Raw genomic sequence first — 55,991 nt, 5'->3', positions numbered from 1 at the left:
ACCTTCTCCTCCTTGAAGATCGTGCCCCCGCCGACCGGGATGTCGGAGATCTCGGTGAGCTCCTCCCCGGCGGCCTCCGAGGTCGGCTCGGTCGTGGGCGACGATGTCGCGGGCTCCGACGTCGTGGGTGCCGTGGTGTCCGGGGGCGTCGGCGAGGCGGTCGCGTCGCCGTCTCCGTCGGAGCCGCAGCCGGTGGCCAGGGCTGCGGCGGAACCCGCACCGGCCAGCAGCACGGTACGGCGGGGCGTGGCTTGTGGATTCATGGCGTACAGCTTGGTGGCGCATCCCTCCGGTGGCTCGCAAACACGCCTAGACCCAGGGCGTCAGCTCCCTCGCGCGGCCGTCCGTGTCCCGGCGCACCTCCAGGACGGCTGTGACGGCCGCCCGCTCGATGGGCCCGTACACATGCGGGAACAGCACGTCCTCCGACCCCTCCCAGCGGATCTCCGCGCTCAGCCGGGACTCGTCCAGGACGAGGACGAGCAGCGGGCCTTGCACACCCCGGTAGTGCGCGTCGGCGACGGTCAGCGCGGCCGTCTCGTCCGGCGAGCAGTGGACGAACCCTTCCGAGGCCAGCGACGGCGGCGCGTAGGGGAGTTCGGGATCGGCGGACCATTCGTCCAGCGGTACGACGTGCAGCAGCATGCCGACAGTTGTATCGCGGCCGTCGCGCACCCCGAATACCCCGAGTGGCGGCCCTGTCTGGTTTGCATGACATTGGCCGTGTTCCGTACCGGACGAAAGGCAGAGCGATGGCAGGTAACGATCTCGGCAGTCTCCTCGGCGGCCTCCTCGGAGGAAGCGGCACCGGGCAGAGCACCGGCGGCGGCAACATCCTCGGCTCCCTGCTCGGCGCCCTGATGGCCGGCAAGGGCGGCACCGACGGCGGCAACCCGCTCGGCGGCCTGATGGACATGCTGACCAGGTCGGGCCTCGTCGACCAGGCCCAGTCCTGGGTCGGCACCGGCCAGAACCAGCCGGTCAGCGGTCCGGAGATCGCCCAGGCCCTGCCGGACGAAACCCTGCAGAAGGTCGCGCAGGACGCCGGTGTCAGCCCCCAGGAGGCCGCCGACGAGATCGCCAGGTCGCTGCCGCAGGTCGTGGACAAGCTGACTCCGAGCGGTTCGCTGCCGCAGGGCGGTGAGTCGCTGGAGGACCTCATCCGCCAACAGAACATCTGACACCGGCCCGGCGTACCGGCGACCCCCGCGTCTCGGAGGGCGGTCGCCGGTGACGGTGTGTCCGCCCGGCTGACTAGGCTGATCGGAACACTCTCGCAAGGTTTCCCAGGTCGGGTAAGGAGCATCAGGTGGCGGTACGAGCGGTCCGGGGCGGCGGCCTGCCGGCAGGGGACGAGGCCGGACACACGTACGGGCAGGTCGAGAGGCCGGCGTACGCGGAGTCCCTCGTGGCCGCGGCCGCCTCGAGCGAGGACGTCGCCCGGTGAGAACCGCACTCGTCATCGGAACCGGCCTGATCGGCACCTCGGCGGCGCTCGCCCTCGCGGGGCGGGGCATCGCCGTCCACCTCCGCGACCACGACCCGGCCCGCGCCCGTACGGCCGCGGCGCTCGGCGCCGGCACGGACGACGCGCCCGAGGGCCCCGTCGACCTCGCGATCATCGCCGTACCCCCGGCCCATGTGGCGACCACGTTGGCCGAGGCGATCCGGGGCGGTCTCGCGCGCGGCTATCTGGACGTGGCGAGCGTCAAGGGCGGCCCGAAGCGCGAGCTGGAGGAGCTGGGCCTCGACCTCACCGCGTACATCGGGACGCACCCGATGTCCGGGAAGGAGCGCTCGGGCCCGCTGGCGGCGACGGCGGACCTCTTCGAGGGGCGCCCGTGGGTCCTCACGCCCGGCCGTGACACCGACACCGAGGTCCTCAACCTGGCCCTGGAACTGGTCGCGCTCTGCCGCGCCGTCCCGGTCGTCATGGACGCGGACGCCCACGACCGCGCGGTCGCGCTCGTCTCCCACACCCCACAGCTCGTGTCGTCGATGGTCGCGGCGCGCCTCGAGGAGGCGGACGAGACGGCGGTACGGCTGTGTGGGCAGGGCATCCGTGACGTCACCCGGATCGCGGCCTCGGACCCGCGCATGTGGGTCGAGATCCTGTCGGCGAACCCCGGGCCGGTCGCGGACGTCCTCGCGGGCGTCGCCGCCGACCTGGACGAGACGGTCCGGGCGCTCCGCTCCCTCGAGTCCTCGGACGAGGAGAAGCGCCGGGAGGGCACGAGCGGCGTCGAGGACGTCCTGCGCCGTGGCAACGCGGGGCGCGCCCGGGTCCCGGGCAAACACGGCGCGGCGCCGGCGCAGTACGAGACCGTCGCCGTCCTCATCAGCGACCAGCCCGGCGAGCTCGCCCGCATCTTCGCGGACGCGGGCCGGGCGGGCGTCAACGTCGAGGACGTCCGCATCGAGCACGCGACCGGCCAGCAGGCGGGTCTGGTCCAGCTGATGGTGACCCCCTCGGCGGCGCCGGTCCTCGGCGAGGCGCTGAAGGAACGGGGCTGGGCGCTCAGGACGAGCTAGCGGCGCAGGGGCCCGGTGGCTCGGGCCGGGTGCTGGGGCTGGGCGGTCGGGCTGGCGCTCGGGTCGGGTGCTGGGGCTGGGCGCTCGGGCCGGGTGTTCGGGTCGGGCGCTGGGTCCGGGCGCTCGGTCCGGCCGGCCGAGGGCCCCGGACTCCGTCCCGGAGGGGGCTCCGGCCCGCGGAAACGCCTGCCCGCGACGGTGGGGGCCGAACGGGTGGTCGCCAGTCGGTAACCTTGTGGTGGCCCCCCGCATCCCGCGAGGCCTGCACCGCTCACCCCAGGAAGGTGTTCCCCACCGTGGAATCCGTGATCGTCGCCATCGACGGGCCCTCCGGCACGGGCAAGTCGAGCACCTCGAAGGCGGTTGCCGCCAAGCTGGGGCTGAGCTACCTGGACACCGGCGCGCAGTACCGGGCGATCACCTGGTGGATGATCAGCAACGGCGTCGACGTGAACGACGCCGATGCCGTCGCCAACGCCTCGGCCAAGCCGGTCATCGTCTCCGGCACCGACCCGGCCCGCCCGACGATCACCGTCGACGGGGCCGACGCCGCCGGGCCCATCCGTACCGAAGAGGTCACCTCCAAGGTCAGCGCCGTCAGCGCCGTCCCCGAGGTGCGGGCCCTGATCACCGAGCTCCAGCGGACCATCGCCAGGAACGCCGAGGGCGGCATCGTGGTCGAAGGCCGTGACATCGGTACCACGGTCCTGCCGGACGCCGACCTCAAGATCTTCCTCACCGCGTCCCCCGAGGCCCGTGCGGCCCGCCGCTCCGGCGAGCTCAAGGGCGTCGACGTGGCCGCCACCCAGCAGGCCCTGATCAAGCGGGACGCGGCGGACTCCAGCCGGAAGACCTCCCCGCTCGCCAAGGCCGACGACGCCGTCGAGGTCGACACCACGGACCTCACCCTGGACCAGGTCATCGAGTGCGTCGTGACCCTGGTGGAGGAGAAGAGGACGGCCGCGAAGTGACCCAGCCCTCCGAGCGGGGTGCCGCCGTCGGGCGCGGCATCGGCATCGGGCTGATGTACGGCCTGTGGAAGCCGCGCGTCCTCGGCGCGTGGCGGGTGCCGGCCTCCGGCCCCGTAATCCTCGCCGTCAACCACGCGCACAACATCGACGGCCCCATGCTCATGGGCACCGCCCCCCGTCCCGTGCACTTCCTGATCAAGAAGGAAGCGTTCGTGGGGCCCCTCGGGACCTTCCTGGAGGGCATCGGGCAGCTCAAGGTGGACCGCGACAGCACGGACCGGAACGCCATAGGCAACGCCCTGGCCGTCCTGGAGCACGGCGGCGTCCTCGGGATCTTCCCCGAGGGCACCCGTGGCGAGGGCGACTTCGCCTCCCTGCGCGCCGGCCTCGCCTACTTCGCCGTCCGCAGCGGCGCGCCGATCGTCCCGGTCGCCGTGCTGGGAAGCTCCGACCGCCCCGGACGGTTGGTCAAGGCACTGCCTCCGCTGCGCGCCCGTGTCGACGTCGTCTTCGGTGACGCCTTCGCGGCCGGTGACGGCAGCGGCAGGCGCACCCGCAAGGCGCTGGACGACGCCACCGTACGCATTCAGGAGCGGCTGACCGCCCACCTGAAGAACGCCAGGCGCCTCACCGGGCGCTGAGTGAGACTCTGAGTAGTGGGTTCGCACCCACCGACCACGAATGATCAAGGAACGGACTTCATGAACGACCAGCACGACCACGGGGCACTTGGCGACGCCGAGTACGCGGAGTTCATGGAGCTCGCCGCGGAAGAGGGCTTCGACATCGAGGAGGTCGAAGGCGCGATCGAGGAGGCAGGGCACGGCCCGCTCCCCGTCCTCGCCGTCGTCGGCCGCCCCAATGTCGGCAAGTCGACCCTGGTGAACCGGATCATCGGCCGCCGTGAGGCCGTCGTCGAGGACAAGCCCGGCGTCACCCGCGACCGCGTCACCTACGAGGCCGAGTGGGCCGGCCGCCGCTTCAAGGTCGTCGACACCGGCGGCTGGGAGCAGGACGTCCTCGGCATCGACGCCTCCGTCGCCGCCCAGGCCGAGTACGCCATCGAGGCGGCCGACGCCTGTGTCTTCGTCGTGGACGCCACCGTCGGCGCCACCGACACCGACGAGGCCGTCGTCAAGCTGCTGCGCCGGGCCGGCAAGCCCGTCGTGCTCTGCGCCAACAAGGTCGACGGCCCCTCCGGCGAGGCCGACGCCACCGCCCTGTGGTCGCTCGGTCTCGGCGAGCCGTACCCGGTCTCCTCGCTGCACGGCCGCGGTACGGGCGACATGCTCGACGCCGTCCTGGAGGCCCTGCCCGAGGCCCCCGCGCAGCTCTTCGGCAACGCGATCGGCGGCCCCCGCCGCATCGCCCTCATCGGCCGCCCGAACGTCGGCAAGTCCTCGCTCCTGAACAAGGTCGCCAACGAGGACCGCGTGGTCGTCAACGAGCTGGCCGGCACCACCCGCGACCCGGTCGACGAGCTGATCGAGCTCGGTGGCAAGACCTGGAAGTTCGTGGACACCGCCGGTATCCGCAAGAAGGTCCACCTCCAGGAGGGCGCGGACTACTACGCCTCCCTGCGGACCGCCGCCGCGGTCGAGAAGGCCGAGGTCGCCGTCGTCCTGATCGACACCACCGACAACATCTCGGTCCAGGACCAGCGCATCATCACCATGGCGGTCGAGTCGGGCCGCGCGCTCGTCATCGCGTACAACAAGTGGGACGAGCTCGACGAGGAGCGGCGCTACTACCTGGAGCGCGAGATCGAGACCGAGATGCAGCAGGTCGCCTGGGCGCCCCGGGTCAACGTCTCCGCCAAGACCGGCCGCCACATGGACAAGCTCGTCCCGGCCATCGAGACCGCGCTCGCCGGCTGGGAGACCCGTGTCCCCACCGGCCGGCTGAACGCCTTCCTCGGCGAGCTCGTCGCCGCCCACCCGCACCCGATCCGCGGCGGCAAGCAGCCCCGCATCCTCTTCGGTACGCAGGCGGGCACCAAGCCGCCCCGGTTCGTGCTCTTCGCCTCCGGCTTCCTCGAGGCCGGCTACCGCCGCTTCGTCGAGCGCCGGCTGCGCGAGGAGTTCGGCTTCGAGGGCACCCCGATCCACATCTCCGTCCGCGTCCGCGAGAAGCGCGGCCGCAAGAAGTAGGCGTGGCGTGAGTACGGCGGAGGGCCGGGGCGATGTGCCCCGGCCCTCCGCCGTACCGTGCTCCGTGCTACAGCCCCCTGCGGGGCCCCGGTGGCAGTGCCGCCGGGGTGTGGTGCTGGGCCGACCACGCCGACGGATACGTTCCGTACCGGCTTCCGTGCCCGGACCCGTGCCCGTGGAGCCCCGAACTCACCGGCGTGCCGAACGACCGGAAGCTCAGATCGTCCTCGCCGCTGCGATCTCCCGGGAGAGCCCGGAACGACCGCCGGTACTCCGAGTACAGGGCGTCGTAGATCGGCGTGGCCGACTGGCCCGACGTGACGTCCTGCGCCGGGCGCATGGAGGGGATCTGACTCGGAAACTGCGGGCGGAGTGGGTCGTATGTGTGCACATACGTGCCAACGACCTCGTGGTCCGTCGGATGCGGGCGGCTCTCGGAAACCGACGGCCGCCGCGGACGGGGCACGACCGGAACCCAGGGGCCGTACCCCGGTGTCCCTATGCCGGTGCGCCCGTGCTCCCTCACGTGCCGGCCAGCGGCATCGCGGCAGCCACCAGCCGGCCGTTGGCCGCCGCCTTCTCCAGGGCGTCGCGGAGCAGGTCCTCGCGCGGCTGCTGACCGATCGAGCCGACCGGGGCGGCGAACACCAGGACCGTGTGCGACTTGTTGGCCGCCGCACGCCAGCCCTCGGTGACCTGGAGCGGCTGGTGCGCCTGCCACCAGGCGGCCTGGCCGGTGCCGCCCGTGCCCGGCTGGAGCACGGAGTGCAGCTGGCCCATGGCGACGAGCACGGACCAGCCGGGCAGCACGCCCGGCTTCTGGTTCACATCGGAGATCGGCATGAAGCCCTGCTCGATCAGGAGGGGCAGGAACTCGTCGCTGAGACCGTCCGAGCCCGGGCGGGCGACCGGCGCGGTCGGTTCGACGACCAGCGCCGGGTGCAGCTCGCCCTCGATCAGCACGAGACCGCTGGTGACCCCGAGGACGGCCTGCTCGGGGTGGGCAGCGCCGAGCGCGTCGGCCGCGTCCGTCGCGGCGATGGAGCGGACGGCGCCCTGGAGCTGCTCCTCGGCGACCTGGACGACCTGGGACGGAATGCAGCTGGCGTGGGCGAACGCCAGAACGGCGGTCTCCTCGCCGACGAAGAGCACCGTACTCGTGCGCTCCTGCTCGGAGTCGCCCGGCGTGCGGCAGGAGGTGCAGTCGTAGCTGCCCGGGGCGTTGTCGCCGGCGAGCAGCCGGTCCGCTTCTTCGTCGCCGATCTCGGCGCGTACGTCCTCGCTGACGTCGAGCATGCGCGGCACGGGGGGCTCCCTGGACTCGGTGCGTGCGACGCCGGGCGGTTCCCGGCTCGTCTCATGACGAGTTCAACGGGGAAGGCTCGGCCGGGGTCACGCGTACCGGTCCGGCAACTTGTGTGACTCCGACCGGGTGGGGGATGCGGGCCGCCCCGCGCGGCACGGCGTCGGCGCACGGTTGCGCTGCCTAGCCTGCCGCGATGTCGAAGATCAGATTGTGGGCAGCCGGAGCGTCCCTCGCCGCGCTGATGGCCCTCGTCCCGGCGCCGGCCCAGGCACAGGTAACGCACCTGCCCGACGCCGCCGCCCCCGCCTGCGCCGAGGACCAGTGGCCGTGGGGATGCGTCGCCGAGTGCGAGAGCAGCGGCCGGTGGAACCTCGACACCGGCAACGGCTACTACGGCGGACTCCAGTTCTCGCAGCCGACCTGGATCGAGCACGGCGGTCTGCGCTTCGCCGCGCGCGCCGACCTGGCGACCCGTCAGCAGCAGATCACCGTCGCGGAGGAGCTCCTGCGCACCCAGGGCTGGGAGGCCTGGCCGGTCTGCTCGACGCGGTATGGACTGAGCGGCCGATTCCACACGGTCCAGGCGGGCGACACGCTGAACACGATCGCCCAGCGGTTCGCGATCGCGGGCGGCTGGGAGGCGCTGTACGCGGCGAACCGGAGCCTGATCGGGCCGGACCCGAACCGGCTCGTGATCGGGACGATGCTGCGCATCGCGCCCCTCACCGTCCGGCGGTGAACTCCGCCGCCTCCCCGCTGAACGCGAGAGAACCGCGTCGCAGTTCGTGGAGCAGCGTGCCGGGCGGCAGCCCGGGCGGGGGGCGCTGCTCGGCGAGGACCACGGCGGCGCCGCCCGCCCCCGCGAGGGCGGCGAGGAGCGCGTACGTACGGGAGGAGACGGCAGGGGACATGCCGAGGGACGGCTCGTCGACCAGGACCACGCGGGCGGGGGTCAGCAGGGCCCGGGAGAGGGCGAGCATCCGGCGCTCGCCGCCGGAGAGGGTGCCGGCGCGACGGGCGAGGAGGGGGCCGAGTTCGGGGTACGCCTCCAGGGCCCGATCGGGGTCCCCGGGGGCCAGGTTCTCGGCGACGGTGAGCGTCGCGTACACCGCCCGGAGATCCGGTACGAAGCACAGGCCGTGCCGGGCTCGGTCGTGGGCGTGCAGCCGGGTCACGTCCGCGCCGCGCCACATGACCCGGCCGGAGGCCAGGGGCACGGTGCCGGCGAGCGCGCGCAGCGCGGTCGTGCGGCCGGAGCCGTTGCGGCCGACGAGGACGGTGACGGTGGCGGCGGGGGCGGGCAGGTCGAGACCGTGCAGGGCCTCCAGGGGGCCGTAGCGGACGCGGGCGGCGCGCAGGGCGATCTCGACGCTCATGACACGATCCGGCCTCCCTCCATGGTGTGCACCGTGTCGGCGATGCCGGCGACGAGGTCCGGGTCGTGCTCCACAACGAGGAGGGTGAGGCCGTCGGCGGCGAGGGCGGCGAGGACCCGGGCGAGGGCGTCGGTCTCGGCCGCGTCCAGACCGGCGGAGGGCTCGTCCAGGAGGAGGGTGTGCGGGCCGCCGGCGAGCACGCGGGCCAGCTCGACCCGGCGCAGGGTCCCGGTGGGGAGGTCGGCGGCGGGGCGGTGGCGGACGGCTCCGGCGAGGCCGAGGAGGCGGAGGGCCTGTTCGGTGGTGGCGGGGGAACGGATGTGGCCCTGCTCGGCGCCGAGGCGGACGTTCTCCTCGACGGTGAGGGAGGGGAACACGGCGAGCTGCTGGAACGAGCGGGCGACACCGAGCCGGGTGCGGGCGTGGGCGGGGCGGGCGGTGATGTCGGTGCCGTCGAGGGTGACGCGGCCGCCGGTGGGGCGCAGGGTGCCGGCGAGACAGTCGAAGAGGGTGCTCTTGCCGGCGCCGTTGGGGCCGACGAGGGCGGTGACGTGTCCGGGGGTGAGGGCGAGGGTGACGTCGGTAAGGGCGGTGAGGCCGCCGGGGTAGGTGAGGGTGAGGTGGTGGGCGGCGAGACGGGCGGGGGCCGGCGCGGGCCGGAGGGGACGGCGGGGGTGCGGCCGGGCTCCGCCCGGCTTGGGATTCCTGTCCGCACCACCCGCAGGTCCACCTGTGGGTGGCACGGCGCCGTCGCCGGCCACTGGTGCTCGCCGGGACGGGAGCCAGGACGTCAGTGGGGGTACCCGTCCCACCAGGGCCGCCAGGACCCCCACCGTGGCCGCTGCCACGCCGCCCCTCGTGCCGGCGTCCAGGGCTACCAGGAGGGCCGCCGCGGCCAGGGGGGAGAGAAGGCTGTCGGCGCCCAGGACGATGATCGCGGCGAACCAGAGCAGGCCGCGGACCGGGTCGTAGGCCTCCGGGTCGAAGGCGCGCAGGCCCATGCCCAGCAGGCCGCCGCCCAGGGCCGCCAGGGCCGCGCCCAGGACGAAGGCCAGGAGCTTGAGAAGGCCCACCCGTACCCCGGCCGCCTCCGCGCCCGGCTCGTGGTCGCGCAGCGCGGCGAGAGCGCGGCCCGTGCGGCCACGGCGCAGCGCGGCGACCAGGAGCAGACAGCCGCTCAGGACCACGAGTTCCAGGGCGTAGTAGCCGCGGTCGTCCGAGAAGCCCGCCGGGCGGCCGAGCTCCAGGCCGGCGGTCGCGTACGGCTGCGCGAAGACGAACCGGCTCACCGCCACCCCGACCGCCAGCGTCGCGAGCGCCAGGGCCAGGCCGTGCCGTCGGATCGCCGGCCACCCGGTGACCAGGCCCAGCGGTGCCACGAGCAGCACCGCCAGCCCGAGCGCCACCAGCTCCGGCAGCCCCCCGGCCGCGAGGAGCGCCGTGAACAGGGCGCCCAGACCCGCGTATGCCGCCTGCCCCAGGGCGATCTGCCCGCCCCGGCCCGTCACCACCACCAGCGACAGCAGCACGATCGCGAGCGCCGGCACCTGGACCGCGGTGTGCAGGTCCGTGCCGGCGAAGCCCAGCGGCAGCAGGAAGAGCACCGCGACCGTCAGCCACACCCCCGGCGGAGTGCGGGGCGCGACGGCCGGCGCCGGCAGCGCGTCCTGGCCCCGCCCGCCGACCCCCGGCAGGACCAGCGCGGCCACCAGCAGCGCAAGGACGAACAGGTTCGCCCCCACCGCCTGCACCAGCGGGCCCGCCCAGCCCTCCGGATGGAAGCGGGTCAGCTGCGCCTGCGCGACGCCCAGCGCGAGCGCGGTCACGATCGCGACCGGCAGGCTCCGCATCCGGGCCACCACCGCGACCGCGATCACCTCGATGACCAGGAGCGGCATCCCGTACGGGTCGAGCCGTACGTACGGGGCGAGCAGCACCCCCGTCAGCCCGGCGGTGAACGAGCCGAACGCCCAGCCCGCCGCCGACACCCGGTCCGCGTCGATCCCGCCCAGCATCGCCAGCGGCCGGTTGTCGACCACCGCCCGCAGCTCCCGCCCGAACCGGGTCCACCGCGTCACCGCCCCCACCGCCCCGGCCAGCAGGACCACCGCCGCGAGCTGGGCCCACGGATCGTCGCCCAGCAGCACCGGCGCGTCCGCGCGTGCCCCGCCGCCCCACACCAGCGCCGCCCCGCCGACCAGCAGGACGAAGACCCCGATGGAGGCCACCAGGGTCTGCGCCGGATTGGAGCCGAGAAGCGCCAGCGGCCGGAAGACGGCCCGGTCGAGGACCAGGCCGATCCCGGGAGCGACCACGAGCAGGGTCAGCAGCGCGCCGAGAGGCAGCGGCCAGCCCCACTCGACCACCAACTGCCGCAGGACGTACGCGCAGACCATGGCGATCGCGCCGTGCGCCAGATTGAGCACGCCGGTGGCGCGGTACGTGACGATCAGTCCGATGCCGGTGAGGGCCGCGGCGCTGCCGACCGCGAGTCCGGCGAGCGTGAGGTCGTACGTCAGCGAGGCCACGGCTCACACACCGGACAGGGGTCGAGCTCCGCGTCCCCCGCCGGTTCGGCGTCCTCCCTGCTCGCCACCAGCGGGCAGTCGGGGCGGTGCGCGAGCGTCCCGCCAGGCACCCGAACCGGCGGCTCCTCCGACGACGGCGACGCCGGCTCCTCAGGAGCCTCGGGAGAAGGCGCGGGCCCGCGCACCGGAATCCGGCCGGCCGCCCCGACCAGGACCGCCCCGGCCACGATCAGCGCGGCCCCCGGCACCGTGCACGAGGCGAGATAGGGCAGCTGGCGCTCGGCGAAGCGCTCGCCGGAGATCCCGTACCACCCCAGGACGCAGAGCACCGCGCCCCCGGCGACCGCCGCGAGGCCGCCCCACAGCAGTACCCGGGATGTCGGCACGGGTCCTCCCTCGCTCAGGCCCCCCGACCGCCTTGCCCCCGAATGCCCCATTCCTTTGCACTATGCCCGGAACCGGCCCACCCTGGAATCATCAGGCCGCCCGGCCTCGACGGACACCCGGTGGTGAGCCAGATGGTTCTCAGGCGACACGGTGGACCCACTCGCCCTCGCTCTCGTCTCGCGGCCCTGGCGGCCGTCTCGGTCCTGGTGCTCGGCCCGGCCCTCGTGGCCTGCGGCGGCGACGGAGGCGGTGAGTCGGACTCCCCGGAGCCCGCCGCGACCGCGCCGTCCGACCCGGCCGCGGCCAGGGCGGAGATCACCGAGAACTGGACCGCCTTCTTCGACCCGGACACCCCGGCGGCCGAGCGGGCGGAGCTGCTGGAGAACGGCGAACAGATGCGGCCCGCCCTTGAGGCGCTCCTGACCAACGACGCCGCGTCCCAAGCCACGGCGAAGGTCAAGACGATCGAGTTCACCTCGCCGAACGACGCGAACGTGACCTACGACCTGCTGGTCGCCGGATCCACGGCCGTGCCCGACGCCAAGGGCGCGTCGGTCTTCCAGGACGACACCTGGAAGGTGTCCGTGAAGACCCTCTGCGGCCTGGCGCAACTCAGCGGTGCGACCGTTCCGGGCTGCTGAGACCCCTGCGGCGCTGCTCCTCGCCGGGCTGCTCGCCCTGACCGCGGCCTGCGGCAGCCGACTCCCGGAGCGCGCGTTCGAGACGCGGCCCACCGCCACCTTCCCCTCCGGCGGTGAGCCGCTCCGCATCGGCGTCATCACCAGCGCCACCAGCCCTGTCGGCGGCGACGCCTTCACCGGCACGCGTGACGGCGCCCGTGCCTGGTTCGACGCCCTCAACGCCCGCGGAGGTCTGAACGGACGCCGCGTCGAGGTCGTCACCTGCGACGACGGCGGCAGCGGTGTCGGCAACAACGAGTGCGTGCACAAGCTGCTCGACGAGCGGAAGGTCTTCGCCCTGGTCGCCACCACCGCGCTCGACTACGCCGGAGCCCCGCTCGTCGCGAAGGCCGGCGTCCCCGACATCGGGGGCCAGCCGCTCACCCCGGCGTACGACACCTATCCGCATCTGTACGGGATCTACGGCAGCCTCGCCCCGCGCACCGGAAAGGCACCCGGCTGGGACGGGGTGCTGTACGGCGGGACCGAGGTCTACCGCTTCTTCAAGCGCGAGCACGGTGCCCGCACCGCCGCGGTCGTCGCCTACAACCAGGCCGCCTCGACGGCGTACGCCCGGCTGATCTCCGACGGCCTGCGGGCCGAGGGATACAAGGTCGTCGACGAACAGGTGGACTTCGCCCTGCCCAACTTCCGCGCCGTGGCCGCGGATCTGAAGGCGCAGGGCGCCGACCTCGTCTTCGACGCGATGGACACGCACGGCAACGCCCAGCTCTGCGAGGCGATGGAGGCGCTGGACGTCCGTGTCACCGCCAAGGTGACCAACGTGCAGAACTGGTCCTCGACCGTGCCCCGCGACTACGCCGCGTCCCCGGCCTGCCGCGAGGCGCTCTTCGTGACCGGCGCCAGCCGCAACTACGAGGACACCGGGCATCCCGCGGTACGGGAGTTCAGGGCGGCCATGGGGGACCGGCCGCTCTCCCAGTGGCAACTGGAGGGCTGGGCGGCCGCCATGTGGTTCACGGACGCGGCGCTGTCCTGCGGCGACAAGCTCGCCCGCGCCTGCGTCGAGGAGTTCGTCAATCGGCCGGAGCCGTACACCGCCCGCGGACTGCTGCTGCCGGTCCGCTTCGAGAAGCTCGCCGAGCCGCCGAAGACCCGTCACACCTGTCTGTCCGTGGCCCGTTGGCAGGACGGTCGGGGCTGGGTCAGCCAGGGAGAGATGACCACGAACTGTGCCACGGTTCCTCAGCTCGGCTACCGACCGTGAAGCGAGCGCCGGGCGGGCAGTACAGTCGCCACAGTCCGACCACTTCACCGGGGGGAACCGGAAGCCCGATGCGCATCTCCTTTCTGCTCCACAACGCCTACCACATCGGCGGAACCATCCGGACGACGTTCACCCTGGCCCAGGTTCTGGCGGAGCGTCACGAGGTGGAGATCGTGTCCGTCTTCCGGCACCGCGACGAGCCGATCCTGGGCCTGCCCGCCGGAGTGACCCTGCGTCACCTCGTGGACCTGCGGAAGGACAGCCCCGGTTACGACGGAGAGCACCCGGAATTCGCCCGGCCCGCCACGGTCTTCCCTCGCGGCGACGGCCGGTGGAAGCAGTACAGCGCGCTCACCGACGCCCGCATCGGTGAGCATCTCGCGGGCGTCGAGGCCGACGTGCTGGTCGCCACCCGCCCCGGACTCAACGTCCACCTCGCCAAGCAGGCCCGGCGCGGACCGGTCCTGGTCGGCCAGGAGCATCTGGTGCTTGCCGGGCACACCTTCCGGCTGCGCCGCGAGATCCGCCATCAGTACGCGCTCCTGGACGCCGTCACGACGGTCACCGAGGCCGACGCCCGCGCCTACCGGTCCCGGCTGAAGCTGCCGGGCGTCCGGATCGACGCGGTGCCCAACAGCGTGCCCGCGCCGAGCGTGGCGCCCGCCGACCCCGCCGCGAAGATCGTCGTCGCGGCGGGCCGGCTGACCCGGGTGAAGCGGTACGACGTGCTGATCGACGCGTTCGCCGAGGTGGCGGCTGCCCGGCCGGACTGGCAACTGCGGATCTACGGCACCGGGGACGCCGTCGACGACATGAGGGCCACGCTCGCGCGGCGCATCAAGGACCGCGGTCTCGAGGAGAACGTCTTCCTCATGGGCTGGGCCAACCCGATGGAGCAGGAGTGGGCGAAGGGCTCGATCGCCGCCGTCACCTCGCTGCGCGAGTCCTTCGGCATGACCATCGTCGAGGCGATGCGGTGCGGACTCCCGGTCGTCTCCACCGACTGCCACGGCCCCCGCGAGATCATCGAGGACGGGGTCGACGGCCGTCTGGTGCCTGTCGACGACGTGGCCGGGATCGCCCGGGCGCTGCTCGACCTCATCGAGGACGACGAACTGCGCGCCAAGACAGCGCGCGCCGCGCTGACGGCGTCCGAACGCTTCGACCCGGTGCGCATCGCCGCCCGCCACGAGGAGATCTGGTCCGAGCTCGCGGCCCGCGGCGCGAGCCGCCGCACGCACGGCGGTCTCGGCGAGGCCGTCCACCGGGCCGTCGGCGGCGCGATCGACGCCGTGTACGAGCTGAAGCGCCGGGCCGGAGTCCTGGTCCGCCGCTTCCGCTGAGCGGGCGCCGGGCGCCTCAAGGCCGGTCGGGGTCCCGTTCGGTCTGGTTGTCCGGGCGCTGTTCGGTCTGGTCCTGGGTCGGCTCGGCTGTCGGGGGCTCGGTAGATCCGGCTGTCGGGTCCCGTTCGGTCTGGTTGTCGGGGTCCCGGTAGACCCGGCTGTCGGGTCCCGTTCGGCCCGGTTGTCCGGGCGCCGTTCGGCCTGTTCGGCCTGGTTCCGGGTCGGCTCGGCGGTCGGGTCGCCGGTCGGTCCGGCCGTCCCGACGCCCCTCGGTCTCGGGTCGGCCCGCCGTCGGGCGACGTGTGTACCGGCCGTCGCGCGGGACGGGCCGGCCGGGCTTCCGAGGCCGCCCGGCCGTCGCGCCGTACGAGCGCCGGGCCTCGTGCAGTCGAGGACCGTAGCTGTCCTCGACTGCTGGCAGACTCGGGCACATGTTGGAGACCTCCGCACGACTGCTGCGTCTGCTCTCGCTGTTGCAGGCCCACCGCGAGTGGTCCGGGGCCGACCTCGCCGAGCGGCTCGGGGTCACCCCGCGGACCGTGCGACGGGACGTCGACCGGCTGCGCGAGCTCGGCTATCCGGTCAACGCCAGCCCCGGGACGGGTGGCGGCTACCAGCTCGGTGCCGGAGCCGAGCTGCCGCCGCTGCTGCTCGACGACGACGAAGCCGTCGCCGTGGCGGTCGGGCTGCGCACGGCTGCCGGCCAGGGCATCGAGGGCATCGGCGAGACCTCCGTACGCGCCCTGGCCAAACTGGAGCAGGTGCTGCCGGGCCGGCTGCGGCGCCGGGTGAGCACGCTCAACGCCTTCACGGTGCCGATGCTCCGCGCCCCGCAGGCGCAGGTCGACCCAGCCGTCCTCACCGAGCTCGCGAACGCCTGCCGGGACAGTGAGCGGCTCCGTTTCGAGTACCGCGACCACGGCGGCACGGCCACCCGCCGTACGGTCGAGCCGCACCGCCTCGTGTGCACCGAACGCCGCTGGTACCTGGTCGCCTGGGACCTCGACCGCGCCGACTGGCGTACGTTCCGGGCCGACCGGATCGAGCCGAAGCCGCCGCACGGCCCCCGCTTCCCGCCCCGTGAGCCGCCCGCCGAGGACCTGGCCGCCTATGTCTCGGAGGGCGTCTCGACGGCGGCCTACGCCGCCGGGGCAACGATCCGGCTGCATGTCCCGCTCGCCGAGGCCGTCCAGGTCGTCGGGCCCATGGACGGTGTCCTGGAGGCGGACGGGGACAGCTCCTCCCTGCTGCGCACGGGCGCGGGAAGCCTGGAGTACCTCGTGATCCACGTGATGATGCTGGGCCTCGAGTTCGAGGTCGTCGAGCCGCGCGAGCTGGACCACTGGATCCGCAGCGTCAGGGACCGGCTTTCTCGCGCCCTGGACCGCTCTGACCGCTCGGAGCACTGATCCGGGCCCGCTCCAGGGCCACGAACTCCGGGTGGTGCAGATCGAACGCCGGCGACTCGGAGCGGATCCGCGGAACGGCGTCGAAGTTGTGGCGGGGCGGCGGGCACGACGTCGCCCACTCCAGCGAGCGCCCGAACCCCCACGGGTCGTCCGCCTCGACCTTGTCCCCGTACAGGGCCGTGCGCCAGACGTTGTACAGGAACGGCAGCGTGGAGGCGCCGAGCAGGAACGCGCCGATGGAGGAGACCGTGTTCAGCGCCGTGAAGCCGTCGGCGTCCAGATAGTCGGCGTACCGCCGCGGCATGCCCTCCGCGCCGAGCCAGTGCTGCACGAGGAACGTGGTGTGGAAGCCCACGAAGAGCGTCCAGAAGTGGACCTTGCCCAGCCGTTCGTCGAGGAGCTTGCCGGTGAACTTGGGCCACCAGAAGTAGAAGCCGGCGAACATCGCGAAGACGACCGTGCCGAAGACCGTGTAATGGAAGTGGGCCACGACGAAGTACGAGTCGGTGACGGCGAAGTCCATCGGCGGCGAGGCGAGGATGACGCCGGTCAGCCCGCCGAAGAGGAACGAGACCAGGAAGCCGACCGACCACAGCATCGGGGTCTCGAAGGAGAGCGAGCCCTTGAGCATCGTGCCCGCCCAGTTGAAGAACTTCACACCGGTCGGCACGGCGATGAGGAACGACAGCAGCGAGAAGAACGGCAGCAGCACCGCACCCGTGGCGAACATGTGGTGCGCCCACACCACCACCGAGAGACCGGTGATCGCCATCGTGGCGCCGATCAGGGTGGCGTAGCCGAAGATCGGCTTGCGGGCGAAGACCGGGATGATCTCGCTGATGATGCCGAAGAACGGCAGGGCGATGATGTAGACCTCGGGGTGGCCGAAGAACCAGAAGAGGTGCTGCCACAGCAGCGCCCCGCCGTTCTCCGGCTGGAAGACCAGCGAACCGAACCGCCGGTCCGACTCCAGGACGAGCAGCGCCGCGGCGAGCACCGGGAACGCCACCAGCACCAGGATCGTGGTGAAGAGGATGTTCCAGGTGAAGATCGGCATCCGGAACATGGTCATGCCCGGCGCGCGCATGCCGACGATCGTCGCCAGGAAGTTCACCGAGGTCAGGATCGTGCCGAAGCCGGAGAGCGCGAGCCCCATGATCCACAGGTCGGGGCCGATGCCGGGGGAGCGTTCCAGGCTGTTGAGCGGGGCGTACGCGGTCCAGCCGAAGGCGGCGGGCCCGCTCGGCACGAGCAGGGAGCCGATCACCATCAGGCCGCCGAAGAGGAACAGCCAGTACGAGAACATGTTCAGCCGCGGGAAGGCGACGTCCGGGGCGCCGATCTGGAGCGGCACCAGCTCGTTGGCGAAGCCGGCGAAGGTCGGCGTCGCGAAGAGCAGCAGCATGATCGTGCCGTGCAGGGTGAACGCCTGGTTGAACTGCTGGTTGTCGATCAGCTGCTGCCCGGGACGGGCCAGCTCGGCCCGCATCAGCATCGCCATGAGCCCGGCGGCCAGGAAGAAGACGAACGAGGTCACCAGATAGAGGTGGCCGATCTTCTTGTGGTCGGTCGTGGTGAGCCAGTCGATCAGGACCCGCCCATGCCGTTCCCGAGGTGATTCGACGGCCGCGTGCGCGGTGTCGATGCCCATCGATGCCTCCGGTGCTCCGATCGTCCGGACATGATGCGCGCCGCTGGTCCAGGAGCTGGGGAGGCGGGCCGACGGCGCTGCTCCGATCGGCCGAACGTGTGCGCATCGTGCGGGGAAATCGTGAATACCGGACGGCGGTCCTCGGCCCTCCCAATTCCCCTGGGAGGCGGGTGGGAAGGAATTCCGAAGGCCTATCTGCGGCCTGCGCGAGGGGGCCTGCAATTGCCGGATATTCGGCCGGAAAGCGCCCTCTCGGGTGACGGCGCTCGTGTCAAACATATGTCGAGAAGCTGTGACACAAGCGTGACCGGTAAGGGACTAACGTGAGTTGCATGACACCGAAGCAGACCTCTCCCGTACCGCAGGACGACTATGTGGGGCTGGCCCGGGAGCGGGCCGAAGAGCTCGCCAGGGACCAGGGCTGGAGCGTGGTGCGGTCCCTGCCGCCCGGCTCGATCATCACCATGGAGTACCTGGAGGGGCGCATCAACTTCGAGGTGACGGAGGGCACCGTCACCCGCTGCTGGCTGGGGTAGGTGCCTGTACGAGGGCGATGCCGGGTCGAGGACGGCGCCCGTACGCGGAAGGGCCCCGGCCGTGAAGCCGGGGCCCTTCCGCGTGCTGTCGTGACGGGCGGTCAGCCGCCGGTGAGCGGCCGTGAGTGCGGCGGGCGGCGGCTGCCGGCCGGGGTGACCGGTGTCCGCTCGGAGCGCACGGCATGGGTGGAGTGCGTGGTGTGCGTGGAGTGCGCGCGGGGGGTGGTGAGCGGCGGAGCCAGTCGCCCCTCGCCGCGCGCGGCGGACCGCCCGCTCCTGACACCGATGATCTCCCGAACCGGCTCCTCGGTCCCCGCCGGACGCTGCGGGTACATCGCGGGGCGCGGTCCACCGGTCGCGACGGGCAGCGAAGGCACCAGCCGGCGGCGGGCCCGCAGCTGCTCGCGCAGGCGGTCGCGCAGGCTCAGGATCATTGCCTCGGCCCGGGCGATCGGCGGCTCGCACCATGGCAGGGCCAGCAGGATCAGGAGGCCGGCGGCCCAGCCGAGCAGCACATCGCTCAGCCAGTGCGTACCGATGTAGACCGTGGTGAGGCCGACACCCAGCGCGACCACGGCCGAGAGGGCCGACAGATAGCGCCGGGCTCGCGGAGTGGTCGCCAGATAGGCCAGGATTCCCCAGGTCACGACCGCGTTGGCGGTGTGTCCGGACGGAAATATATCGCCGCCCGCGAAGAGCTCGGCGGAGCCGACCTGCGTCGCGTAATGGGGGCCGAGACGGCCGAGTCCGATCTTGACCGCGCCGACCGTCACGTTCAGCAGGAGCAGCGCCGCGCCGAGCGACAGCAGCGGGCGCAGCGTGTGCTGACGCCAGGAGCGCCAGCCCAGCCACGCCGCCACCATCACGGCGGTGGGACCGCGCTGGCCGAGGACGACGTAGTAGTCGAGGAAGCCGTGGATCTCCGGCCACTGCTGGTACGGCCGGAAGAGCATGATCTTCCAGTCGAGGGTCACCAGCCAGGTCGACAGGAGCACGGCCACGACGATGGCGAGATAGAACGCCAGCGTCCCGCCGAAGAGGGCGAGACGCGTGCGGGTCATCCCCGGGACCTCTATCTTCGGCGGTTCCGGCTCCCGGTCCAGCCGGGCAAAGATGTCGGTTCGCACCCAATCGACGTTACAGGGAGTGAGTAGCGACCTTGGTCGATCCGGTGTCTTCGTGATGACGATGTGATGTGGAGTAGGTCTCAGACCGGTGCTTATTCCTGGCGTACGTCTGAGAATCCGATGACCTTCCGCCCTATTGCCGCCGGGTGACTTTCCGGAAGTCTGTTTGTACACCACGGAAATGCTTCAAACGTCTGTACGCATGGAATTCCATGCGACGCGCGGTGCGGATGGAGTGGCGTACGCCACAGTCCGCGTCCCGCCGTGGTGAGAGGTGCACCACGCGCTCGGGCCCTGAACTCGCGTACGCTGACGGCTCACTCGCCCGTCGATGCCGGGCCGCCCCGAGGCCCGCGCCCCGGCCGGTGCCCACCGAGCGCGAGGGATCCATTGGGAGGTACGTACATGCAGCGGACGATCACGGCCGGAGCACGGCTCCGCGCCGCCGGCGGCGGTGCCAACCGCTGGGTCGTCCTCGTCGTCCTCTGCGTCAGCCTGCTGCTGGTCGCACTGGACGCGACCGTGCTCCATGTCGCCGTCCCCTCCCTCACCGAGGATCTGCGTCCCAGCTCCACCGCCCTGCTGTGGATCGTCGACGCCTATCCGCTGATCTGCGCCTCGCTGCTGATCCTCTTCGGCACGCTCGGCGACCGGGTGGGACGGCGGCGGGTGCTGCTCCTCGGGTACGCGCTGTTCGGCGTCGCCTCCGCGGTCGCGGCCCTCGCCACCGAACCCGAGATCCTGATCGGCGCCCGCGCCCTGCTCGGCGTCGGTGGCGCGATGATCATGCCGGCCACCCTCTCGATCCTCCGGGCGGTCTTCCCCGACCGGCGTGAGCGGGCCACCGCCATTGGCATCTGGACGGCGGTCGCCGCCGTCGGCGCCGCCACCGGGCCCGTGCTCGGCGGCTTCCTGGTCGAGCACTACTGGTGGGGCTCGGTCTTCCTGATCAACATCCCGCTGATGGCGCTGATCCTGCCGCTCGGCCGCTGGCTGCTCCCCGAGTCCAAGGGCCGCGACGACGGCCCCTGGGACGTCCTCGGCGCGCTGATGGCCGCGGCGGGCGTGCTCGGCATGGTCCTCGGCGTGAAGCGGATCGGAGCCGGCGAGAACCTCTTCGTCTACCCGACCGCCGGACCGCTGCTCATCGGGGCGGCCCTGCTGATCCTCTTCGTCCGCAGGCAGCGGCGGCGGGCCCACCCGCTGATCGACATGCGGCTCTTCTCCCGGGCCGCGTTCACCACCTCCGTCGGCTGCATCGTGCTCGCCATGCTGGCCCTGGTCGGCCTGGAGCTGATCGCGGTCCAGTACCTCCAGCTGGTCCTCGGGCTCAGCCCGCTGGAGACCGGGCTCCGGCTGCTGCCCCTCACCTTCGCCGCCATGGCGGCCGGCGCCACCGGCTCGTACACCCTGCGCCGCATCGGCCCGCGCCGAATGGTCGGCTGGGGGTTCGTACTCACCGCCGCCGCCGTCCTGCTCCTGGTGCTCATGGGTCAGCACGACCGGCCGCTCCTGCTCACCTGCGGCTTCGTGCTGCTCGGCTTCGGACTCCAGACGACGCTCTTCTCCGCCTACGAGTCGATGCTGAGCGAGGCCCCGGCGGAGAGCGCGGGCGGCGCGGCGGCCATCGGCGAGACCTCGTACCAGCTCGGCGCGGGCATGGGCATCGCACTGCTCGGCAGCGTGATGAACGCGGCGTACGCCCCCGGCCTCTCCGCCGTCCCCGGTGTTCCGGACGAGGCGAGCCGGGCCGCCGCGAACTCGCTGGGAGAGGCCTACCAGGTGGCCGACCAGCTGGGCGGCGCGGCCGGTACGGCGCTGTACCACGCGGCCCGGCACGCCTTCGTGGACGGACTGCATGTGACGCTGTTCGTCAGTGCGGGCCTGCTGCTCCTCGGCGCGCTGATGGCGCTGCGGCTGCCGCGGGTGATGGAGTGCCCGGTGGATCCGGAGGATCTGGTGGACCCGGCGGGAGGCCTGGTGGATCCCAAGAGCCCGGCGACCCCGGCTCCCGAGGAGGTACGGGTGCCTGCCACCCGCGAGCCGGTCGAACCGGCCCGCTCCGGACGTACGGCGCGCTGAGGCGCCCCGTCGCCGTCCGTTCCGGTGAACGGCGATCCCCCAGCGCTGCCGCTGGGAGGTGCCCCCACCCAGCGCTGCCGCCGGGAGGTGCTCGCCGGCTCAGCTCTGGTTGAAGAAACCGTCCTGCGCACGGCCCGCGGGGTCCCCGCTGATGATCTGGGTGTCGGCGGGGGTCAGCAGGAAGACCCGCGTCGCCACCCGCTCGATCGATCCACGCAGACCGAAGGCGAGACCGGCGGCGAAGTCCACCACGCGCTTGGCGTCGGAGGGTTCCATGGCCGTGAGGTTCACGATGACCGGGATGCCATCCCGGAAGAGCTCGCCGATGCCCCGGGCGTCCCGGAACCCGTCCGGGGAGACGGTCGCGATCCGGCGGCCCTGCTCCTGCGCCGAGTCGGACGCCACCCGGACCCGCGGGTCCGTCACCCAGGCGTCGCCGCTCTCGGCACCCTCGGCGTACTCGTCGTCGTAGTAACGCTCGTCGCTGTCCTCGACGAGTCCCAGCCAGGCACTCGCCTTGCGCACCGATCCCATGGACGCCTCCTTTCAGCGCGGTCACTTGTGGTTCCGCAATCCCTATCGTCGTCCATGATGCGGATTGCGCGCCAAGTGGATAGTCGGCGCGCGCGTGTTTCGTGACGGTACTGGTGCAGAACGTGAGGTCTGGTTTCTGGCGAATCGTCAGGAATCTTGCGGTATACGAGGCCTGACGGAGGTTCCGGAGGGGCGTGCAACTTAAAATATGAAAGTCGGGCCAGAAGGGTGACGGCCGGAGCGTACGGGTGAACGAGCGGGCTCGATACGATGTCCGCGGAGCGCTGAAGCACACGCGTACGACTCACGGGGGAGTCTCTTGTTCGGAATCGTCAGGCCCTGCACACATCGGCTCACGGACGGCCTGAAGACCGAGTGGATGGCCCATCTCTGTGGCCTCTGCCTGGCACTTCGGGCCGACCACGGGCAGTTCGCCCGGGTGGTCACCAACTACGACGGCCTCATCGTCTCCGTGCTGACGGAGGCTCAGACCGGCGCGGTCCCCGGCGGACGGCGCACCGCGGGACCCTGTCCTCTGCGCCAGATGAAGAGCGCGCCGGTCGCCCAGGGCGAGGGCGCGCGGCTCGCCGCGGCGGTCTCGCTCGTCCTCGCATCGGCGAAGGTGCGGGACCACGTCGCCGACCGGGACGGGCTGTTGGCCCGCAGGCCGGTCGCCGCGGCGGCCCGCCGGGTCGCCAGGTCCTGGGACCGGGCGGGCGCGCGTACCGGACGCGAGCTCGGCTTCGACACGGCGGTCCTGGTGGACGCCGTCGACCGGCAGACCGGGATCGAGACGCTCGCCGGGCCCGGCACACCGCTTCTCGTCGTGACCGAGCCGACCGAGACGGCGACGGCCGCGGCCTTCGCCCACACCGCGCTCCTGGCGGGCCGGCCCGAGAACGTGGAGCCGCTGGCCGAGGCGGGCCGGCTCTTCGGGCGGCTCGCGCATCTGCTGGACGCCGTGGAGGACCGTGAGGCCGACGCCGCGTCGGGTGCCTGGAATCCGCTCACCGCGACCGGCACGTCGCTGGAGGAGGCGCGCCGGCTCGCGGACGACGCGCTGCACGGAATCCGGCTGGCACTGCGGGACGCCGAGTTCGTGAACGGGAAGCTGGCGCACGTGCTGCTCGCGCACGAGCTCCGCAACTCGGTGGACCGCGCCTTCGGCACGACGACCTGCGCGCACGGGACGCCGGGACCGGGGCAGGGTCCCGTGCCCGGAAATCCGTACGCGGGCGGCAGTCCGTACGGGGGAGGCGGGAACCCTTACGGGGGTGGGGGCAACCCTTACGGGGGCGGCCCCTACGGCGGCGGGGGATTCGGCGGTCCTGGTGGTCCCGGCGGCCCTGGCGGTCCCGGCGGTCCCGGTGGGCTGCCGCCGCAGTTCGGCGGTGGAGAGCCCCCGAAGCCCAAGCCGCGCTCCTTCCTGGGTGGCTGCGCCGCGTTCACCTGGCTGTTCTGCACCTGCCAGATCTGCTGCGCGAAGGAGTACGAGGGCCCCTGGTCCCGGAAGAAGCGTGAGGGCTGCTGCCGGGACTGCGACTGCAACTGTGACGGCAACGCCTGCGACTGCTGCTGCCCCTGCGACGGCTGCTGACGGACCGTCGGAGAGCATCCGATACGTGCCGGGGCGCGTGGAGCCCCGGCACGAACCGTCACTTCGAGGGCGCCGGGATCTCCGGCGGGGAGATCCGGGACTCGGCGATCGCCGAGTCCGTCAGGCCCCACTTCTTCAGGATCCGGTCGTACGTGCCGTCCGCCTTCAGCTTGTTCACCGCCGCCTGGAACGCCGGGGCCAGCGCGGTGCCCTTCTTGAAGGCGAAGCCGACGTCCAGGCGGCGGTATTCGTTGAGGAACGTCACGTTCTCCTGCTGGGTCACCGCGTACCGCAGGCCGTTGACCGTGCTCATCAGCACATCGCTGCGGCCCTGCTGGAGCGACATCCACTGGGCGCCCAGGTCGCTGAAGACCTGGACGTCGTACGGCTTCGTTCCGGCCGCCGCGCACCGCGGCCGGTTCTTCTCCAGCGTCGCCTCGAACGTCGTACCGCCGCCCGTCGCCACGTTCAGACCGCACAGCTGCGTCAGGTCGGTGACCTTCTTCAGCGGGCTGTCCGCGCGCACCGCGAACCCCTGCCCGTCATTGATGTAGGTCACGAAGTCGATCGTCCTGCGCCGCTCCTCCGTCACCCCGAAGTTCCCCGTGCCGACGTCGTACTTCCCGCTGCCGAGGGCCGGCAGGATCGCCTCCCAGCTCACCACCTCGCGCTTCACCCGGAGCCCGAGCACCTTCGCCACCGCGTCGGTGATGTCGACGTCCCCGCCGACCAGGGTCTTCCCGTCCGGGAGGTAGGCCGCGCCGGGCAGGGTGCCGGTCGAGGAGGCGACGGAGATCGTGCCCCGCTGCCGTACGTCCGCGGGCAGCAGCTTCGCCGCCGCCTCGTCCTTCGCGATCGTCGAGACCAGGTCGGCCGTCGGCACCGCGCCCTTCTTCGCACCCGCCGCACCGGCCTGCGCGGTCGTCGCGTCGCCCGAGCCGCAGGCCGTGAGGGTGAGCGCGGCCGCGGTGATCAGGGCGAAGGCGACCGTGTGGCGCTGTGTACTGGTGAGGCTCATGGCTTCGGTGTCTCCAGGTGTTTCTCGAACGGCAGCGGGCCGATCGACTCCGGATCCGCGGACGGATCGAAGAGCGGGCGGTAACCGGCGGCCAGACAGAGGCCCTTGGCCTCGGGCCGGCGCGGGCCGGTGGTGAGGTACACGCGGGAGTAGCCGCGGTCGGCGGCCTCCCGTTCGAGGACGGTCAGCACCCTTCGTGCGAGGCCGCGGCGGCGGTGCGCGGAGTGCGTCCAGATCCTCTTCAGCTCGACGGTGTGCGGGTCGTGACGGCGGTACGCGCCACCGGCGACGGGCCGGCCGTGCTCCAGGAGCAGCAGGAACGCGCCCTGCGGAGGGGCGAACTCCTCGGGCGGGTAGTGCCGGAGGTCGGCGTCGGAGCCGTAGCGGGTGAGGTATTCGTGCGCCGGCTCGTCGAGAAGCGGGCGCGCCAAAGGGTCGTCGACCGTGGTCCGGCGCACGGACGGCGCGGATCCACGGCTGGGCGTGGAGGTCATACGTGTCCCTCGGGAGGAGGACAGGGCAGGGCGGAGCGAGGGGAGTCGAGCTCGGCTACACAGGTGAAGGCGCCGCGCGGAGGAGTGCGGGCAGGCGAAACGCAGGGGGTCGGCTCAACAGGAAGAGGACCACACGCGACCGAAGTCGATGTGGGAGCGCGTGACCAGCCACTGCTGCGAATGCATGGCCCAAGTGGAACAGGTATCCGATTGCCCGTCAACCACGATGAGACGTAGGGCTCATCCTTCGGACTGCCTTGACAAGGCTGCGCCCCACCGCCGTAGCCTCAAGGGGCGGATCGAGCTGAGGGGCTCGGATCCGTGCTCGCCGCGCGTGAAGGCGCACACCCGTGTTCGATCCGTCTCTGGAATCCACGGAGCCTTCGCATGTCCGCGACCCTCACCAAGAACCCTTCCGCGGCCCCGCCGGCCGCCCCCCTCCGTATCGTCCCCGCCCGCCGCACCGGCCAATGGGCCGCGGCCGCCGTCGTTCTGGCGCTGCTCGCGCTCGGAATCGTCTCGGTCGTCCGCAACAGAGCCTTCCAATGGGACGTCGTCGGCGAGTACTTCACCTCGACCGCCGTCCTGCGCGGACTGGGTCTCACCCTCTGGCTGACCGCCCTCGTCATGGTCCTCGGCTTCGCCCTCGGCACCCTGCTCGCCGTCTTCAGACTCTCCGCCAACCCCGTGCTCCGTGCGGTCGGCTGGGGCTACATCTGGTTCTTCCGCTCCACGCCGATCCTGGTCCAGCTGCTCTTCTGGTTCAACATCGGGGCGCTCTACCCGACGGTCCTCGGCGTCGACACCGTCAACCTCCTCGGCCCCGTCGCGGTCGCCATCATCGGACTCACCCTGCACGAGGCCGCGTACGCCGCCGAGGTGGTGCGCGGCGGCATCCTGTCCGTCGACCGCGGCCAGATCGAGGCCGCCCAGTCCCTCGGCCTCGGGCGGTGGCGTCGGCTCACCCGGATCGTGCTCCCGCAGGCCATGCGCTCGATCGTGCCGCCCGCCGGGAACATGCTGATCGGCACGCTCAAGGGCACCTCCATCGTCTCCGTCATCGCCGTCCAGGACCTGCTCCACTCCGTGCAGCTCGTCTACCACCGCACCTACCAGGTCGTGCCGCTCCTCCTGGTCGCCACGATCTGGTACGTCCTCGTCACCTCGGTCCTCAGCGTCGGACAGCACCACGTCGAGCGGTACTACGCCCGCGGCACGGCCGGTGCACGATGACGCGGAACCCGTCCGTCGTGATCGTGGGCGCCGGGCCGCGGGGGACCGGCTTCCTGGAACGGCTCGCCGCCAACCTGCCGGAGCTGTACGGGGACCGGCCCCTGGACGTCCATCTCGTCGACCCGCACCCGGCCGGCGGCGGACGCATCTGGCGCACCGGGCAGTCACCCCTGCTCTGGATGAACTCGCAGGCCGAGGACGTCACCATGTTCACCGACGAGACGGTGGACATCGACGGCCCGGTGCGGCCGGGACCCACCCTCGCCGAGTGGGCCGGACTCGACGGCCGCACGTTCCCCAGCCGCCCCCAGCAGGGCGCCTACCTGCGCTGGGTGTACGAGGAGGCCCGCGCCGCGCTGCCCGCCTCGGTCACCGTCCACGAGCACCGCACCCGCGCGGTCCGGGTCGGCGGCCCGCGCGACGGGCGCCAGCGGGTCTGGCTGGAAGACCGTTCCGTGCCGCTCCTCGCCGACCTCGTCGTGCTCACCCTCGGCCACCTCGACGCCGAACCCGACGACGAACAGCGCCGGTCGGCCGACTTCGCCAAGCGCCACGGGCTGCTCCACCTCCCACCCGGCTTCACCGCCGACACCGACCTGTCCGCGCTGCCCGCCGGTGAACCGGTGCTCGTACGCGGCTTCGGTCTCGCCTTCGTCGACCTGATGGTGCTGCTCACCGAGGGCCGCGGCGGGCGCTACGAGGAGCGGGCCGAGCGACTGGAGTACGTACCGTCCGGGCGTGAGCCGGTCCTGTACGTCGGATCCCGGCGCGGGGTGCCGTACCACTCCAAGATCGGGTACGCGCTGGAGGGCGAACGGCCCCCGCTGCCCCGCTTCTTCGGCCCCGCCCAGGTCGACGAGCTGCTGAGGCGGCCCGGGCGGCTCGACTTCCGCCGCGACATCTGGCCCCTCGTCGACAAGGAGCTCGGCTGGGCCCACTACCACCGGCTCTTCGCAGCCCACCCGGAGCGGACCACCGCCGCGTGGACCGACTTCGAGGAGAAGTACGCGGCCGCGGCTCCCGGTGGGGCCGAGCTGGCCGCCCTCGTCGCCGCCGCCGTCCCCGACCCCGCCGACCGGCTCGACCCGGACGCCCTCGACCACCCCCTGGACGGGGTGCGCTTCGCCTCGCCCGAGGCCCTCCAGGACGGGCTGCGCCGCCATGTCGCCGACGACCTGGCCCGGCGCCACGACCCCGGACACAGCCCGGACCTGGCGGTCTTCACCGCGCTGCTCTCGGTCTACGGGCAGCTCCTCCGGCTCGGCGACACCGGCGACCCGCGCGACTGGTGGCACGGCTTCTTCAGCTTCCTCGCCTCCGGACCGCCCGGCCCCCGGCTCCACCAGCTGCTCGCGCTCTCCCGCGCCGGGATCGTCCGCTTCCTCGGCGCCGGGACGACCGTGGTGGCCGACGAGGAACGCGGGGTCTTCCGCGCCCACTCGATGAGCGTCCCGGGGGAGTGGACCGACGCCCGCGCCCTGGTCGAGGCCCGGCTCCCGGACCCGACCGTGGAACACACCGGCAGCCCGCTGCTCCGCGCCCTCCACGAGGACGGCGCCCGGGCCACCGCGGCCGGGCTGCTCGCCGTCGACCCCGCCGACGGGCGGATCCTGGAGCGCGGTGGGCGTCCTCACCCGCGCCGTTTCGCGCTCGGCCCGCACACCACCTCCCGGGCCGGCGGCGCCTTCACCCGTCCGCGCACCGGCGGTGCCGCCTTCCGCCAGAACGACGCGACGGCGCGGACCGCGCTGGCGCTCCTGCGCGACCTCTCCTGCCGTGCCCCGCTGAGCGCCTGAGCCCACCACGCGCGCCACCGGTGCCCGTCCCCCACTCCGTCGAACACCACTACCCGAAGGGGAGCGCCCGATGAGCTCCATGGTCGAAGTCCGGTCCGTCCACAAGTCCTTCGGCGCGCTCGACGTGCTCCGGGGCATCGACCTCGACGTCCGGGCGGGGGAGGTCGCCGTCGTCCTCGGCCCGTCCGGCTCCGGCAAGTCCACCCTGCTGCGGACCATCAACCACCTGGAGAAGGTCGACAGCGGCCGGATCAGCGTCGACGGCACCCTCGTCGGCTACCGCCGTTCCGGGAACAAGCTCCACGAACTGCGTGAACGAGAGATCCTCAAGCAGCGCACCAGGATCGGCTTCGTCTTCCAGAACTTCCATCTCTTCCCGCACCTCACGGTGGTCGAGAACATCGTCGAGGCACCCGTCTCCGCCCTGAAACGCCCACGCAAGGACGCCGTCGCCGCCGCCGAGAGGCTCCTCGACCGGGTCGGGCTTGCCGACAAGGCGGAGGCGTACCCCGGACAGCTCTCCGGTGGCCAGCAGCAACGGGTCGCCATCGCCCGCGCGCTCGCCCTCGAACCGAAGCTGCTGCTCTTCGACGAGCCGACCTCCGCACTCGACCCCGAGCTGGTCGGCGAGGTCCTCGACGTCATCAAGGACCTCGCCGCCTCCGGCACCACGATGATCGTCGTCACGCACGAGATCGGCTTCGCCCGCGAGGTCGCCGACACCGTCGTCTTCATGGACGAGGGCCGGATCGTCGAGCAGGGCCCGCCCGCCGAGGTGCTCGACAACCCCCGCCACGAGCGCACCCGCGCCTTCCTCTCCAAAGTCCTCTGACCAGCCCTACCCGACGACGACCCGCACGGCCGGCCACGCCCCGAGAGCCGACGCCCTGTGGAAAGGTTGAACACCATGAGCACGGATCCCCGACAGGGCGCACAGCAGGACTGGCAGCACTGGCACGAACAGCGCACGGCGGCGGTCGCCTCGTCGTACGGCCCGCTTTCCCTCACCGGTACGTACTGGCTCTCCGACTACCCGGAGGGGCGAATTCCGGCCGTTCCCGGGCGCTGGCACGACGGCGGAGACGAGGTGGTCCTGACGGCCGGCGCCGAGGACGCGATCACCGTCGACGGCAAGCCCCTGATCGGCAGCGTCCGGCTCACCGCGGACCACGCCCCGATCCACGAGTCCCGGGCCGAGTCCGCCGGTCGGCGTCTTGTCGTGCTGCGCCGCGAAGGACTGTGGGCCGTAAGGGACTTCGACCCCGAGTCGCAGGCGCGCCGCACCTTCCGGGGCATCGAGGCGTCTCCGTACGACGAGCGCTGGGTGGTGCCCGGAGCCTTCCGCGCCTACGAGCGGTCCCGCAGCGTCCGGGTGGAGAACGCCGACGGGAAGGAGCGCGGGCTCGGTCTGGCCGGCGAGCTCTCCTTCGAACTCCATGGCGTCGAGCACACGCTCCAGGTCGCGGTGGAGGACGACGGCACGCTCTGGGCGGTCTTCGCGGACCTCACCAGCGGCCGGGACAGCTACCGGTTCCGATTCCTGCGTCCCCCCGCGCCGGCGGCGGACGGCACGGTGACGGTCGACTTCAACCGGGCTCTGCTGCCGCCGTGCGCGTTCGCGGACCACTTCATCTGCCCGTTCCCGCCACCGGGAAACACCCTGGACACCGCGGTGCCGGCCGGGGAGCGACGGCTGGTCGAGGGCTGACCGGTACCAGTGCAGATGCCTCGCACCGGGCGGTAGTTGAGCGTCGTACGGTACGGCCGAAAGGCGCCCTTGCGGCAGTGGTACGGGCGGCCGGAGACTCCCCCACAGCGCCGGCCCCGGGCCGCGCCTCACGGGCCCGACACCCCACGTCGGGCCCCCGATTCCCCTCTGGAGGAACGCGAAGTGAGGATCAAGCGCACCACCCCCACGAGAACCGTCCGACTGCTCGCCGTCGCCACCGGCCTCGCCGCCGCGGTCGCGGTCGCCGTCCCCGCCGCGAACGCCGACACCGCACAGACCTTCGGCGCGACGCAGCTCGCCGCCGCGGGCGACGCCGTGCTCACCGCCGACGTGGCCGGTACCGCCTGGCACGTGGACCAAGCCACCAACACGCTGGTCGTGACCGCCGATTCCACCGTGTCGCAGGCGGAGATCGCCAAGATCAAGCGTCAGGCGGGCGCCAACGCCGGCGCGATCCGTGTCGAGCGCACCCCCGGAAAGTTCAACAAGCTGATCTCCGGCGGCGACGCGATCTATGCCAGCAGCTGGCGCTGCTCCCTCGGCTTCAACGTCCGTGACAGCGCGGGCAACTACTACTTCCTCACCGCCGGACACTGCACCGACGGTGCGGGGACCTGGTACTCCAACTCCGGTCGCACCACCGTGCTCGGCTCCACCTCGGGATCCAGCTTCCCGACCAACGACTACGGCATCGTCCGGTACACCAACAGCTCCGTCACCAAGTCCGGCACGGTCGGCAGCGTCGACATCACCAGCGCGGCCAACGCCACCGTCGGCATGTCCGTGACGCGTCGCGGCTCCACCACCGGCACCCACAGCGGTTCGGTGACCGGCCTCAACGCCACGGTGAACTACGGCGGCGGCGACATCGTGTACGGCATGATCCGCACCAACGTGTGCGCCGAGCCCGGCGACTCCGGTGGTCCGCTCTACTCGGGCAGCCGCGCCATCGGTCTCACCTCCGGCGGCAGCGGCAACTGCTCCTCGGGCGGTACGACCTTCTTCCAGCCGGTCACCGAGGCGCTGAGCGCCTACGGCGTCAGCGTGTACTAGCCGGAGGCCGTGCCTCCGTAGCACGATGATCCGAACGATGTCGGGTCCCCCGGGCGCGCCGTGCCCGGGGGACCCGACGCATGGACTCGTGGCGGGGGAGAGCGTGTGACATCAAGGCCGGGAGCGATACACGCCGCACGCGCCCAGCGCCGTGTCCGGCGCAGTCCGCTTCTCTACACGGCACCGATCGTGCTGCTCGTGCTGCTCACCGCCGTCCTCGGCTGGGAGATCGTGCGCGCCAACATGACGGAGGAGGCCAGGACCGACTGGCCCTGGCGGCTGCAACTCCTGGACATGGAGCCGCTGGGCAGCCTGCTCGCGGTCGCCGCGGCTGCGGTTCTGGGCCGGGCGCAGTACGCCCGCACCGTCCGGCCCTACCTCGGGCTGCGGGCCGACTGGGCGAGCGGGAACCTGCGGAGCGGCGCGGACGAGTGGCGGGTGGGACTGCTCAACGGAGGGCAGCACACCGCCGTGATCGAGCGGTACGAATGCGGAATCGTCCTTCCCGGAGAGGCCGCCCCCGCCTCCTGGACCGATGTCGCCGGCGCGGTGGACGTGCTGACCGCGGCCGGGCTGACCGTCAAGGAGGACTTCCAGATCGTCTCCTTCGGCCGGTTCCCGCTGGTGGGCACGGGAAGTTACGACACCCTGACGGTCGCCTCCTTCTCCCGGCGCTTCGTCGCCGAGGTCGACGCCTTCTACATCCGGGTGCGGGTCGTCGACACGGTGGGCGACAGCCATGAGCGGATCATGAACTGTCTCGAGGGCGCCCGGGCGAGCGCCTACGCGCCGCCGTCCTCCTGAGCCCGCAGCCACTTCAGGACATGGGGCAGCGCGTACTGCGCCGCGAAATGACCGGCGTCCGGCTCCAGGACGAGGGTGGATCCGGCGATCCGTGCGGCCAGCCAACGGGTGTGGGAGGGCGGCGAGAACGCGTCGTCGAGGCCGTGCCAGAGCAGGACCGGGGTGGTCACGTCGGAGACCTCGAAGCCCCATGGCCGGGTGAAGGCCAGGCAGTCGTCGGTCCAGCCGTGGTGCGAGGTGCCGAGAGCCTCGCGGTAGGTGCGCAGCAGCGTGGCGCGCACGGCGGGGTCGGAGACGATCGGCAGGTCGTGCTCGGACAGCTCGGCCCGCAGGTCCTCGACGAGACCCTCCGGATCCTTCCGGACGGCCGCGGCCCGCGCCGCGAGGTCCTCGTCGAGCAGCTCGGGCGACTCGGTGGCCAGTCCGTACTCGCGGACGTTGAACGGTGTCATGCCGGCGAACCAGTCCAGGCCCGCCGCGTCCCGGGGCGCGATGGTCACCAGCGCAGCGGCCGCCCGGACGCGGCCGGGCAGCAGGGCCGCGCAGGCGAGCGCGTGCGGGGCGCCGCCGGAGCGTCCGACCACGGCGAAGCGTTCGATCCCCAGCGCGTCGGCGACGGCCGCGGCGTCCCGGGCCGCGTCGGCGACCCGGCGGCCGGGGAGCCGGTCCGAGCCGCCGTACCCGGGACGGTCGTAGGCGAAGAACCGGACGTCGGGATGGTGGGCCGCGAGGTCGGGCAGCGCGGTGCCCAGCCGGCTGCCCGGCGTGCCGTGCTGTAGCAGTACGGGGGTGCCCGAGGGGTTCCCCCATTCCTCGGCCATCAGCAGGCGGCCGTCGTCGGTGCGCACATGCTTGCCCATGGCCTCGGATCGTACTGGCCGGGGCGGCCGCCCGTACCTCGTCTCAGAGGGTGCGGGCGAACTCCAGGCGGTCGGCGAAGTTCACGTACCCGGCTCGCTCGAAGGCCCTCGCCATCGCCACGTTGGCGGCGTCGCAGTCCCCGCGGATCTCGGTGGCGCCCGCGGCGGCCAGGACACGGGTGCCCCGGACCACGACGGAGGTCGCGTATCCCTTGCCGCGGTGGGCCGGTACGACGCCGACGAAGCCGATCACCGGAACGCTGGGGTTCTCGGCGGGCAAGCTGATCACGGCGACGGTGCCGTCCGCGTCGTAGCCGAGCTCCCACCACTCGGGCTCGTGCTTCAGCTCGGCCGTCTCCTCGAAGAGCAGCTCCGCCGCGCGCCGGGCGCCGTGCTGCCGTACGTCCGCCGCGAGCCGGGCGTCCGCGGTGTCCGCGAGCAGCTCCGCCAGAACGGCGACGAAGGGCTCGGGACCGAGTTCGGCGAGCGAGCGGAAGGTCAGACGGGGGTCGTCGGCGGGCAGGCCGGCGGTTTCACCGGGGTTCTGGAGGCTGAACCGGCGCCCGTCACGGACCACTTCGTAGCCGGCGTTGCGCAGCAGCTCGCCCCGGCGCTCCGGGTCCCGCTGGAACTGCGGGGCCTGGGCGGGGGAGTCGACGACATGCTCCAGATCCGTCGCGCCCAGCTCCCTCGCCTTGGCGGCCGCCGCGTCGAGCAGCGCGGTCCCTGTCTCCGGCGAGTCCGCCGGAGCCTCGAACAGCACCACGGCGAGCGGAACTTCGTGTCCAGGGATGGTCCACAGCACCACGCTGCCGATGAGCCGTCCGTCGCCGTCCTCGGCCACCAGACACCATTCGGGCCGGGTGCACGCGTTGTCGAGAAGCTGGGTGAGGTACGCACGGGTGGCGGCGTTGCGCTCGGTGTCATCGGAGTGCTCGACCAGGGCGGGGAGTTCGTCGGGACGGGCGGGACGGACGATCGTCACAGAGAGAGCCTTCTCGGTTCGGGAGTGGTCTGCCTCGCGAACCTAGCCGCCGAGTGGCCTACGGGCCAGGGGATTTCACGGTCACCGCTCACGCGGACTCGGCGCCCGGCGCCCGCGTGGACGTCGGCGCCCGCGTGGAGGAGGCGTCGGCCGACCGCGTGGACGGGGCGCCGGTCGACCGCGTGCGCTCACGTCGTGGCCGCGCCGGGTTCCTCGGCCGTCGGCTCCGTCCCCGGCTTGTGCTTCAGCGAGGACATCACCAGCGTGATCGCGCTGCCGACGACGGCCCAGGCGGAGAGCACCAGCAGCGAGCCGGTGACGTCGTTGCCCTTGAAGTACGCGATCGAGCGCGCCACCCAGGTCCCGGCGCCCGGGGGCAGGGCGGGGCCGATCGCGTTCCAGAACGGTGGCAGCATCGGCAGCGGGAAGGCGCCGCCGGCGCTCGGGTTGCCCGCGACCACGATCAGCAGGATCGCGAGACCGATACCGACGATGCCGAAGACCGACTGCAGGGCCAGGGTCGCCGCGCCGACCGCGAAGACGACGAGGGCGCCCAGGCCCCACAGCGCCGCGACACTGCCCGGCAGGGCGCCGAGGATCGGACCCACGATGACCGCGCCGCCGAGGCCGCCGAGGATCGCGTAGACCGCGAGCACGCCGAGACGGATGATCGCGCGCTCAGGGTTGGCGGGTCGCGCGCCCGAGCTGATGGCGAGGATCGCGGCGCAGATGTAGCCGCCGACGCACCAGCCGACGACGAGGTAGAAGGCCGAGAGGCCGTCGAAGTCCTCGGGGGAGGCGGGTGCCACGTCGACGGTTCTGATGGTGCGCTGGTTGGCGCCCTCGAGCCTGGTGAAGAGGGCGTCCAGGGCGGAGGAGAGCACGGTGCCGCCGCCGGAGGCGACGAGCAGGGTGTCGGTGGTCCTGGCCGGGTTCACCACCAGGGCGCCGTCGATCTCCCGGTTCAGGATCTGCTTCCGGGCCTCGGCCTCGTCCGTGACCGTGCGGGGATCCAGCGGCTCGCCGGGGAGTCCGCCCAGCTGCCGGACGAGCTGGGCGGAGACCTGCGGGGGTGCGACCACACCGAAGGGCACGTCCCTCGGCTTCGGGTTGTGCAGCGCCCCGACGTACGAGGTGATGAACAGCAGCTGGAGGGCGAGCACACCGATGACGAGCAGGGCTGCTCGCGGGGTGACGGCACTCTTCAGTTCAGCGGCGAGACTCATGCCCCCACGCTCCGGGGCAGGTGGTGTTTGCGCAGGTGGGATGGGTCCGAACGGATGATGCGCGCGGCGTATCGTACGCACGTTCGAAATGAGTTAGGGTGAGAGGGAGGGGGTGGGAACGTACGTACGAATCGATGTGGGAGGTGCACATGCCGGGGTTCGCGCATCTGCACACCGCATCGGGTTTCTCCCTGCGCTACGGCGCCTCGCATCCCGAGCGGCTGGCCCAGCGCGCCGCCGAAAGGGGCATGGACGCCCTGGCGCTCACGGACCGGGACACGGTCGCGGGCGTGGTCCGCTTCGCGAAGGCCTGCGCGGAGGCGGGGGTGCGCCCTCTGCTCGGCGTGGACCTCGCGATCGCGGATCCGGCGCCCGCGCCGGCGGGGCGGGGGCAGGGTGGTGGTGCGCGCGTGTACGCCGTGAACGGGTTCGGCGGCGCGGGGGCGGCCGGGTCCGGCGGCTCGGGTGCGCGTGCCGCGAACGGCTCCGGTCCGGCGGGGCGCGCGTCGGACGGGTCCGTCCCGTCCGTCACGTCAGCCTCCGGCGGCGGCGAGTCCGCCTCCGGGGCGGGAGCGGCCGGGTCCGGCGGTGGCGGAGGATCCGCCCAGGGCTCCGGTGCGGCCGGGTGGCCGGTACGGGTGGCCGGAACCTCCGCGCGGCGGGTGCCCGTGCGGGGCGGCGCCTTCGTCGACGAGTCCGCGTCCCGTGTCGTCCTCCTCGCCCGCTCCGCGGCCGGCTGGGCCGCGCTCTGCCGGATGATCACCGCCGCTCACACGGAGGGGGAGCAGCCGCGGCTGCCCTGGGACGCCAACCACGGCGACGATCTGACCGTGCTCCTCGGTCCCGCGTCCGACGTCGGCCGGGCTCTCGCCGCGGGCCGCCCCGACCGGGCCGCCCGGCTCCTCGTCCCCTGGCGCGAGCGATACGGCGACGCCCTGCGTCTGGAGGCGGTCCACCACGGCCGCTCCGGTACCGGCCCGGGTTCGCTCCGGCTCGCCGCCCGCACCGTCGGCTTCGCCGCCGAGCAGGGTGTCCGCCCGGTCCTCAGCAACGCGGTCCGGTACGCGGACTCCGGCCAGGGCCCCGTCGCCGACGTCCTCGACTCCGCCCGCCGTCTCGTCCCCATCGACCCCCGCAAGGAACTCGACAGCGGCGAGGCCTGGCTGAAGGACGCCGGCGACATGCTGGCCACCGCCGAGCGGGTCGTCGAGGCGGCCGGCTTCCGCAGGGACACCGCGCACCGGCTGCTCGACCAGACCATGGCGGTCGCCGACGGCTGCGTGGTCGACCCCCAGGACGACCTCGGCATGGGCTCCGCCCACTTTCCCGAGCCGTACCTCGTCGGCGCCGCACACCGCACCGCCCAGCGCGTGCTGGCCTCCCGGGCCTCCGCCGGCATGGTCCTGCGGGGGTACGACCGCGGTCCCGGCCGGCGCGTGTACTGGGACCGGATGCACCGCGAGCTCGACATCATCGCCCACCACGGCTTCGCCACCTACTTCCTGACGGTCGCCCAGGTCGTCGACGACGTGAAGAGCATGGGGATCAGGGTCGCCGCGCGCGGCTCCGGTGCCGGCTCGCTCGTCAACCACCTCCTCGGCATCGCCCACGCCGACCCGGTCGAGCACGGACTCCTCATGGAGCGCTTCCTCTCCAAGAACCGCACCGCACTGCCCGACATCGACATCGACGTGGAGTCCGCCCGCCGTCTGGAGGTCTACCGCGCGATCATGGACCGCTTCGGCACCGAGCGGGTCGCCACCGTCGCCATGCCGGAGACCTATCGGGTCCGCCACGCGGTACGGGACGTGGGCGCCGCCCTCTCCATGGATCCGGCCGAGATCGACCGGATCGCCAAGGCGTTCCCGCACATCCGGGCCCGGGACGCGCTCGCCGCCCTCGACGAACTGCCCGAGCTGCGCGAACTCGCGGGCGAGAAGCAGACGTACGGCAAGCTCTGGGAGCTGGTCGAGGCCCTCGACGCGCTGCCGCGCGGGATCGCCATGCACCCGTGCGGGGTGCTGCTCTCGGACGCCTCGCTGCTCACCCGTACCCCCGTCGTGCCCACCAGCGGCGAGGGATTTCCCATGGCCCAGTTCGACAAGGAGGACGTGGAGGACCTCGGGCTGCTCAAGCTCGACGTCCTCGGGGTGCGGATGCAGTCCGCGATGGCCCATGCCGTCGCGGAGGTGCAGCGCGCCACGGGCGAACGGCTGGACATCGACGACCCGGCGCAGGTGCCGGCCGGCGACCCCGGGACGTACCGGCTCATCCAGTCCACCGAGACCCTCGGCTGCTTCCAGATCGAGTCGCCGGGCCAGCGCGACCTGGTCGGCCGGCTCCAGCCGGCCACCTTCCACGACCTCGTCGTCGACATCTCGCTCTTCCGGCCGGGGCCGGTCGCCGCCGACATGGTCCGCCCGTTCATCGAGGCCCGCCACGGCCGGGCCCCCGTCCGCTACCCGCACCCGGACCTGGAGGGAGCGCTGAGGGAGACGTACGGCGTCGTCGTCTTCCACGAGCAGATCATCGAGATCGTGCGGATCATGACCGGCTGCGGCCGGGGCGAGGCCGACCAGGTCCGGCGCGGGCTCTCGCATCCCGAGTCGCAGGGCCGGATCAAGATCTGGTTCGCCCAGCGGGCCGAGAGACGGGGGTACGACTACGAGGTCATCGCCCGCACCTGGGAGATCGTGGAGGCCTTCGGCTCGTACGGCTTCTGCAAGGCGCACGCGGTCGCCTTCGCCGTCCCCACCTACCAGTCGGCCTGGCTCAAGGCGCACCACCCGGCGGCCTTCTACGCCGGGCTGCTCACCCACGACCCGGGGATGTACCCGAAGCGGCTGCTGCTCGCGGACGCGCGGCGGCGCGGGGTGCCGGTGCTGCCGCTGGATGTGAACCGTTCGGCGGCAACCCATCGAATCGAACTGGTGTCCGGTACGCCGAAACGGTGGGGCCTGCGGCTCGCCCTCGCCGACGTCCACGGCATCAGCGAGGCGGAGAGCGCGCGGATCGAGGCCGGCCAGCCGTACGCCTCGCTGCTCGACTTCTGGGAGCGGGCCCGCCCGCGCAAACCGGTCGCCGAACGACTGGCGCAGGTCGGCGCGTTGGACGCCTTCGGCGCCAACCGCCGCGATCTGCTCCTGCACCTGACCGAACTCCACCGCGTCCAGCGCGGGGCCGCCTCCTACGGCGGCCAACTCCCGCTCGCCCAGGGCCGGAAGACCGCTCCCATCGGCCTGCCCGACCTCGACGAGTCGGAGCGGCTCAGCGCCGAGCTGGGCGTCCTCGGCATGGACGCCTCGCGCCACCTCATGGGCGACCACCACGCCTTCCTGCGCGAACTCGGCGTGGTCTCCGCCAAGCGGCTGCGCGAGGCCCCGCACGGGCAGACCGTGCTGGTCGCGGGCGCCAAGGCGGCCACCCAGACCCCGCCGATCCGCTCCGGAAAGAGGGTCATCTTCACCACGCTCGACGACGGTACGGGCCTGGTCGACCTCGCCTTCTTCGACGACTCCCACGAGGCCTGCGCCCACACCGTCTTCCACTCCTGGCTGCTCCTTGTCCGGGGTGTGGTGCAGCGGCGCGGCCCGCGCAGCCTCAGCGTGGTCGGATCCGCGGCCTGGAACCTCGCCGAGCTGGTGGAGCTGCGGGCCACCGGAGGCCTGGAAGCGGTGGGCGCACGGCTCGCGGAGCCCACACCGACACCCACCGGAAACGGCGACGGCGGCCGCCGGATCACGATGGAGACCGGTTACGAGATGAACGCCTGGGCGGACCTGAAGCCGGCCGGCGAAGGCGCGGCGACGCCGTCCAGGAAGCTGTGGCACCAGAGTCCGGGGAGCGCGGGATGATCCTCTGTGTACGGTTCCGGCTGGAATCCACGGGAGAGGCGCTTCTCCCTCAACTGGTCGGACTGCTCGGTGAGTTCACCCCGGTCGTCGAGGCCGCCCCGCCCGACACCCTGCTCGCCGACGTCCGCGGCGCGCTGCGCTACTTCGGCTGGAACCCGGTCGAACTGGCCTCGGTGGTCCGGGTCAGAGCGCTCGCCCTGTACGGAGCCGACTGCGTCATCGGGGCCGGGCCGAACCCGATGCTGGCCCGGATGGCGGCCCGCGAGGCCCGCCCCGGCGTCACCCTCGTCGTCGAGGACCCGGCCGCCTTCCTGCGGGAACGCCCGGTCGTCGCGCTCGACGGCGTCGGCCGCGCCACCGCCCGTACCCTCTGCGCGTACGGACTCGACTCCATCGGCCGGGTCGCGGACGCGCCGCTCGCCGTGCTCCAGCGGCTCGTCGGCGCGAAGGCCGGCCGCGAGCTGGTGGAGCGGGCCCGGGGGATCGACCGCAGCGCCGTCGTACCGAACGCGCTCTCCCGGTCGATGGCGGCCGAACAAGCCTTCTCCCAGGATGAGTTGGACCACTCGGCGCATCGCAGGGCGCTGCTCGCGCTCGCCGGGGAGCTGGGCGCCAGGATGCGTACGGAGAAGCAGGTGTGCCGCTCCCTCGCGGTGACCGTGCGGTACGCGGACCGGTCCACCACCACCCGTACCCGTACGCTGCCCGAGCCGACCGCCCACTCGGCGGCGCTCACCGCGCTGGCGTACGCGATCCATGGTTCGTTCGGGCTGCAGCGGGCCCGGGTGCGGGGGATCGCGCTGCGTGCGGAGGGGCTCGCGCCCGCGGAGGGGGCCGCGCATCAGCTGACCTTCGACCCGGCGGACGAGAAGGCCCGTCGGATCGAGGCGGTGGCGGACCGGGCGCGGGCGAGGTTCGGCCCGGGGGCGATCGTGCCGGGCTCGTTGGCGGCCTGACCTGCGCCCGTACGCCCTGCTACTACTCCTTATTGACGAGAAGTCACTTTTTACCGACGCGTAACTTCCCAGTCGAGGCTACCCGTGCGTAGCTTGGCTGGAAGCAGAGCATCCCCACTTGTGGTCCGGACCGCAGGGCTCGCTGCCATCGTTCATCAAAGATTTCCCTTGAGCCGCAAGGAGATCGCACGATGCTGCCCTGGAAACACGCGCTCAGAACCCTCTCGGTCCTCCTGCTGACCGCCGCCGCCACCCTCGCGCCCACCGCATCCGCCCAGGCCGCCGCTGCCCCGAGCCGAGGCTGGAACGACTTCTCCTGCAAGCCCTCCGCCGCCCACCCACGTCCGGTCGTCCTCGTCCACGGCACCTTCGGCAACTCCGTGGACAACTGGCTGGTCCTCGCGCCCTACCTGGTCAACCGTGGCTACTGCGTCTTCTCGCTCGACTACGGCCAGCTGCCGAACGTGCCGTTCTTCCACGGACTTGGCCCGATCGAGAAGTCGGCCGAGCAGCTCGACGTATACGTCGACAAGGTGCTCGCCGCCACCGGTGCCGCCGAGGCCGACCTCGTCGGCCACTCGCAGGGTGGCATGATGCCGCGCCACTACATCAAGTTCCTCGGCGGGGCCGAGAAGGTCAACGCGCTCGTCGGGATCGCCCCCGACAACCACGGCACGACCCTCCTCGGCCTCACCAAGCTGCTGCCGTACTTCCCGGGTGTCGAGGACTTCATCACCGCGAACACCCCGGGCCTCGCCGACCAGATCGCGGGATCACCGTTCATCACCCGGCTCAACGAGGGCGGGGACACGGTCCCGGGCGTCACCTACACGGTCATCACGACCAAGTACGACGAGGTCGTCACCCCGTACCGCTCGGGGTTCCTCGACGGTCCGAACGTCACCAACGTCGTCATCCAGGACAAGTGCGCGCTGGACCTCTCGGAGCACGTGGCGATCGGGACGCTGGACCGGATCACGTTCCACGAGGTGACGAACGCTCTCGACCCGGCCCGTGCGACCCCGACCACTTGCGTGTCCGTGATCGGCTGACCGTACGGCGTCAGCGGCTGTGCCGGCCCGCGGGCACGGCCTTGCGGCGGACGGCCGCGAACAACAGCGAGGAACCGAGCGCCAGGACGGCGGCGCCGCCGACCGCGATGTACGGGGTCGCGGCGTCGCCCCCGGTCTCGGCGAGGCTCTCGCCCGGACCGGAACCGGCGGCGGCGGGCGCGTTGGGCCCGGCCGGCTCCGAGGACGCGGGCGCCGTCGTGGCGGCCGGCGAGGCCGGTGCGGCCGCCGTGGCCCCCGCCCCGGTCTCGGCCTTGTCGTCACCGTGCCCGCCGTGCTCCACGGACGACTTGCCCTCTCCGTCCTCGATCTCCTCGTCGGTCGGCGCGGACGCCGTCGGGGCCGGGGCGCCGCCCGTGTTGCCGTTGTCCTTCCCGAACACGACGTCGGAGCAGGTGTAGAACGCCTCGGGGGAATCGGAACGCTGCCAGATCGAGTAGATCAGGTGGCGGCCGGACTTGCTGGGAACGGTGCCGTCGAAGACGTAGTCGCCGTTCTCCATCCGCGGGTCGGTCACCGTCGCGAACGGCTTCGCCTCCAGGTCCGCCCACGTCAGCGGCTTCGAGGGGTTGTAACCGTCCTTGGTGACGTAGAGCTCGAAGGAACCCTTGTGCGGGGCGGTCCCCTTGTAGCGGAACGTGTGCTTGCCGGAGGCGAGCGTGCTCGCAGGCCAGTCGCCGCGGGCCAGGTCGAGCCCGCGGTACTTGTCGTTGCCGGCGCTGCACAGCCTGCCGTCCGGGATCAGCTCGCGGTGCTTCCCGGCGGCGTTGGCGATGTTCACCGCGTTCCAGTCGTAGAACGCCTGCGTCCCACTGGCCGCGACCGCCGCCTTGCACGCCGCCGACTTCGGACTCTCGGGCCCCTCGGCGTAACAGGCCGAGACCCGGCTCACCGGGTCGGTCATCGACCCGTGCGCGGAGGCCGGCGCGGCGGCGAGCCCGGCGAGCGCGATCGGCGCGACACCGAGGGCGAGAACGGTGGCGGCCGTACGGCGGCGAGAGGTCATGGGGGGACAACTCCTTCACGAGGGTGGTGTGGGGTTGCCCAGCAAGCTAGCCGCCGAGAAGGCCGAAAGGGCCGGTGGAGAGGGGGAGGGGGCCATCCTTAGGGCGCCTTTAAGGCGGAGGTAAGAAGGGGCTGAGGAAGCCGCTGGTGTCCTGTGTCGCGGGGCTGGTGGGACCAGCGTTTCCCGTCCGCGAGCGTCCGGCCGGCGACGTGTTCGTCGGCTCCCGCGGGGAGCCACGTCCGACTGTCAGGGCAGGTGCGACAGCAGTAGTTCGGTGAGACGTTCGGGTGTACGGAGTGGCAGGTAGTGGTCGGCGTCCGGGATCGTCTCGCCGCGGGCGCCGGGGATGTCGGTGACAAGTCGTTCGGCGATCACCGCGATCTCCGGGTGGTCGTGGTGGCCGTGGACGACCAGCGTCGGCGCGGTGATGTCTCCGAGGTGGGGTTCGGCATCACGGCCCGTGGAGACAACGCAGTGCTGTTCGCTCACCATGCGCCGCTCGGCGTTCGCGGTGACCATCGTCTCGATGAGTTCTCCTCCGGGAGCCGTACGGCCCATGGCTGCCCAGATCGTCAGTTCCAGCTCGGCCAGGGTGGCCGTCTCCCGCTCGCGCCGAGCCATGGCGTAGGCCGACAACTCAGGGCTTTGCGGCCAGACGTGACCGCTGACCGAGGCACCGACCAGGGCCAGGGCGGTGACGCGCTCCGGGTGGGCGAGGACGAAGTCCAGCGCGGTCTCCCCGCCCATGCTCAACCCGACCAGCGCGGCTTGACGAAGGCCGAAGTGGTCAAGGACGGCGCGCAGATCCTCGACGTCGCTGAACGGCTTGCCCGGAGGCGTGGAGCGCCCCAGCCCCCGGGCGTCGTAGCGGATCACGTCGTGGTTGCGGGCCAGTTCGGGAACGACGGCGTCCCACAGGCGGGAGTCCATGCCGGCGCCGTGCAGGAGCACGACCGGGCTTCCGGTGCCGTTGCGCTCAGCCCAGAGTCGACCGCCGTCGGGAGTGGGAATGCGGACTTGGTGGGAGTCGGTTGTCACGCTGCGATCATGTCAAGCGTTCGAACAGGAGGCCACGTTCGAAGCGGACGCCGGCCCGGACGATCTCGCCGGCATGGAGCCGTCTCGCGTCCAGCCGTCGGCGTCGACTGCGGTGACAACGGGCGCCTTCGGCGCCGACTGGAGGACGGATGACCGACGACACCCCCCTTTTCCGGGAGGGCCTGCGGGCGCTTCCGAGGAGTTGGGGTCACTGGCCCGACGAGGAGACCCCCGAGCGGTGGGCCCTGGTCCGCGGCGTCCTGGAGGCCGGGCTGCCGCCCGCACGGCTCGACGAGCCGGAGCCGCGCGTCTATCTCAAGGAAAAGCTCTTCGCGGACGACGAGTACCCGCCCGACGACTGGTACTGCAACGAGATCCTGCGCGAACTCGTGAAGGACCTGCCCCGCCTCACCGTCGGACAGCTGGCCGAGGTCGAGGCCGCCTGCGCCGCCGACGGCCTCGACACCACCGACTTCCCGCAGACATGGATGTGGCGGATCGCCGGCCGGCTCGTCGAACCCGCGCTGAACTGGTGCGGCATCGCCGACGACATCGACGCCCTCGACCCCTGGTTCCCGGAACTCGCCGCGCTCTACATCCGCCGGCAGATGGCCGTCGAGCGGGCCACCCTCTCCCTCCTCGCCGTCCGCGAACTCCCCGGCGCCCGCGCCGCGCTCACCGCCCTCGCCGTCGACGAGGACGTCGACGAGGAGACCCGTGAGTGGATTGCCGGGCGACTTCAGGAGGACGAGACCCCGGCCTGAGCCCGGCGCGCGCCTACCCCCGCCGTCGGTAGCGCCGCTCCGGGCGGCCCGTGCCTCCGTACCGCAGGGTGATCTCCGCGCGGCCCGTCTCCGCGAAGTACTCCAGATAGCGGCGCGCGCTGACCCGGGAGAGCGAGCCCGCCTCCGCGCACTCCGTCGCCGACAGACCCTCCGGGTGCGCGCGCAGGATGCCGTCCACCAGTTCCGCCGTGTGCGCGGCGAGGCCCTTCGGGAGTTCACGCGAGCCCGGCGGGCGGGTCCCGAAGATCTGGTCCACGTCCTCCTGGCGGGCCTCGTCGAGCGCGTCCAGGCGCGTGCGCAGCGAGGCCACGTGCCGCAGCTGCTCCTGCAGGGCGGCCTGATTGAACGGCTTGATCAGATAGTGCAGCGCCCCCGCCCGCAGCGCCGAGCGGATCATGGCGGCGTCCCGTGCCGCCGTGATGAACAGGGCGTCGACGGCCAGACCGGTCCCGCGCAGCTCGCGCAGCACGCTGATCCCGTCCATGTCGGGCAGGAAGATGTCGAGCAGCACCAGATCCGGACGCAGCCGGTCGGCCAGACGCAGCGCGTCCGCGCCGCTGTGCGCCACCCCGACGACGGAGAAACCGTCCACGGCCGACACATAACGGCTGTGCAGCTTCGCGACCATGAAGTCGTCGTCCACCACCAGCACCTTTGTCACCCCGACACGCTAGGTCGCGACCACAAGGACCACAACGTCCGTTGATTGCGGAAGAGAGACAGCTTCTTAACGCGCAGGCAACATGTGGGCCACTTCACATCCCTTATCGAGAGGCGGCACACGTGCGTCTGCGCACCCCCCTCGCCCTGCTCGGGGCCGCGCTGCTGGTGTTGGTGGGGCCGCCCCTGCTCTCCACCGGCGGCGGCTCCGACACCGGCACCCAGATACCGGGCCTGCGGTTCATGGTTCCCAACACACCCGGCGGCGGATACGACATCACCGCCCGCACCGCGGCCAAGAACGCCGAGGACGCCGGTCTCACCACCGACATCGAGGTCTTCAACCTGCCCGGCGCCGGCGGAACCGTCGGTCTGACCCGGCTCGTCGGCGAGCACGGCAACGGCCGGCTCGCCATGTCCATGGGCCTCGGCGTCGTCGGAGCCGTCCACACCAACAAGACCCCGAAGACACTCGCCGACACCACCCCGATCGCCCGGCTCACCATGGAGCAGGACATCGTCGTGGTCGGCAAGAACTCCCCGTACAAGACCATCCAGGACCTCCTCGCCGCCTGGAAGAAGGACCCCGGGAAGCTGCCCGTCGGCGGCGGCTCCTCGCCCGGCGGACCCGACCATCTGGCCCCCATGCTGATGGCCCAGGCCGCCGGTATCGCGCCGAAGAGCGTCAACTACATCCCCTTCGACGGCGGCGGCGAGCTCCTCGCCTCCATCCTCGGCAACAAGGTCGCCTTCGGCGTCTCGGGCGTCGGCGAGTACCTCGACCAGATCGAGTCCGGCGAACTGCGCCTGCTCGCCGTCACCGGCGCCGAGCGGATCCCCGGCCTGGACGCCCCCACCCTGCGCGAGGCCGGACTCGACACCGAGTTCATCAACTGGCGGGGGATCGTCGCCCCGCCCGGTCTCTCCGACGCCGAGCGCGACAAGCTCGTCGGCCTGGTGGAGAAGCTGCACGACTCCCCGGAGTGGCGCGAGTCGCTGAAGAAGAACAACTGGAACGACGCCTTCCTGCCCGGTGAGGAGTTCGGCACCTTCCTCACCGAGCAGGACGAGCGGGTCGGCTCGGTACTGAAGGAGCTCGGACTGTGACCCACACAGCGACGACCAAGGAGACGACGAAGGCGACCACGGAGAAGAAGTCCTGGTTGCGCGAGCACTCCGAGCTCGGCGTCGGCCTCCTCCTCTTCGCCATCGGCGTTCTCGTCCTCACCGACGCCCTCACCATGACCGTCGACATCGCCCAGCGTGGCCCCGTCGGCCCCAAGACCGTCCCCGTCCTCGTCGGCGCCGGCCTGCTCGTCGTCGCCGTCCTCCTGGCGATCGACGTCCTGCGCGGCGGCCGCGGCGAGTCCGAGGGCGGCGAGGACATCGACCTCTCCGAGCCCAGCGACTGGCGTACGGTCCTGCTCCTCGCCGGAGTCTTCCTCGCCTTCGCCGTCCTCATCGGACCGGTCGGCTTCCCCGTCTCCGGAGCCCTCCTCTTCTGGGGCGCGGCCTACGCCCTCGGCAGCCGCCATCTCCACCGCGACCCGCTGATCGCCGCCGGACTCTCCCTCCTCACCTACATCGTCTTCAACAACCTGCTCGGAGTTCCGCTGCCCGGCGGCCCGCTGATGGGAGTGCTCTGACCCATGGACTCACTGAACTCCCTGATCGACGGCTTCGGTACGGCCCTCACCCCGATCAACCTGCTCTGGGCCGCCATCGGCGTGCTCCTCGGCACCGCCATCGGCGTCCTGCCCGGCATCGGCCCCGCCATGGCGGTCGCGCTGCTGCTGCCGGTGACGTACGGACTCGAACCGACCGGCGCCTTCATCATGTTCGCCGGCATCTACTACGGAGCCATGTTCGGCGGCTCCACCACCTCGATCCTGCTCAACACCCCCGGCGAGAGCGCCGCCGTCGTCGCCGCCATGGAGGGCAATCCCATGGCCAAGGCGGGCCGCGGCGCACAGGCGCTCGCGGCAGCCGCCATCGGCCACTTCGCCGGCGGCATGATCGGCACGCTCCTGCTCGTCGCCCTCGCCCCGACCGTCGCTGCGCTCGCCGTCGACATCGGCGCACCCGACTACTTCGCCATCATGGTCCTCGCGTTCATCGCGGTGACCTCCGTCCTGGGCTCCTCCCGCATCCGCGGGCTCGCCTCGCTCCTCATCGGCCTCACCCTCGGCCTGGTCGGCCTCGACCAGATGACCGGCCAGCAGCGCCTCACCTTCGGCTCGCTCCAGCTCGCCGACGGCATCGACGTCGTGATCGTCGCGGTCGGCCTCTTCGCCATCGGCGAGGCCCTGTGGGTCGCCGCCCATCTGCGCCGCACGGCGGGGGAGGCCATCCCGGTCGGACGTCCGTGGCTCGGCAAGGACGATGTGCGGCGCACCTGGAAGTCCTGGCTGCGCGGCCCGGTCATCGGCTTCCCGTTCGGCGCCATCCCGGCCGGCGGCGCGGAGATCCCGACCTTCCTGTCGTACGTCACCGAGAAGCGGCTCTCCAAGCACAAGGACCAGTTCGGCAAGGGCGCCATCGAGGGCGTCGCGGGACCCGAGTCCGCCGCCTCCGCCTCCGCCGCGGGCACCCTCGTCTCCATGCTGACCCTGGGCCTGCCGACGACGGCCGTCGCCGCCGTCATGCTCGCCGCCTTCCAGCAGTACGGCATCCAGCCCGGCCCGCTGCTCTTCGAGCGCGAACCCGACCTGGTCTGGGGCCTGATCGCCTCGCTCTTCGTCGGCATGGTCCTGCTGCTCGCGCTCAACCTGCCGCTCGCGCCCGTCTGGGCCAAGCTGCTCCGCATTCCGCGTCCGTACCTCTACGCCGGCATCCTCTTCTTCGCCGCCGTCGGTGCGTACGCGGTGGGCGGCGAGGCGCTCGACCTGGTCCTTCTGCTGATCATCGGCCTGATCGGCTTCGGCATGCGGCGCTACGGCCTGCCGGTCCTGCCCGCCGTGATCGGCGTCATCCTCGGCCCGGCCGCCGAACAGCAGCTGCGCCGCGCCCTGCAGATCAGCGACGGGTCGCTCACGGGGCTGGTCGACACGCCGTTCTCGGTGACCGTGTACGCCGTCATCGCCGTGCTCCTGGCCTGGCCCCTGCTGAAGAAGGTGATCATCCGCCGGCGTTAACGTGTCGGCATGACACAGGACATCCGGCTCGCTGCACAGAGCGACGTTCCCCGGGTGAAGGCCGTGACCGACGCGGCCTATCACCACTACATCGAACGGATCGGCCTCGTGCCGGCCCCGATGGAGGCGGACCACGCGGCGGACGTCGCCGCGGGGAGCGTGTTCGTCGCCGGCGACCCGGTGGTCGGCCTCGTGGTCCTCAGGACCGAGGCCGACCATCTGTTTCTCGACAACATCGCCGTCCACCCGGACGCGCAGGGCACCGGCCTCGGTCGCCGGCTGCTCGCCTTCGTGGAGTCCCGCGCCCGCGCACTCGGGCTCCCCGAGGTGCGGCTGCTCACCAACGCGATGATGTGGGAGAACCAGAAGATGTACGAGCGGTACGGCTACGAGGTCGTCGAACGGAGGCTGGACGGCCCGTACGACCGTATTCACTACCGCAAGCGCCTCAACTCGCCCCCGATAGGGTGAGTTTCGGACAGTGGGCGGCTTGATCCGATATCCCTGGCGGGCGACACCACCCCCCACCCCCGAAGGGACACCCCCGATGCGACTCCGCCTCGCCCTCGCCGCCGGCATCCTGCTGGTCGCCGCCGCCGCGTCCTCCGCCCACGCCGGCCCCGGCGACGAGCTCTCCGTCGCCGGCCACGGAACCGTCGCCGACGACGGCACGGTCACCGTCTCCGGCACGTACCGCTGTCTCGACGACAGCTCCGGTCCGGTCCTCGTGAGCAGCACACTCGTCCAGGACGGGCGCTCCGCCGGGATCGGCGGCACCCGTGCCGTCTGCGACGGCCTGGAGCGCACCTGGTCCAACACGGCCGTCGTCAAGGAGCCCGGCTACCGCGCGGGCGACGCCCGGGTGAAGGCCACCCTGATGCAGCTCACGGCCACCGGCCCGCTGGGCCTTCCGCTGCCCGGCTTCCTCGCCGTGAAGGATTCGGACGTCACCCTGCGCTGAGCAGGGCGACCAGGCCCTCCCTGCCACGGACCTCGAGCTCGTCGAGGGCCGCGACCGCGCAGGCCGCCGCCTCCGGGTCGGAGGCGGCCAGGCCGCTCGCCTCGAACTCGTCCTCGTCGAGCCGCAGCACCTCGCTGCCGTCCGCCGACACCCACAGATCCAGGTCCAGGTCCTCGACCACGACCTCGGCGCCGTCGATCACGGCCGGCCTGGTCACATCGCAGTACCAGCCCTTGAGCGTCCCGTCGGAGGAGCGGACCTCCTTCACCGCGTACCAGCGGTCCCGCCAGTAGTGCTCCACGAACACGTCACCCGGCTCGAACCGTACGAAGCCGAAGTCCCGCACCCCCTCGGCCGCCCACGGAGCACGGACCGACAGCCGGGCACCGGCGTCGGTGAGGACTTCGGCGGGATAGCGGATCTTCGTGCGACCCGCCTTCACGAGCACAACCTCAACCGAGCGTGCGGGCATGACGTACCTCCGTTGCGCAGATTTCGTAGCCGAACCACTTGTTGATCGCCAGCATCGGCTCGTTGCCGGCGTCGTTCCCGGTGAACGCCTCCGTGCATCCGGCCGCTCGCGCCCGGTGCAGGGAGAGGTTCTTGGCGAGTTTGGCCAGCCCGCGCCCCCGGAAGGCCGGGTCGGTGCCGGTCATCCCGGTGCTGTACCGCCCCTGCCCGTCGGTCTGCGCGGCGCTGAACGCGGCGGGGCGGCCGTCGACGACCGCGACCGTGGTCAGCTCCGGGTCGAACAGCGGGTGGTTCCACGTGGCCGCCAGCCAGTGCTCGTAGTCCGTCAGCTCGGCGCCGACGTCGCCGGGCTCGTCGGCCGTGGTCAGCGCGTCGAGCACGAAGAGCGGACGGGGATCGGCGGCGAACTCGGCGGCGCTCCGCAGCTCGACACCGGCCGGCGGTTCCTGGAGCGGCGGCAGGTCGGCGGTCAGGTCGAGGCGGAGGAAGTGCGCGGAACGGCGGGCGGCGTACCCGTGCCGCTCGGCGAAGGCACGGAACCCCGGCTCGTCGAGCACCCAGCTGTAGAGCACCGTCGCGCCGTGCTGCGCGAGATGCTCCTCGGAGGCCCGCACCAGCAGCGTGCCGGCACCGAGACCCCGCTTCTCCGGGTGGACATAGACGTTGACCGACCCGACCCCGGCCTCGGGCGCGTCGTGCGCGATACGGAGCTGGGAGGTGCCGACGATCTCACCGTCGATCTCGGCGACCAGCGGACGCGCGTGCGCGTCGGGATGGGAGTGTGCCCAGTCGAAGGCCACCTGGGCGGCGTTCGCCAGCATGAACGGGACGGCGGCGCGCCGTACGCGGGCGAATCCCTCGGCGTCCTCAGGTCGTACATCACGGACGATCACAGTCATGGTGTCGCACGGTACGGGCCGAAGTGGCGCGGCCGCCTCCCCTTTTCTCCGGGCGCGGGGGCAGAATCGGGCCGTGACATTGCGAATTACCGTGGACACGGACTCGTCGACCGCCCCGTACGAACAACTGCGCGACCAGATCGCGAAGCGCGCCCGCTCCGGTGCCCTGCCTGTCGGCTACAAGCTGCCGACGGTACGCGGTCTGGCGGAGGAACTGGGTCTCGCGGCGAACACGGTCGCCAAGGCGTACAAGTCGCTGGAGGCGGACGGGGTGATCGAGACGCGCGGCCGCAACGGCACGTTCGTCGCGGCGGCGGGCGACGCGGCGGAGCGCCTGGCGGCGAGCGCGGCGGCGACGTACGCGACGGAGGCGAGGCGTCTGGGCCTGACCCGCGAGGCGGCGGCCTCGGCGGTGACGGACGCGCTTCGGGCGGCGTACGGGAGTTGATCCCCCACCCCGCCCCTACAGGTACAGGCCCGCCTCGGGGGTGCGGGAGTCCGGGATGGCCGCGGGGGAGGTGCCGCGGCGGAGCGCGAAGAGCTCGGCCAGCGTCGCGCCCTCGCGACCCACGCCCTCCTCCGTACCCAGCCACCCCACCGCCTCGCGACGCGTCAAACCGCCCACCTCGATCCGCGCCAGGCACCGCCCCGGGCGGACCACCGCCGGGTGCAGCCGCTCCAGGTCCTCGTTGGTCGTGACGCCGACGAGGACGTTGCGGCCCTGGCCCAGCAGCCCGTCCGTCAGGTTCAGGAGCCGGGACAGCGCCTGGCCCGCCGTGTGCTTCGCCTCGCCGCGGATCAGCTCGTCGCAGTCCTCCAAGAGCAGCAGCCGCCACCGCCCCTTCGCCGTGCCCTCGTCCTCACCGATCGCGATGTCCATGAGATAGCCGACGTCGTTGAAGAGCCGCTCCGGGTCCAGGACGCAGTCCACCTGGCACCAGTCCCGCCACGACCGGGCGAGGGTGCGCAGCGCGGACGTCTTGCCCGTTCCCGGCGGCCCGTGGAGCAGCAGCAGCCGCCCCGCGATGTCGTCCGGGGTGACCTTCATCAGCCGGTCCATCGCGTCGGCGACCGGCGCCGTGTAGTTGGGCCGGATCTCCTCCCACGTCCCCGCACTGATCTGACGGGTCGTACGGTGCGGGCCGCGCCGCGGCGACACGTACCAGAAGCCCATCGTCACGTTCTCGGGCTGTGGCTCGGGCTCGTCCTTCGCCCCGTCCGTCGCCTCCTTGAGGACCTTCTCCGCCAGCTCCGCCCCGGTCGCTGTGACGGTGACGTCCGCGCCTCGGTTCCAGCGGGAGATCAGCAGGGTCCAGCCCTCGCCCTCGGCGAGCACCGCGCTGCGGTCGTCGTCCTTGGCCGCCCGCAGCACCTTCGCCCCGGCCGGCAGGAGCGTCGCGGCGGGCTTCACCCGGTCCAGGGTGGTGCTGTGGGAGTGCGGCTGCTCGCCGGTCGCGAAGCGGCCGAGGAACAGCGCGTCGACGACGTCGGCGGGTGAGTCGCTGTCGTCGACGTTGAGCCGCATCGGCAGTGCTTGCTGCGGCTCGGACGGCGGCGTGGTGGCAGACATGACGGCCATGATCCGGCAATCGGGCATTCCGCGCACGGTGTTTTGAACGGGACGATCCACGGGTCGCGGCGTCGGCGGCCACCGCGACCCTCGGGGTCAGATCGCGCGCCGACCGGCCGCCCGCAGGGCCCCCCGCGCCCTGCGCACCACCGCGTACCCCTTGGTCAGCGCCCGATCCGCGGCGAAGGTGCGTCCGATCGCCCGGCCCTCCACAAGCCGTTCGAACTCCTCGATGCCGGTGGAGCGCCGGACGGTCACCCGCGCCAGGGCGTACGGTCCCTGAGCGCGCCTCGCCATCGCGTTGCCGACCGCGAGGGCCTGGGCGTATCCGGCCGCCCGGACCGTCCGCCGGACGCGCCGGTTGGAGTACCCGTACGGATAGGCGAACGACACCGGCGCCTTGCCCAGCTCCTCGCGGACGACCTCCTTGCAGCGCAGGGTCTCGTACCAGAGCCGTCGGTCGTCGACCTGGTCGAGCTGCGGATGCGTGTGGGTGTGGCCGCCGATCTCCGTACCGGCGGCGGCCAGTTCACGGACCTGGTCCCAGTCGAGCATGGTGTCCAGGGCCCCGCCCTCGTCGTACGCGCCGCGCAGCCAGCCCGTGGAGACGAAGAGCGTGGAGGCGAAGCCGTGTTTGGCCAGCACCGGCAAGGCGTGCCGGTGCACCCCCTCGTAACCGTCGTCGAAGGTGATCAGGACCGGGCGCGCGGGCAGGGCTCCGCCCGTGCGCCAGGCCGTGGCCAGGTCGGTGGTGGTGAGCGGGGTGAGTCCGCGGTCGGCCACCACCGCCATCTGCTCGGCGAACGCCTCGGGCGAGACGGACAGCCGGTGCGTCGCCGGAGCGGGCCGGTGGTCCACCGCGTGGTACATCAGGATCGGTACGGGTCCGGTCACGCGGCCACCTCCGGAGCCGATGACGAGTCCGACCACGTCGGGATCGGGCCCGAGGAGAACGTCGCCCCGCCCCGGCGCACCCGCAGCGCGCCCTGTACGAACCCGCCGGCCGCCACGACCACGCCCGCCACGATCGCGCCCGCCCGGCCCGCGCCGCCGGGGCGGCCGAGTACGGCGTCGCGCAGTCCGCGCGCGACGCCCGCGGGCAACACCCGGGTGGTGTAACGCCGTTCGGCCTCCAGGCCCTCGTTCGCGCCCACGCTCCTGGACACCAGCGCCTTGGAGATCCCCTCGGCATACGTCCGGCTGCGGAAGTAGCCGAATCGCTCGCGGGCGGCCGGAACCTTGTGGTGGATGACGGACCGGTCGTCGATCAGCAGCACCGCCTCCGGGAGTGCCTGGGAGAGCCGGATGCACAGCTCCGTCTCCTCGCAGCCCAGCGGTCGCTTGTCGCCGTCCCGTCCGATGCCGGTGGCGAAGCCGCCCGCGACGTCGAAGGCCGTACGCCGGAAGGAGGCGTTTCCTCCCAGCACATTGCGTACCTGGACCAGTCCCGGCGGCAGGCCCCGGTACGTGCAGCCGACGACCCAGTCGAACTCCTCGGGGAACCAGTCCGGCCGCCTTCCCGACGCCCAGGCGGGCAGGGTCCGGCCGCCGACGGCCATCACGTCCGGGTCCTCGTACCCCGCGGCGAAGTACCGCAGCCAGTCCCGCTCGGCGACGGCGTCGTCGTCGAGGAAGGCCACGAACTCGCCGCGGGACGCGGAGATTCCGGTGTTGCGGCCGGAGGAGAGGCCGCGGGGGCCCGCGTTCGCGAGCACCCGCACCTCCTCACGTACCGCCTCGTCCTTGAACTCCTCGGTCAGCCGGGCGAGGAGCCGCTCGTTGTGGTCGACGACGAGCAGGATCTCCAGCGCCGGGTGGGACTGCGTCCGTACGGAGTCGACCGCCGCGAGGATGTCCTCCCAGCGCTCCTCCGTGTAGACGCAGATCACGACCGAGAACCGCCGGTCGCTCAAGACGCCTCTCCTCGGGGGATGTTGACGGAGAACGCGGTGGGCCGGCGGCGCGCCGCACGTCTCACGCCCTTCTCCTTGAGGATGACCTTGAGGACCCGGATGCCGTCGCGGACGGCGTTGAGGTTGCTGACGCCGTGGATGCGCAGATACTCGTGGCTCGGCACCTCCTGGACCTTCAGCCCGGCCTTGACGACCCGGATGTTGATGAGGGTCTCGATCTCGAAGCCGGTGCAGTCCAGGGTGATCTCGTCGAGGCAGCGCCGCCAGAAGGCGTTGTACCCGTAGCAGAGATCGGTGTAGCGGGCGCCGAACTTCCGGTTGACCAGGGCGCACAGAGCCCAGTTGCCGAGCCGGCGGATCGGCGTCATGTCGTCCGTGCCGCCGCCGTTGGCGAAGCGGGATCCCTTGGCGAAGTCGGCGCCGCCGACCAGGGCGGAGACGTAGGAGACGATCTCCTGGCCGTCGGCCGAGCCGTCCGCGTCGACCATCACGATGATGTCGCCGGTGCAGGCGGCGAATCCGCTGATGAGGGCGTCCCCCTTGCCCTTGCCGACCTGCTTGACGACCTTGACGTCGGGCCACAATTCACGGGCGACCCGAACGGTGTCGTCGGTGGAGTTTCCGTCGACGAGAACGACTTCGTGGATCCAGTCCGGAAGCGTCTTGAAGACGTAGGGAAGATTTTCCGCTTCGTTCATCGCGGGGATGACCACACTCACCGGCGGTGTGATCGCCAAATGCGAGGTGATCGCCTTGTATTGAGCGGCTATCAGGCTCTGGTCCGCGGAATCATGGCCGGTGACGGCCGGGCGCAGGAATGAGCTCATGGCTGGTGTTTCCCTCTCGTCCGGTGGACCGCCCGCCCCCGGGCTGTCCGGTGGTCTGTCCGGTTCGAAAGGGGGGTACTCACCCCGTCCGCACGGCAGCAATCGCCGTATGGCATGGGTGAGTTGGCATCTCAAGCCGCGCGGCACGCGACTCGGCGACACACGTGTGTGCGCCGAGCACAGCACCCCCCTACCGCGCCCCGCTCCGGGACCATCGCGACGCTAGAGCCCTCCCCTGAGCCGCTTTGTCGATGGACCGATGCGGGTGAGATGTACGACGGTATTGATGAATGCGACTGTATGGCAAGTCCTGGATCGACGACTCCCGTTTCTGCTAATTGGCGAGCCTTCGGCGGTCAGATACGGAACCGTCCCGATCGGATTTTCGCAATCCGTTTGCCCAATGTTGCCATTGGGGTTGGAAGAAACTTCTGAGTAATGCCGTGCGAATTCATTTGGGGTCGTGTTCGACCGTTCGCGGCGGGCCGGCTCCGCATGATCCTTCAGCTGGCTTGATTTCGACGGTCCCTGACGGAGGGTCGGCAACTTCTCGCCAAGGATTCTTGGCATGGACACTTCCAGTGAGTCGGATGCGCTGCTACTACCAAGTAACGCAGTGATCCTGCTACAGGGAGGTTCCATGAAACTGTCCCGATTCGCGGCTTTCTCGTCCTCACTGATGCTCGGCGCCGTCCTCGCCCTGACCGGGGCGGGAGCCGCGCAGGCCGCCGAAACCGCAGCGCTCGACTACGTGGCGCTCGGAGACTCGTACTCCTCCGGTGTGGGCGCCGGGAGCTACGACAGCGCCAGCGGCGACTGCAAGCGCTCCACCAAGGCTTTTCCCGTCCTCTGGAAGAACGCGAACGCACCCTCGTCGTTCGCCTTCACGGCTTGCTCGGGCGCCCGAACGGGTGATGTCACGAGCGGGCAGCTCGGACCCCTCTCCACCGCCACCGACCTGGTCTCTCTCACGATCGGCGGCAATGACGCCGGCTTCGCGGACGTCATGACCACCTGCGTCCTCCAGTCGGAATCGTCCTGCATCAACCGTGTGAATCAGGCCAAGGGCTACGTCGACACGACCCTGCCCGGGAAGCTCGACGCGGTGTATTCGGCCATCGCGTCCAAGGCACCGAACGCCCGGGTCGTCGTCCTCGGCTATCCGCGCTTCTACAAGCTCGGCGGCGGCTGCGTCGCCGGGCTGAGCGAGAACGAGCGCCGCGCCATCAACGACGCGGCCGACTATCTCAACGCGGCCATCGCCAAGCGCGTGGCCGACCACGGCTACACCTTCGCCAGCGTCGTTCCCCCGTTCACCGGGCACGAGATCTGCTCCGGCTCGGCGTGGCTGCACAGCGTCAACTGGCTCAACATCGGGGAGTCGTACCACCCCACCGCCGCCGGACAGTCCGGCGGCTACCTGCCCAGCTTCAGGGCTGTGGCGTAGCTGACCCGCTCGGGGAGGTGACCCCGTCCGTCGGGGTCGCCTGCTCACAGGTCACCGAGAACTCCACCCAGTTCGAGCTCTTCTCGACCGGGGAGCGCACCTCGAGCCGGATGCGGTCGCGACGGGTCCCGTCCGCCCGGTACGTCAGTTCGGTGTGCTCCACCCGCTTCTCCCGCGGGCCGTCCGCGGCGAACTCCAGTGTCTGCCAGTCCGTCGCCGAGCTCTCACCGCTCTCCGTCGCCCAGCGGTACTCTACCGAGACGGGCGTGCGCCCCACGGTGAGCACCCCGGCGAACGCGGGGGCCGAGGCCTCCGGCGGCGGACAGGCCCCGCTGTAGCCGTCGCGCACCGCCCGCACATGCACCAGCAGAGTCTGCGCCGGTGGCGGAGTGGTCTGCGTCGTGCGCGGGCTGCTCGGGGCGGTCGTGGTGGGGCCGGTCGAGGGAGTCGCCGGTGAACTCGTCACCGGGGCGCTACTCGTCGGTGTGCCGCCCGGGTCCTTGTCGTCGTCCTGGTTCCGCAGCAGCGCGTACGTCAGTCCGCCCACGGCCAGCAGCAGAAGGGCGACCCCGGCGGCGAGCACCGTACCGGCCCTGCTCGGGCGTTCCTGGGGCGGTGCCCCGCCCGTGGGTCGTTCAGGGAGCGGGCCGTACGGAAGGGGTAGCGGCGGCGTCGGCCCGGCGGACTCGGTCGGGCTGCCCTGGGCGTCCGGCTCCGGGGATGCGGGCACGGACCGCACCGGCCCCGGACGAGGCGCGCCGCCCG

Annotated in this window: 56 protein-coding genes (2 of these 56 running past the window's edge); 31 read left to right on the top strand and 25 right to left on the bottom strand. The window is 71.9% G+C overall.

What is annotated here, in order from left to right:
- Positions 1-263, bottom strand: the 5' portion of a protein-coding gene (locus ACZ561_RS20940; protein ID WP_470997070.1) for a Rieske (2Fe-2S) protein. The gene continues 220 nt to the left of window position 1, outside the view; only the first 263 of its 483 coding nucleotides appear in the window; it begins with the start codon at positions 261-263; its stop codon lies off the left edge, out of view.
- A gap of 46 nt (positions 264-309) precedes the next feature.
- Entirely contained in the window at positions 310-645 is a 336-nt protein-coding gene (locus tag ACZ561_RS20935) for a DUF952 domain-containing protein (protein WP_470997067.1), read from the bottom strand.
- Positions 646-752: 107 nt separating this feature from the next.
- Here ACZ561_RS20935 and ACZ561_RS20930 point away from each other — a divergent pair, with 107 nt between their 5' ends.
- From ACZ561_RS20930 to der, 6 genes are all read left to right on the top strand, one after another.
- Entirely contained in the window at positions 753-1,181 is a 429-nt protein-coding gene (locus ACZ561_RS20930) for a YidB family protein (RefSeq protein ID WP_470997064.1), read from the top strand.
- 128 nt (positions 1,182-1,309) lie between these two features.
- The gene (locus ACZ561_RS20925; protein WP_470997061.1) at positions 1,310-1,447 is read left to right on the top strand and encodes a hypothetical protein; all 138 of its coding nucleotides are present in this window, start codon (positions 1,310-1,312) and stop codon (positions 1,445-1,447) included.
- Positions 1,444-2,532, top strand: coding sequence for a prephenate dehydrogenase (locus ACZ561_RS20920; RefSeq protein WP_470997058.1), 1,089 nt, complete (start codon positions 1,444-1,446; stop codon positions 2,530-2,532). The genes ACZ561_RS20925 and ACZ561_RS20920 overlap by 4 nt, the downstream gene beginning before the upstream one ends.
- A gap of 284 nt (positions 2,533-2,816) precedes the next feature.
- Positions 2,817-3,503, top strand: coding sequence for a (d)CMP kinase (gene cmk / locus ACZ561_RS20915; protein ID WP_470997055.1), 687 nt, complete (start codon positions 2,817-2,819; stop codon positions 3,501-3,503).
- Between the two features lie 53 nt (positions 3,504-3,556).
- Positions 3,557-4,144 carry a lysophospholipid acyltransferase family protein gene (locus ACZ561_RS20910; protein ID WP_470997216.1) on the top strand — a complete coding sequence of 196 codons (588 nt, stop codon included), beginning with the start codon at positions 3,557-3,559 and terminating at the stop codon, positions 4,142-4,144.
- A 60-nt stretch (positions 4,145-4,204) separates the two neighbouring features.
- Positions 4,205-5,653 carry a ribosome biogenesis GTPase Der gene (gene der / locus ACZ561_RS20905; protein WP_470997052.1) on the top strand — a complete coding sequence of 483 codons (1,449 nt, stop codon included), beginning with the start codon at positions 4,205-4,207 and terminating at the stop codon, positions 5,651-5,653.
- 67 nt (positions 5,654-5,720) lie between these two features.
- Here the strand turns inward: der and ACZ561_RS20900 are convergent, their stop codons facing one another.
- Both ACZ561_RS20900 and ACZ561_RS20895 read right to left on the bottom strand, forming a co-directional pair.
- Positions 5,721-6,044 (bottom strand): hypothetical protein, encoded by a 324-nt coding sequence (locus tag ACZ561_RS20900; protein WP_470997049.1) that lies wholly within the window; start codon positions 6,042-6,044, stop codon positions 5,721-5,723.
- A 131-nt stretch (positions 6,045-6,175) separates the two neighbouring features.
- Positions 6,176-6,958 (bottom strand): hypothetical protein, encoded by a 783-nt coding sequence (locus ACZ561_RS20895; RefSeq protein WP_362361124.1) that lies wholly within the window; start codon positions 6,956-6,958, stop codon positions 6,176-6,178.
- Between the two features lie 194 nt (positions 6,959-7,152).
- Here ACZ561_RS20895 and ACZ561_RS20890 point away from each other — a divergent pair, with 194 nt between their 5' ends.
- Positions 7,153-7,698, top strand: coding sequence for a LysM peptidoglycan-binding domain-containing protein (locus ACZ561_RS20890; protein ID WP_470997046.1), 546 nt, complete (start codon positions 7,153-7,155; stop codon positions 7,696-7,698).
- On the opposite strand, the gene ACZ561_RS20885 is transcribed toward ACZ561_RS20890, so the two are convergent.
- From ACZ561_RS20885 to ACZ561_RS20875, 3 genes are read right to left on the bottom strand one after another with little or no spacing between them, the layout of a single operon-like run.
- On the bottom strand, positions 7,682-8,335 hold the full coding sequence (locus ACZ561_RS20885) for an ATP-binding cassette domain-containing protein (RefSeq protein ID WP_470997043.1): 654 nt from the start codon (positions 8,333-8,335) through the stop codon (positions 7,682-7,684). The two genes, ACZ561_RS20890 and ACZ561_RS20885, sit on opposite strands and share 17 nt — an antisense overlap.
- Entirely contained in the window at positions 8,332-10,863 is a 2,532-nt protein-coding gene (locus ACZ561_RS20880; RefSeq protein WP_470997040.1) for an ABC transporter permease subunit, read from the bottom strand. The genes ACZ561_RS20885 and ACZ561_RS20880 overlap by 4 nt, the downstream gene beginning before the upstream one ends.
- Positions 10,851-11,249 carry a hypothetical protein gene (locus ACZ561_RS20875; RefSeq protein WP_470997037.1) on the bottom strand — a complete coding sequence of 133 codons (399 nt, stop codon included), beginning with the start codon at positions 11,247-11,249 and terminating at the stop codon, positions 10,851-10,853. Before ACZ561_RS20875 ends, ACZ561_RS20880 begins: the two co-directional genes overlap by 13 nt.
- Positions 11,250-11,381: 132 nt before the next feature.
- Here ACZ561_RS20875 and ACZ561_RS20870 point away from each other — a divergent pair, with 132 nt between their 5' ends.
- From ACZ561_RS20870 to ACZ561_RS20855, 4 genes are all read left to right on the top strand, one after another.
- Positions 11,382-11,891 (top strand): MTB12 C-terminal domain-containing protein, encoded by a 510-nt coding sequence (locus tag ACZ561_RS20870; RefSeq protein WP_470997034.1) that lies wholly within the window; start codon positions 11,382-11,384, stop codon positions 11,889-11,891.
- The gene (locus tag ACZ561_RS20865; RefSeq protein WP_470997031.1) at positions 11,869-13,158 is read left to right on the top strand and encodes an ABC transporter substrate-binding protein; all 1,290 of its coding nucleotides are present in this window, start codon (positions 11,869-11,871) and stop codon (positions 13,156-13,158) included. Before ACZ561_RS20870 ends, ACZ561_RS20865 begins: the two co-directional genes overlap by 23 nt.
- Before the next feature lie 68 nt (positions 13,159-13,226).
- Positions 13,227-14,501: a glycosyltransferase family 4 protein gene (locus ACZ561_RS20860; RefSeq protein WP_470997028.1), complete on the top strand. Its 1,275-nt coding sequence runs from the start codon at positions 13,227-13,229 to the stop codon at positions 14,499-14,501.
- 431 nt (positions 14,502-14,932) lie between these two features.
- Entirely contained in the window at positions 14,933-15,910 is a 978-nt protein-coding gene (locus ACZ561_RS20855) for a helix-turn-helix transcriptional regulator (RefSeq protein WP_470997025.1), read from the top strand.
- Here the strand turns inward: ACZ561_RS20855 and ctaD are convergent.
- A complete protein-coding gene (ctaD, locus tag ACZ561_RS20850) occupies positions 15,858-17,561 on the bottom strand; it encodes an aa3-type cytochrome oxidase subunit I (RefSeq protein WP_470997022.1) in 1,704 nt (567 codons plus the stop codon). The genes ACZ561_RS20855 and ctaD overlap by 53 nt on opposite strands.
- Positions 17,562-17,893: 332 nt before the next feature.
- Between ctaD and ACZ561_RS20845 the strand changes: the two genes are divergently transcribed.
- Positions 17,894-18,097: a proteinase inhibitor I78 gene (locus ACZ561_RS20845; protein ID WP_376444433.1), complete on the top strand. Its 204-nt coding sequence runs from the start codon at positions 17,894-17,896 to the stop codon at positions 18,095-18,097.
- Between the two features lie 101 nt (positions 18,098-18,198).
- On the opposite strand, the gene ACZ561_RS20840 is transcribed toward ACZ561_RS20845, so the two are convergent.
- Positions 18,199-19,224 carry a phosphatase PAP2 family protein gene (locus ACZ561_RS20840; RefSeq protein WP_470997019.1) on the bottom strand — a complete coding sequence of 342 codons (1,026 nt, stop codon included), beginning with the start codon at positions 19,222-19,224 and terminating at the stop codon, positions 18,199-18,201.
- Between the two features lie 405 nt (positions 19,225-19,629).
- Between ACZ561_RS20840 and ACZ561_RS20835 the strand changes: the two genes are divergently transcribed.
- Positions 19,630-21,306 carry an MFS transporter gene (locus ACZ561_RS20835; RefSeq protein WP_470997016.1) on the top strand — a complete coding sequence of 559 codons (1,677 nt, stop codon included), beginning with the start codon at positions 19,630-19,632 and terminating at the stop codon, positions 21,304-21,306.
- 99 nt (positions 21,307-21,405) lie between these two features.
- Here the strand turns inward: ACZ561_RS20835 and ACZ561_RS20830 are convergent, their stop codons facing one another.
- Positions 21,406-21,840: a cell division protein SepF gene (locus ACZ561_RS20830; RefSeq protein WP_470997014.1), complete on the bottom strand. Its 435-nt coding sequence runs from the start codon at positions 21,838-21,840 to the stop codon at positions 21,406-21,408.
- Positions 21,841-22,159: 319 nt separating this feature from the next.
- Between ACZ561_RS20830 and ACZ561_RS20825 the strand changes: the two genes are divergently transcribed.
- A complete protein-coding gene (locus ACZ561_RS20825; protein ID WP_470997011.1) occupies positions 22,160-23,437 on the top strand; it encodes a DUF5685 family protein in 1,278 nt (425 codons plus the stop codon).
- A 58-nt stretch (positions 23,438-23,495) separates the two neighbouring features.
- On the opposite strand, the gene ACZ561_RS20820 is transcribed toward ACZ561_RS20825, so the two are convergent.
- Both ACZ561_RS20820 and ACZ561_RS20815 read right to left on the bottom strand, forming a co-directional pair.
- Positions 23,496-24,455: an ABC transporter substrate-binding protein gene (locus tag ACZ561_RS20820; RefSeq protein WP_470997008.1), complete on the bottom strand. Its 960-nt coding sequence runs from the start codon at positions 24,453-24,455 to the stop codon at positions 23,496-23,498.
- Positions 24,452-24,949 carry a GNAT family N-acetyltransferase gene (locus tag ACZ561_RS20815; RefSeq protein WP_470997005.1) on the bottom strand — a complete coding sequence of 166 codons (498 nt, stop codon included), beginning with the start codon at positions 24,947-24,949 and terminating at the stop codon, positions 24,452-24,454. The genes ACZ561_RS20820 and ACZ561_RS20815 overlap by 4 nt, the downstream gene beginning before the upstream one ends.
- 387 nt (positions 24,950-25,336) lie before the next feature.
- Between ACZ561_RS20815 and ACZ561_RS20810 the strand changes: the two genes are divergently transcribed.
- From ACZ561_RS20810 to ACZ561_RS20785, 6 genes are all read left to right on the top strand, one after another.
- Entirely contained in the window at positions 25,337-26,182 is an 846-nt protein-coding gene (locus ACZ561_RS20810) for an amino acid ABC transporter permease (RefSeq protein WP_470997002.1), read from the top strand.
- The gene (locus ACZ561_RS20805; RefSeq protein ID WP_470996999.1) at positions 26,179-27,978 is read left to right on the top strand and encodes an FAD/NAD(P)-binding protein; all 1,800 of its coding nucleotides are present in this window, start codon (positions 26,179-26,181) and stop codon (positions 27,976-27,978) included. Before ACZ561_RS20810 ends, ACZ561_RS20805 begins: the two co-directional genes overlap by 4 nt.
- A 79-nt stretch (positions 27,979-28,057) precedes the next feature.
- On the top strand, positions 28,058-28,810 hold the full coding sequence (locus tag ACZ561_RS20800) for an amino acid ABC transporter ATP-binding protein (RefSeq protein ID WP_470997214.1): 753 nt from the start codon (positions 28,058-28,060) through the stop codon (positions 28,808-28,810).
- 75 nt (positions 28,811-28,885) lie between these two features.
- Positions 28,886-29,686: a DUF1684 domain-containing protein gene (locus ACZ561_RS20795; RefSeq protein ID WP_470996996.1), complete on the top strand. Its 801-nt coding sequence runs from the start codon at positions 28,886-28,888 to the stop codon at positions 29,684-29,686.
- 183 nt (positions 29,687-29,869) lie between these two features.
- Positions 29,870-30,760, top strand: coding sequence for a S1 family peptidase (locus tag ACZ561_RS20790; protein ID WP_470996994.1), 891 nt, complete (start codon positions 29,870-29,872; stop codon positions 30,758-30,760).
- Positions 30,761-30,865: 105 nt separating this feature from the next.
- Positions 30,866-31,564, top strand: coding sequence for a hypothetical protein (locus ACZ561_RS20785; RefSeq protein ID WP_470996992.1), 699 nt, complete (start codon positions 30,866-30,868; stop codon positions 31,562-31,564).
- On the opposite strand, the gene ACZ561_RS20780 is transcribed toward ACZ561_RS20785, so the two are convergent.
- The 3 genes from ACZ561_RS20780 to ACZ561_RS20770 all read right to left on the bottom strand — a co-directional run bounded on the left by ACZ561_RS20780 (position 31,543) and on the right by ACZ561_RS20770 (position 34,635).
- Positions 31,543-32,424, bottom strand: a complete 882-nt coding sequence (locus tag ACZ561_RS20780; RefSeq protein ID WP_470996991.1) for an alpha/beta fold hydrolase — start codon at positions 32,422-32,424, stop codon at positions 31,543-31,545. The two genes, ACZ561_RS20785 and ACZ561_RS20780, sit on opposite strands and share 22 nt — an antisense overlap.
- A 43-nt stretch (positions 32,425-32,467) precedes the next feature.
- Positions 32,468-33,409: a GNAT family N-acetyltransferase gene (locus tag ACZ561_RS20775; RefSeq protein WP_470996989.1), complete on the bottom strand. Its 942-nt coding sequence runs from the start codon at positions 33,407-33,409 to the stop codon at positions 32,468-32,470.
- 188 nt (positions 33,410-33,597) lie between these two features.
- A complete protein-coding gene (locus ACZ561_RS20770; protein ID WP_470996986.1) occupies positions 33,598-34,635 on the bottom strand; it encodes a DUF3533 domain-containing protein in 1,038 nt (345 codons plus the stop codon).
- A gap of 149 nt (positions 34,636-34,784) precedes the next feature.
- Between ACZ561_RS20770 and ACZ561_RS20765 the strand changes: the two genes are divergently transcribed.
- From ACZ561_RS20765 to ACZ561_RS20755, 3 genes are all read left to right on the top strand, one after another.
- Complete coding sequence (locus tag ACZ561_RS20765) at positions 34,785-38,489, top strand: DNA polymerase III subunit alpha (RefSeq protein ID WP_470996984.1); 3,705 nt, start codon at positions 34,785-34,787, stop codon at positions 38,487-38,489.
- Positions 38,486-39,445 (top strand): DNA polymerase Y family protein, encoded by a 960-nt coding sequence (locus ACZ561_RS20760; RefSeq protein ID WP_470996982.1) that lies wholly within the window; start codon positions 38,486-38,488, stop codon positions 39,443-39,445. The genes ACZ561_RS20765 and ACZ561_RS20760 overlap by 4 nt, the downstream gene beginning before the upstream one ends.
- A 191-nt stretch (positions 39,446-39,636) precedes the next feature.
- The gene (locus ACZ561_RS20755) at positions 39,637-40,497 is read left to right on the top strand and encodes an esterase/lipase family protein (RefSeq protein ID WP_470996980.1); all 861 of its coding nucleotides are present in this window, start codon (positions 39,637-39,639) and stop codon (positions 40,495-40,497) included.
- 10 nt (positions 40,498-40,507) lie between these two features.
- Here the strand turns inward: ACZ561_RS20755 and ACZ561_RS20750 are convergent, their stop codons facing one another.
- Together ACZ561_RS20750 and ACZ561_RS20745 are read right to left on the bottom strand one after the other, a co-directional pair.
- Complete coding sequence (locus tag ACZ561_RS20750; RefSeq protein WP_470996977.1) at positions 40,508-41,521, bottom strand: lytic polysaccharide monooxygenase; 1,014 nt, start codon at positions 41,519-41,521, stop codon at positions 40,508-40,510.
- 246 nt (positions 41,522-41,767) lie between these two features.
- Complete coding sequence (locus ACZ561_RS20745; RefSeq protein WP_470996974.1) at positions 41,768-42,559, bottom strand: alpha/beta fold hydrolase; 792 nt, start codon at positions 42,557-42,559, stop codon at positions 41,768-41,770.
- A gap of 149 nt (positions 42,560-42,708) precedes the next feature.
- Between ACZ561_RS20745 and ACZ561_RS20740 the strand changes: the two genes are divergently transcribed.
- Positions 42,709-43,323 (top strand): hypothetical protein, encoded by a 615-nt coding sequence (locus ACZ561_RS20740; RefSeq protein WP_470996971.1) that lies wholly within the window; start codon positions 42,709-42,711, stop codon positions 43,321-43,323.
- Positions 43,324-43,336: 13 nt separating this feature from the next.
- Here ACZ561_RS20740 and ACZ561_RS20735 read toward each other — a convergent pair whose 3' ends face one another.
- Entirely contained in the window at positions 43,337-44,005 is a 669-nt protein-coding gene (locus ACZ561_RS20735) for a response regulator (protein ID WP_470996968.1), read from the bottom strand.
- Positions 44,006-44,127: 122 nt separating this feature from the next.
- Between ACZ561_RS20735 and ACZ561_RS20730 the strand changes: the two genes are divergently transcribed.
- The 5 genes from ACZ561_RS20730 to ACZ561_RS20710 all read left to right on the top strand — a co-directional run bounded on the left by ACZ561_RS20730 (position 44,128) and on the right by ACZ561_RS20710 (position 48,099).
- Positions 44,128-45,111, top strand: coding sequence for a Bug family tripartite tricarboxylate transporter substrate binding protein (locus ACZ561_RS20730; protein WP_470996965.1), 984 nt, complete (start codon positions 44,128-44,130; stop codon positions 45,109-45,111).
- Positions 45,108-45,650, top strand: a complete 543-nt coding sequence (locus ACZ561_RS20725) for a tripartite tricarboxylate transporter TctB family protein (protein ID WP_470996962.1) — start codon at positions 45,108-45,110, stop codon at positions 45,648-45,650. Before ACZ561_RS20730 ends, ACZ561_RS20725 begins: the two co-directional genes overlap by 4 nt.
- 3 nt (positions 45,651-45,653) lie before the next feature.
- A complete protein-coding gene (locus ACZ561_RS20720) occupies positions 45,654-47,138 on the top strand; it encodes a tripartite tricarboxylate transporter permease (RefSeq protein ID WP_376434745.1) in 1,485 nt (494 codons plus the stop codon).
- A gap of 9 nt (positions 47,139-47,147) precedes the next feature.
- On the top strand, positions 47,148-47,609 hold the full coding sequence (locus ACZ561_RS20715; protein ID WP_470996959.1) for a GNAT family N-acetyltransferase: 462 nt from the start codon (positions 47,148-47,150) through the stop codon (positions 47,607-47,609).
- Between the two features lie 76 nt (positions 47,610-47,685).
- Positions 47,686-48,099, top strand: coding sequence for a DUF6299 family protein (locus tag ACZ561_RS20710; RefSeq protein ID WP_470996956.1), 414 nt, complete (start codon positions 47,686-47,688; stop codon positions 48,097-48,099).
- On the opposite strand, the gene ACZ561_RS20705 is transcribed toward ACZ561_RS20710, so the two are convergent.
- A complete protein-coding gene (locus ACZ561_RS20705; protein WP_470996953.1) occupies positions 48,086-48,571 on the bottom strand; it encodes a ribonuclease FAU-1 family protein in 486 nt (161 codons plus the stop codon). The two genes, ACZ561_RS20710 and ACZ561_RS20705, sit on opposite strands and share 14 nt — an antisense overlap.
- Positions 48,552-49,469 (bottom strand): GNAT family N-acetyltransferase, encoded by a 918-nt coding sequence (locus ACZ561_RS20700; RefSeq protein ID WP_470996950.1) that lies wholly within the window; start codon positions 49,467-49,469, stop codon positions 48,552-48,554. Before ACZ561_RS20700 ends, ACZ561_RS20705 begins: the two co-directional genes overlap by 20 nt.
- 73 nt (positions 49,470-49,542) lie before the next feature.
- On the opposite strand from ACZ561_RS20700, the gene ACZ561_RS20695 reads away from it, so the two are divergent.
- On the top strand, positions 49,543-49,917 hold the full coding sequence (locus ACZ561_RS20695; RefSeq protein ID WP_376434734.1) for a GntR family transcriptional regulator: 375 nt from the start codon (positions 49,543-49,545) through the stop codon (positions 49,915-49,917).
- 15 nt (positions 49,918-49,932) lie between these two features.
- Here ACZ561_RS20695 and ACZ561_RS20690 read toward each other — a convergent pair whose 3' ends face one another.
- The 4 genes from ACZ561_RS20690 to ACZ561_RS20675 form a co-directional block, all read right to left on the bottom strand.
- Positions 49,933-51,039 (bottom strand): DUF5925 domain-containing protein, encoded by a 1,107-nt coding sequence (locus ACZ561_RS20690; protein ID WP_470996947.1) that lies wholly within the window; start codon positions 51,037-51,039, stop codon positions 49,933-49,935.
- A gap of 96 nt (positions 51,040-51,135) precedes the next feature.
- On the bottom strand, positions 51,136-51,909 hold the full coding sequence (locus tag ACZ561_RS20685; protein ID WP_470997211.1) for a polysaccharide deacetylase family protein: 774 nt from the start codon (positions 51,907-51,909) through the stop codon (positions 51,136-51,138).
- A 20-nt stretch (positions 51,910-51,929) separates the two neighbouring features.
- Positions 51,930-52,952, bottom strand: a complete 1,023-nt coding sequence (locus ACZ561_RS20680) for a glycosyltransferase family 2 protein (protein WP_470996944.1) — start codon at positions 52,950-52,952, stop codon at positions 51,930-51,932.
- On the bottom strand, positions 52,949-53,779 hold the full coding sequence (locus tag ACZ561_RS20675) for a glycosyltransferase family 2 protein (RefSeq protein ID WP_470996941.1): 831 nt from the start codon (positions 53,777-53,779) through the stop codon (positions 52,949-52,951). Before ACZ561_RS20675 ends, ACZ561_RS20680 begins: the two co-directional genes overlap by 4 nt.
- A gap of 640 nt (positions 53,780-54,419) precedes the next feature.
- Here ACZ561_RS20675 and ACZ561_RS20670 point away from each other — a divergent pair.
- Positions 54,420-55,226, top strand: coding sequence for an SGNH/GDSL hydrolase family protein (locus ACZ561_RS20670; RefSeq protein ID WP_470996939.1), 807 nt, complete (start codon positions 54,420-54,422; stop codon positions 55,224-55,226).
- On the opposite strand, the gene ACZ561_RS20665 is transcribed toward ACZ561_RS20670, so the two are convergent.
- On the bottom strand, positions 55,210-55,991 hold the end of the coding sequence (locus tag ACZ561_RS20665) for a serine/threonine-protein kinase (protein WP_470996936.1). 799 nt of this gene lie beyond the right edge of the window; only the last 782 of its 1,581 coding nucleotides appear in the window; the start codon falls outside the window, past its right edge; it ends in the stop codon at positions 55,210-55,212. The two genes, ACZ561_RS20670 and ACZ561_RS20665, sit on opposite strands and share 17 nt — an antisense overlap.

This window comes from Streptomyces sp. NPDC039609, from assembly GCF_055596705.1.
Note: the sequence above shows the minus strand (reverse complement) of the source record. Positions and strands in the feature narration are given on the sequence as shown.

Coding starts and splice junctions, on each gene's coding strand:
- ACZ561_RS20935 (WP_470997067.1), bottom strand. CDS start 645: ATGCTGCTGCACGTCGTACCGCTGGACGAATGGTCCGCCGATCCCGAA.
- ACZ561_RS20930 (WP_470997064.1), top strand. CDS start 753: ATGGCAGGTAACGATCTCGGCAGTCTCCTCGGCGGCCTCCTCGGAGGA.
- ACZ561_RS20910 (WP_470997216.1), top strand. CDS start 3,557: ATGTACGGCCTGTGGAAGCCGCGCGTCCTCGGCGCGTGGCGGGTGCCG.
- der (WP_470997052.1), top strand. CDS start 4,205: ATGAACGACCAGCACGACCACGGGGCACTTGGCGACGCCGAGTACGCG.
- ACZ561_RS20890 (WP_470997046.1), top strand. CDS start 7,153: ATGTCGAAGATCAGATTGTGGGCAGCCGGAGCGTCCCTCGCCGCGCTG.
- ACZ561_RS20885 (WP_470997043.1), bottom strand. CDS start 8,335: ATGAGCGTCGAGATCGCCCTGCGCGCCGCCCGCGTCCGCTACGGCCCC.
- ACZ561_RS20870 (WP_470997034.1), top strand. CDS start 11,382: ATGGTTCTCAGGCGACACGGTGGACCCACTCGCCCTCGCTCTCGTCTC.
- ACZ561_RS20860 (WP_470997028.1), top strand. CDS start 13,227: ATGCGCATCTCCTTTCTGCTCCACAACGCCTACCACATCGGCGGAACC.
- ACZ561_RS20855 (WP_470997025.1), top strand. CDS start 14,933: ATGTTGGAGACCTCCGCACGACTGCTGCGTCTGCTCTCGCTGTTGCAG.
- ctaD (WP_470997022.1), bottom strand. CDS start 17,561: ATGGGCATCGACACCGCGCACGCGGCCGTCGAATCACCTCGGGAACGG.
- ACZ561_RS20845 (WP_376444433.1), top strand. CDS start 17,894: ATGACACCGAAGCAGACCTCTCCCGTACCGCAGGACGACTATGTGGGG.
- ACZ561_RS20835 (WP_470997016.1), top strand. CDS start 19,630: ATGCAGCGGACGATCACGGCCGGAGCACGGCTCCGCGCCGCCGGCGGC.
- ACZ561_RS20830 (WP_470997014.1), bottom strand. CDS start 21,840: ATGGGATCGGTGCGCAAGGCGAGTGCCTGGCTGGGACTCGTCGAGGAC.
- ACZ561_RS20820 (WP_470997008.1), bottom strand. CDS start 24,455: ATGAGCCTCACCAGTACACAGCGCCACACGGTCGCCTTCGCCCTGATC.
- ACZ561_RS20815 (WP_470997005.1), bottom strand. CDS start 24,949: ATGACCTCCACGCCCAGCCGTGGATCCGCGCCGTCCGTGCGCCGGACC.
- ACZ561_RS20810 (WP_470997002.1), top strand. CDS start 25,337: ATGTCCGCGACCCTCACCAAGAACCCTTCCGCGGCCCCGCCGGCCGCC.
- ACZ561_RS20805 (WP_470996999.1), top strand. CDS start 26,179: ATGACGCGGAACCCGTCCGTCGTGATCGTGGGCGCCGGGCCGCGGGGG.
- ACZ561_RS20800 (WP_470997214.1), top strand. CDS start 28,058: ATGGTCGAAGTCCGGTCCGTCCACAAGTCCTTCGGCGCGCTCGACGTG.
- ACZ561_RS20795 (WP_470996996.1), top strand. CDS start 28,886: ATGAGCACGGATCCCCGACAGGGCGCACAGCAGGACTGGCAGCACTGG.
- ACZ561_RS20780 (WP_470996991.1), bottom strand. CDS start 32,424: ATGGGCAAGCATGTGCGCACCGACGACGGCCGCCTGCTGATGGCCGAG.
- ACZ561_RS20770 (WP_470996986.1), bottom strand. CDS start 34,635: ATGAGTCTCGCCGCTGAACTGAAGAGTGCCGTCACCCCGCGAGCAGCC.
- ACZ561_RS20765 (WP_470996984.1), top strand. CDS start 34,785: ATGCCGGGGTTCGCGCATCTGCACACCGCATCGGGTTTCTCCCTGCGC.
- ACZ561_RS20760 (WP_470996982.1), top strand. CDS start 38,486: ATGATCCTCTGTGTACGGTTCCGGCTGGAATCCACGGGAGAGGCGCTT.
- ACZ561_RS20755 (WP_470996980.1), top strand. CDS start 39,637: ATGCTGCCCTGGAAACACGCGCTCAGAACCCTCTCGGTCCTCCTGCTG.
- ACZ561_RS20750 (WP_470996977.1), bottom strand. CDS start 41,521: ATGACCTCTCGCCGCCGTACGGCCGCCACCGTTCTCGCCCTCGGTGTC.
- ACZ561_RS20740 (WP_470996971.1), top strand. CDS start 42,709: ATGACCGACGACACCCCCCTTTTCCGGGAGGGCCTGCGGGCGCTTCCG.
- ACZ561_RS20720 (WP_376434745.1), top strand. CDS start 45,654: ATGGACTCACTGAACTCCCTGATCGACGGCTTCGGTACGGCCCTCACC.
- ACZ561_RS20715 (WP_470996959.1), top strand. CDS start 47,148: ATGACACAGGACATCCGGCTCGCTGCACAGAGCGACGTTCCCCGGGTG.
- ACZ561_RS20710 (WP_470996956.1), top strand. CDS start 47,686: ATGCGACTCCGCCTCGCCCTCGCCGCCGGCATCCTGCTGGTCGCCGCC.
- ACZ561_RS20705 (WP_470996953.1), bottom strand. CDS start 48,571: ATGCCCGCACGCTCGGTTGAGGTTGTGCTCGTGAAGGCGGGTCGCACG.
- ACZ561_RS20700 (WP_470996950.1), bottom strand. CDS start 49,469: ATGACTGTGATCGTCCGTGATGTACGACCTGAGGACGCCGAGGGATTC.
- ACZ561_RS20690 (WP_470996947.1), bottom strand. CDS start 51,039: ATGTCTGCCACCACGCCGCCGTCCGAGCCGCAGCAAGCACTGCCGATG.
- ACZ561_RS20685 (WP_470997211.1), bottom strand. CDS start 51,909: ATGTACCACGCGGTGGACCACCGGCCCGCTCCGGCGACGCACCGGCTG.
- ACZ561_RS20675 (WP_470996941.1), bottom strand. CDS start 53,779: ATGAGCTCATTCCTGCGCCCGGCCGTCACCGGCCATGATTCCGCGGAC.
- ACZ561_RS20670 (WP_470996939.1), top strand. CDS start 54,420: ATGAAACTGTCCCGATTCGCGGCTTTCTCGTCCTCACTGATGCTCGGC.